The sequence below is a fragment of the Bradyrhizobium sp. genome (assembly GCF_036009065.1).
GTDB lineage: Bacteria > Pseudomonadota > Alphaproteobacteria > Rhizobiales > Xanthobacteraceae > Bradyrhizobium.
The window spans coordinates 1-51,126 of record NZ_DASYMN010000198.1; the positions used below are offsets into that span (position 1 = coordinate 1).

General features: G+C 63.3%; 41 protein-coding genes and 3 pseudogenes. 33 read left to right on the plus strand and 11 right to left on the minus strand.

Annotated elements, in window-relative coordinates:
• Positions 1–717: pseudogene (locus tag VGP39_RS11905) on the minus strand (histidine kinase); the annotation flags it as partial.
• 51 nt (positions 718–768) lie between these two features.
• On the minus strand, positions 769–1,761 hold the full coding sequence (locus tag VGP39_RS11910) for a TRAP transporter substrate-binding protein (RefSeq protein WP_414644648.1): 993 nt from the start codon (positions 1,759–1,761) through the stop codon (positions 769–771).
• A 202-nt stretch (positions 1,762–1,963) separates the two neighbouring features.
• Here VGP39_RS11910 and ugpB point away from each other — a divergent pair, with 202 nt between their 5' ends.
• The 10 genes from ugpB (at position 1,964) to VGP39_RS11960 (ending at position 12,633) form a co-directional block, all read left to right on the plus strand.
• On the plus strand, positions 1,964–3,289 hold the full coding sequence (ugpB, locus tag VGP39_RS11915) for a sn-glycerol-3-phosphate ABC transporter substrate-binding protein UgpB (RefSeq protein ID WP_327568310.1): 1,326 nt from the start codon (positions 1,964–1,966) through the stop codon (positions 3,287–3,289).
• A gap of 240 nt (positions 3,290–3,529) precedes the next feature.
• Positions 3,530–5,149: an ABC transporter substrate-binding protein gene (locus tag VGP39_RS11920; protein ID WP_327568311.1), complete on the plus strand. Its 1,620-nt coding sequence runs from the start codon at positions 3,530–3,532 to the stop codon at positions 5,147–5,149.
• Between the two features lie 216 nt (positions 5,150–5,365).
• Positions 5,366–6,379 carry an ABC transporter permease gene (locus VGP39_RS11925; protein ID WP_327568312.1) on the plus strand — a complete coding sequence of 338 codons (1,014 nt, stop codon included), beginning with the start codon at positions 5,366–5,368 and terminating at the stop codon, positions 6,377–6,379.
• Positions 6,376–7,275, plus strand: coding sequence for an ABC transporter permease (locus VGP39_RS11930; protein WP_327568313.1), 900 nt, complete (start codon positions 6,376–6,378; stop codon positions 7,273–7,275). Before VGP39_RS11925 ends, VGP39_RS11930 begins: the two co-directional genes overlap by 4 nt.
• Positions 7,276–7,450: 175 nt before the next feature.
• Complete coding sequence (locus VGP39_RS11935) at positions 7,451–9,235, plus strand: ABC transporter ATP-binding protein (RefSeq protein WP_327568314.1); 1,785 nt, start codon at positions 7,451–7,453, stop codon at positions 9,233–9,235.
• 143 nt (positions 9,236–9,378) lie between these two features.
• Positions 9,379–9,564 carry a DUF4089 domain-containing protein gene (locus VGP39_RS11940; protein WP_327568315.1) on the plus strand — a complete coding sequence of 62 codons (186 nt, stop codon included), beginning with the start codon at positions 9,379–9,381 and terminating at the stop codon, positions 9,562–9,564.
• A gap of 28 nt (positions 9,565–9,592) precedes the next feature.
• Positions 9,593–10,969 carry an AtzE family amidohydrolase gene (locus VGP39_RS11945; RefSeq protein WP_327568349.1) on the plus strand — a complete coding sequence of 459 codons (1,377 nt, stop codon included), beginning with the start codon at positions 9,593–9,595 and terminating at the stop codon, positions 10,967–10,969.
• Positions 10,970–10,971: 2 nt separating this feature from the next.
• Positions 10,972–11,370 (plus strand): oxalurate catabolism protein HpxZ, encoded by a 399-nt coding sequence (gene hpxZ / locus VGP39_RS11950; protein WP_327568316.1) that lies wholly within the window; start codon positions 10,972–10,974, stop codon positions 11,368–11,370.
• Positions 11,367–12,101 carry a GntR family transcriptional regulator gene (locus VGP39_RS11955; RefSeq protein WP_327568317.1) on the plus strand — a complete coding sequence of 245 codons (735 nt, stop codon included), beginning with the start codon at positions 11,367–11,369 and terminating at the stop codon, positions 12,099–12,101. Before hpxZ ends, VGP39_RS11955 begins: the two co-directional genes overlap by 4 nt.
• A 136-nt stretch (positions 12,102–12,237) precedes the next feature.
• The gene (locus VGP39_RS11960; RefSeq protein ID WP_327568318.1) at positions 12,238–12,633 is read left to right on the plus strand and encodes a hypothetical protein; all 396 of its coding nucleotides are present in this window, start codon (positions 12,238–12,240) and stop codon (positions 12,631–12,633) included.
• Positions 12,634–12,740: 107 nt separating this feature from the next.
• On the opposite strand, the gene atzF is transcribed toward VGP39_RS11960, so the two are convergent.
• The 3 genes from atzF to VGP39_RS11975 are packed head-to-tail and all read right to left on the minus strand — an operon-like array spanning position 12,741 to position 16,972.
• Positions 12,741–14,546 carry an allophanate hydrolase gene (gene atzF / locus VGP39_RS11965; RefSeq protein ID WP_327568319.1) on the minus strand — a complete coding sequence of 602 codons (1,806 nt, stop codon included), beginning with the start codon at positions 14,544–14,546 and terminating at the stop codon, positions 12,741–12,743.
• Positions 14,547–14,591: 45 nt separating this feature from the next.
• Positions 14,592–16,250, minus strand: coding sequence for a regulator (locus VGP39_RS11970; protein WP_327568320.1), 1,659 nt, complete (start codon positions 16,248–16,250; stop codon positions 14,592–14,594).
• Entirely contained in the window at positions 16,247–16,972 is a 726-nt protein-coding gene (locus tag VGP39_RS11975) for an isochorismatase family cysteine hydrolase (protein WP_327568321.1), read from the minus strand. The genes VGP39_RS11970 and VGP39_RS11975 overlap by 4 nt, the downstream gene beginning before the upstream one ends.
• A 301-nt stretch (positions 16,973–17,273) precedes the next feature.
• Here VGP39_RS11975 and VGP39_RS11980 point away from each other — a divergent pair, with 301 nt between their 5' ends.
• Positions 17,274–19,139 (plus strand): feruloyl-CoA synthase, encoded by a 1,866-nt coding sequence (locus VGP39_RS11980; protein ID WP_327568322.1) that lies wholly within the window; start codon positions 17,274–17,276, stop codon positions 19,137–19,139.
• A 39-nt stretch (positions 19,140–19,178) separates the two neighbouring features.
• Complete coding sequence (locus VGP39_RS11985) at positions 19,179–20,393, plus strand: ABC transporter substrate-binding protein (protein WP_327568323.1); 1,215 nt, start codon at positions 19,179–19,181, stop codon at positions 20,391–20,393.
• A 159-nt stretch (positions 20,394–20,552) separates the two neighbouring features.
• Here the strand turns inward: VGP39_RS11985 and VGP39_RS11990 are convergent, their stop codons facing one another.
• On the minus strand, positions 20,553–21,845 hold the full coding sequence (locus VGP39_RS11990; RefSeq protein ID WP_327568324.1) for an NAD(P)/FAD-dependent oxidoreductase: 1,293 nt from the start codon (positions 21,843–21,845) through the stop codon (positions 20,553–20,555).
• Positions 21,846–22,096: 251 nt separating this feature from the next.
• On the opposite strand from VGP39_RS11990, the gene VGP39_RS11995 reads away from it, so the two are divergent.
• The 6 genes from VGP39_RS11995 to VGP39_RS12020 all read left to right on the plus strand — a co-directional run bounded on the left by VGP39_RS11995 (position 22,097) and on the right by VGP39_RS12020 (position 27,769).
• Complete coding sequence (locus VGP39_RS11995) at positions 22,097–22,825, plus strand: DUF899 domain-containing protein (RefSeq protein WP_327568325.1); 729 nt, start codon at positions 22,097–22,099, stop codon at positions 22,823–22,825.
• A gap of 230 nt (positions 22,826–23,055) precedes the next feature.
• Entirely contained in the window at positions 23,056–24,228 is a 1,173-nt protein-coding gene (locus VGP39_RS12000; RefSeq protein WP_327568326.1) for an ABC transporter substrate-binding protein, read from the plus strand.
• 207 nt (positions 24,229–24,435) lie between these two features.
• Complete coding sequence (locus VGP39_RS12005) at positions 24,436–25,353, plus strand: branched-chain amino acid ABC transporter permease (RefSeq protein ID WP_327568327.1); 918 nt, start codon at positions 24,436–24,438, stop codon at positions 25,351–25,353.
• Complete coding sequence (locus tag VGP39_RS12010; RefSeq protein WP_327568328.1) at positions 25,350–26,297, plus strand: branched-chain amino acid ABC transporter permease; 948 nt, start codon at positions 25,350–25,352, stop codon at positions 26,295–26,297. Before VGP39_RS12005 ends, VGP39_RS12010 begins: the two co-directional genes overlap by 4 nt.
• Complete coding sequence (locus tag VGP39_RS12015; protein WP_327568329.1) at positions 26,290–27,057, plus strand: ABC transporter ATP-binding protein; 768 nt, start codon at positions 26,290–26,292, stop codon at positions 27,055–27,057. Before VGP39_RS12010 ends, VGP39_RS12015 begins: the two co-directional genes overlap by 8 nt.
• Positions 27,050–27,769, plus strand: coding sequence for an ABC transporter ATP-binding protein (locus VGP39_RS12020; protein WP_327568330.1), 720 nt, complete (start codon positions 27,050–27,052; stop codon positions 27,767–27,769). The genes VGP39_RS12015 and VGP39_RS12020 overlap by 8 nt, the downstream gene beginning before the upstream one ends.
• A 166-nt stretch (positions 27,770–27,935) precedes the next feature.
• On the opposite strand, the gene VGP39_RS12025 is transcribed toward VGP39_RS12020, so the two are convergent.
• The 3 genes from VGP39_RS12025 to VGP39_RS12035 form a co-directional block, all read right to left on the minus strand.
• Complete coding sequence (locus tag VGP39_RS12025) at positions 27,936–29,372, minus strand: glutamine synthetase family protein (protein ID WP_327568331.1); 1,437 nt, start codon at positions 29,370–29,372, stop codon at positions 27,936–27,938.
• Between the two features lie 210 nt (positions 29,373–29,582).
• Positions 29,583–30,941, minus strand: a complete 1,359-nt coding sequence (locus VGP39_RS12030) for an aromatic ring-hydroxylating dioxygenase subunit alpha (protein ID WP_327568332.1) — start codon at positions 30,939–30,941, stop codon at positions 29,583–29,585.
• Positions 30,942–31,068: 127 nt separating this feature from the next.
• Positions 31,069–32,055 (minus strand): helix-turn-helix transcriptional regulator, encoded by a 987-nt coding sequence (locus VGP39_RS12035; RefSeq protein WP_327568350.1) that lies wholly within the window; start codon positions 32,053–32,055, stop codon positions 31,069–31,071.
• 23 nt (positions 32,056–32,078) lie between these two features.
• Here VGP39_RS12035 and VGP39_RS12040 point away from each other — a divergent pair, with 23 nt between their 5' ends.
• The 6 genes from VGP39_RS12040 (at position 32,079) to boxA (ending at position 39,845) form a co-directional block, all read left to right on the plus strand.
• Entirely contained in the window at positions 32,079–33,623 is a 1,545-nt protein-coding gene (locus VGP39_RS12040; RefSeq protein ID WP_327568333.1) for a benzoate-CoA ligase family protein, read from the plus strand.
• A gap of 172 nt (positions 33,624–33,795) precedes the next feature.
• Positions 33,796–34,614, plus strand: a complete 819-nt coding sequence (locus VGP39_RS12045) for an alpha/beta hydrolase (RefSeq protein ID WP_327568334.1) — start codon at positions 33,796–33,798, stop codon at positions 34,612–34,614.
• A 24-nt stretch (positions 34,615–34,638) separates the two neighbouring features.
• A complete protein-coding gene (locus VGP39_RS12050) occupies positions 34,639–35,157 on the plus strand; it encodes a DUF309 domain-containing protein (RefSeq protein WP_327568335.1) in 519 nt (172 codons plus the stop codon).
• 106 nt (positions 35,158–35,263) lie between these two features.
• Complete coding sequence (boxC, locus tag VGP39_RS12055) at positions 35,264–36,952, plus strand: 2,3-epoxybenzoyl-CoA dihydrolase (RefSeq protein ID WP_327568336.1); 1,689 nt, start codon at positions 35,264–35,266, stop codon at positions 36,950–36,952.
• A 130-nt stretch (positions 36,953–37,082) separates the two neighbouring features.
• A complete protein-coding gene (gene boxB / locus VGP39_RS12060; protein WP_327568337.1) occupies positions 37,083–38,528 on the plus strand; it encodes a benzoyl-CoA 2,3-epoxidase subunit BoxB in 1,446 nt (481 codons plus the stop codon).
• Positions 38,529–38,651: 123 nt separating this feature from the next.
• Positions 38,652–39,845, plus strand: coding sequence for a benzoyl-CoA 2,3-epoxidase subunit BoxA (boxA, locus tag VGP39_RS12065; RefSeq protein ID WP_327568338.1), 1,194 nt, complete (start codon positions 38,652–38,654; stop codon positions 39,843–39,845).
• A gap of 310 nt (positions 39,846–40,155) precedes the next feature.
• On the opposite strand, the gene VGP39_RS12070 is transcribed toward boxA, so the two are convergent.
• Positions 40,156–40,962 carry an SDR family oxidoreductase gene (locus tag VGP39_RS12070; RefSeq protein ID WP_327568339.1) on the minus strand — a complete coding sequence of 269 codons (807 nt, stop codon included), beginning with the start codon at positions 40,960–40,962 and terminating at the stop codon, positions 40,156–40,158.
• A 408-nt stretch (positions 40,963–41,370) separates the two neighbouring features.
• A complete protein-coding gene (locus tag VGP39_RS12075; RefSeq protein ID WP_327568340.1) occupies positions 41,371–42,429 on the minus strand; it encodes a polysaccharide deacetylase family protein in 1,059 nt (352 codons plus the stop codon).
• Between the two features lie 165 nt (positions 42,430–42,594).
• On the opposite strand from VGP39_RS12075, the gene VGP39_RS12080 reads away from it, so the two are divergent.
• The 9 genes and pseudogenes from VGP39_RS12080 to VGP39_RS12120 all read left to right on the plus strand — a co-directional run.
• Positions 42,595–43,989, plus strand: coding sequence for an OmpA family protein (locus tag VGP39_RS12080; protein WP_327568341.1), 1,395 nt, complete (start codon positions 42,595–42,597; stop codon positions 43,987–43,989).
• 5 nt (positions 43,990–43,994) lie between these two features.
• Positions 43,995–44,291: a hypothetical protein gene (locus VGP39_RS12085; RefSeq protein ID WP_327568342.1), complete on the plus strand. Its 297-nt coding sequence runs from the start codon at positions 43,995–43,997 to the stop codon at positions 44,289–44,291.
• Positions 44,292–44,531: 240 nt separating this feature from the next.
• Positions 44,532–45,586 (plus strand): annotated as a pseudogene (locus VGP39_RS12090) (lysylphosphatidylglycerol synthase domain-containing protein).
• Positions 45,587–45,615: 29 nt separating this feature from the next.
• The gene (locus VGP39_RS12095) at positions 45,616–46,908 is read left to right on the plus strand and encodes an ATP-binding protein (RefSeq protein ID WP_327568344.1); all 1,293 of its coding nucleotides are present in this window, start codon (positions 45,616–45,618) and stop codon (positions 46,906–46,908) included.
• A gap of 136 nt (positions 46,909–47,044) precedes the next feature.
• Positions 47,045–48,055, plus strand: a complete 1,011-nt coding sequence (pstS, locus tag VGP39_RS12100) for a phosphate ABC transporter substrate-binding protein PstS (protein WP_327568345.1) — start codon at positions 47,045–47,047, stop codon at positions 48,053–48,055.
• Between the two features lie 178 nt (positions 48,056–48,233).
• Positions 48,234–49,232 (plus strand): phosphate ABC transporter permease subunit PstC, encoded by a 999-nt coding sequence (gene pstC / locus VGP39_RS12105; protein ID WP_327568346.1) that lies wholly within the window; start codon positions 48,234–48,236, stop codon positions 49,230–49,232.
• A 61-nt stretch (positions 49,233–49,293) separates the two neighbouring features.
• Positions 49,294–50,139 (plus strand): phosphate ABC transporter permease PstA, encoded by an 846-nt coding sequence (gene pstA, locus VGP39_RS12110; RefSeq protein WP_327568347.1) that lies wholly within the window; start codon positions 49,294–49,296, stop codon positions 50,137–50,139.
• Complete coding sequence (gene pstB, locus VGP39_RS12115; protein ID WP_327568348.1) at positions 50,136–50,960, plus strand: phosphate ABC transporter ATP-binding protein PstB; 825 nt, start codon at positions 50,136–50,138, stop codon at positions 50,958–50,960. Before pstA ends, pstB begins: the two co-directional genes overlap by 4 nt.
• A 10-nt stretch (positions 50,961–50,970) precedes the next feature.
• Positions 50,971–51,126: pseudogene (locus tag VGP39_RS12120) on the plus strand (phosphate transport system regulatory protein PhoU); the annotation flags it as partial.

A 51,126-nucleotide genomic window follows, 5' to 3' on the forward strand; every position in this document is an offset into this window, starting at 1 on the left:
CTTCAATCGCTGCAGCGCCAGGCGCTGCAGGTCATTGTCGGCAAGGTCGCTCATCACCGGGATGGTTTTCTCGATCGTCTCGGTATTTCTGCGCGCGTCCTCCGCGGAATTGGTCGACACCGAGAGATAATAGGCATTGGCCGCCACCAGCATCGCTGTAAACGCCTCGCGGGATTTTCCGAGCGAGGGCCAGATCAGCGCATCGCGGTGCCCGGTCGCACCCTCGATGATCGAATAGAGCCCGGCCATGTCCTTGGCGGGCCTTAGAACGTCGTCTTCGTAGGTTTTCGAAATCGTCGCCTGGACGGCCCGCAGTTCGCCAAAGCCGTTGAGGAACCGCTCGGTGACGCGCTCCAGTTCCTCCACCGATCCGGACAGCATCGGGTCGGTGGACGCGCGCGTGGTCAGGGTGCCGAGCACGGCTTCGCGCAGCAGCAGGATCTCCGCAAACAGTTCGGGGCTGGGCTGGTTGATATAACGATGGATCAGATTCTGCAGGCGGCCGGTTTCGCTCTCCAGCAGTGCCAGGATTTTATCCGATTCGCGAACCTGCCGCACGTCGTCCCAGGCGGACCCCAGAACCTGTGCGCCGCTCCAGATCATGCCGGCGAGCACCAGCACGACCAAAGAATTCAGCCCGGCAATCGACAGAATTCGCCAGCGGATCGGAACCGAACGGACCAGGCCGACGACGCCGACGCGGCTGCGCGCCGCCAGGCTCGCCGGCCGTTCCGTGGCTTCGTCCTGCTGTGCTGTCACCAAGCCAACTCACTCCACCTTACGAATTCGTTCGATCAATTTGGCGGCTATCGGATCGCGCTGGGCTTTGGCGTAGATGCCCGCCATGGCGGTCTCGAACGGCTTGCGGTCGAAATCGGTCACCAGGGTCACGCCGGCAGCTTCCGCCTGCCGGCGCGAGCGTTGCTCGAGGTCTTTCCATTTCGCGCGCATGAACAGGTTGGACTGCAGCGCCGCGTCGCGAAAAAGTTTCCGGTCATCCGCCGACAAACTCTCCCAGGCCTTTTTCGACATCACCAGCACTTCCGGGCTCATGGTGTGCTCGGTGAGGGTGTAATAGCCCGCGAATTTATAGTGATCGGTGGTGACAAAGGATGGCCAGTTGTTCTCCGCGCCGTCGATCAGCTTTGTTGCAAGTCCGGTGATGACTTGTCCATAGGGAAGCTGGACGGGTTCCGCACCCAGCGCCCGGACCATATCCGACATTAGCTCGGATTGCTGCACGCGGAGCCGCAGGCCCTTGATATCGGCGAGGGTGCGGACTGGCCGGACGCTGTTGTAGATCGAGCGCGCCCCGGAATCGTAGAATGCCAGGCCGACAAATCCATAAGGTTCGAAGCTGTTCAGGATTTCGTTGCCGATCGGTCCGTCCAGCACCTTCTGCAGATGCTCCACGGAGCGAAACAGGAACGGCATCGCCAGCACATTCATCGCCGGCACGAAATTGCCGATCAACGCCCCGTTGGTGCGATTGAGGTCGATCGCGCCAACGCGGGTCTGCTCGATGGTTTCCTTTTCCTCGCCGAGCTGGCGGGAATGAAAGACGCGAATCTGGTCGCGGCCGCCGCTTCGCTCGGCGATCACGCTGCTCATGAAGCGCAGCGCCTGCACGGTCGGGTAGTCTTCGGCCTGGGTATCGGCCGCGCGAAATTCCCGCGCCACCGCGCTCGCCGCCGCGACGCTTAACGACAGCGCGGTCACGATGGCTACGATCCGCTGAACGGCGCGGCAGAACACAGGCAGAATCCCCCTAGGGTTGAGTCGACTTTCCAGTGAAAAGGTTCACAACAATCTAGCAGAACGGAACCAGACATGGCTATCCGGGGCCGGTTGTGGTGCAAGGGATCCGGATTGTGCGACGTGAAGCCGGTTTTCCGGATTGTATCCGCCGGCGCGGGGTCTTAAGAGGAGCGCGCAACGTCGTGGATCAGTTCGGAATCGTGTTGTGAAATCGGCTTTCAGATTTTCCGTGCTCGTTGCGGCCGCAATTGCGCTGGTCGCGGCCTCGCCCGCGCGCGCGGCCACCGAGATCGCATGGTGGCATGCGATGTCGGGCGAACTCGGCCGCCAGCTCGAAAAGCTCGCCGCGGATTTCAACGCAACGCAAGCCGAATACCGCATCGTTCCGAGCTTCAAAGGCAATTACACCGAGACGGTGACGGCCGCGATCTTTGCATTCCGCTCGCGTGGCCAGCCGGCCATCGTGCAGGTCAACGAAATCGCCACCGCCACCATGATGGCCGCGAAGGGCGCTACCTATCCGGTTTTCGAATTGATGCGGGACGAAGCCGAAGCGTTTTCCCCGACCGCCTATCTGCCTGCCGTTGCCGGCTACTACACCGACATCGCCGGCAACATGCTGTCGTTCCCGTTTAACGCTTCGACTCCGATCCTCTACTATAACAAGGACCTGTTCCGCGCCGCCGGCCTCGACCCGGATGTGGCGCCGAAGACCTGGCCCGAGGTCGGCGCCGCGGCGAAGCGGCTGCGCGCCGCCGGTGCTGCTTGCGGCTTCACCACGGCATGGCCGTCGTGGATCCACATCGAGAATTTTTCCGCGTTCCACAATCTGCCGATCGCCACCAAGGCCAACGGCCTTGGCGGGCTCGATGCCGTGCTGACGTTCAACAATCCGCTGACGGTTCGCAATATCGCACAGCTTGCGGACTGGCAGACCACGAAAGTGTTCGACTATAGCGGCCGCGCCACCTCGGCGGAGCCGCGGTTCCCGAAGGGCGAATGCGGAATCTTCATCGGTTCGTCGGCGACGCGCGCCGATATCCGCGCCAATTCGAAATTCGAGATCGGCTACGGCATGCTGCCGTACTGGCCCGACGTCGAAGGCGCGCCGCAGAACACCATCATCGGCGGCGCGACCCTATGGGTGCTGCGGGATCGGCCGCGCGATGAATACAAGGGCGTTGCGAAATTCTTCGCGTTCCTGTCGAGGCCGGAGGTTCAGGCCTCATGGCATCAGAACACCGGCTATCTGCCGATCACCCGCGCGGCGTTCGACCTGGCGCGCGCGCAAGGATTTTATGATCGCAATCCGGGCATGGCGATTTCGATCGAGCAGATCACGCTGAAAATGCCGACCGAGAATTCGAAGGGGCTGCGGCTCGGATCCTTCGTCTTGATCCGCGACGTGATCGACGACGAACTGGAGCAGGCTTTCAGCGGCAGGAAATCCGCGCAGGTGGCGCTGGATTCCGCCATCGAGCGCGGCAACCGGTTGCTGCGCCAGTTCGAACGCGCCAATCCGGATCGATAGATCCCGATATCGGGTTCCCGCCCAAGAAGCAGGCGCTAAAGATATTTGCACCTTAGATAGGCAATGACGCCTCTTTGTATGCAATGCAACGAGGCTCATTGAGAGCCGGCCAGCGCTCCTTCGCCTGAAAAAATACTAGAAGGGTCAATGCCTTATGACGTTCTTAAGCTTTCGGTAAGTTTTGGCACAAACCTTGCGATGCCTGCTCCCAAGGCCGTTTCCCTCGGGTTGGAGCATCACATGAAACGTCGCGACTTTCTGAAATCGGTATCCGGGCTGGCTGCCGGGGCCATGGTGCCTGCGCCGGCGATCTGGTCGGCCGCCAAGGCGGACGCCCGATCCGAGACCCTTTTGATCGTCTCCGAAGGCGGCCCCAACAATCTCGATATCCATGGCATCGGCACCAATGTGCCGGGCTATGAGGTGTCGTGGAATTGCTATGACCGCCTGATCAGCCACGAGATGAAAAGCGGTCCCGGCGGCGTGCCGTATTACGACCGCGACAAGTTCAAGCCCGAACTCGCCGAAGACATGAATGTCGGCGACATGTCGGCGACCTTCAAGCTGAAGAAGAATGCGAAATTTCACGACGGCGCGCCGGTAACGGCAAAAGACGTAAAATGGTCGCTCGACCGCGCCGTCAGCGTCGGCGGATTTCCAACGTTTCAGATGAGCGCCGGCTCGCTCACAAAACCGGAACAGTTCGTCATCGTCGACGACAGCACGGTGCGGGTCGACTTTGCCAAGAAAGACCGCCTGACGATTCCCGACCTCGCGGTGATCGTGCCCTGCGTGGTCAATTCCGAACTGGTGAAGAAGAACGCATCCGAAAAGGATCCGTGGGGTCTCGAATACACCAAGCAGCAAACCGCCGGCTCCGGCGCCTACAGAGTGACGAAATGGACCGCCGGCACTGAAGTGATCATGGAGCGCAACGACGAGTGGGTCGGCGGTCCGATGCCGAAGATCAGGCGCGTGATCTGGCGCATGGTGCCGCAGGCCGGCAACCGCCGCGCGCTGCTGGAGCGCGGCGATGCGGATATCTCCTATGAATTGCCGTACAAGGATTTCCAGGAACTCAAGGCCGCCGGCAAGCTCGACATCGTGTCGCTGCCGTTCTCCAACGGCATCCAGTATATCGGCATGAACGTCACCAGGCCGCCGTTCGACAATCCGAAGGTGCGCCAGGCGGTGGCTTACGCCATTCCGTATCAGAAGATCATGGATGTGGTGCTGTTTGGCCTCGCCAATCCGATGTTCGGCGCGGCGGCGACCAAAACAACTGACGTGGCGTGGCCGCAGCCGACCAAGTTTTCCACCGACATGAACAAGGCCAAGGCGCTGATGGCCGAGGCCGGCTATCCCAACGGTTTTGAGACCACGATTTCATTCGACCTGAATTTCGCCGGGGTCAACGAGCCGCTTTGCGTGCTGGTGCAGGAGAGCCTTGGCCAGATCGGCATCAAGACCACCATCAACAAGATACCGGGCGCCAACTGGCGCACCGAGTTGAACAAGAAAGAGATGCCGCTCTACACCAACGTATTCTCGGGCTGGCTCGATTACCCCGAATACTTCTTCTACTGGTGCTATCACGGCAACAATTCCGTGTTCAACACCATGAGCTACAAATCGCCGGAGATGGACAGACTGATCGACGGCGCGCGCGCCGCGGCGTCATCGGGCGACATGCCGACTTACGATACCGACGTAAAAGGTTTCGTCGATCTCGCCTTCAACGACATTCCCCGCATCCCGCTGTACCAGCCCTTCGTCAACGTCGCGATGCAGAAGAACGTCTCCGGTTATCAATACTGGTTCCACCGCCGCCTCGACTACCGCGCGCTGGTGAAGGCGTAAGCGCGTGACGATGTTGCTCGCAGCATCGGCAACGCACTCATCCGTCGTCCCCGCGAAGGCGGGGACCCATACGCCGTGCCCTCTCGTTTTGGCAGTGTGGTCGAAGCCTTCCTTAGTCACGGAGGCCAGGGGTTATGGGTCCCCGCCGGAGCCTGTCATCGGGCCGGCCGAAGGCCGGACCCGTTGGCGGGGACGACTCGTGGAGACGCCACGGCCATGCTGACCATGATCGGAAAGCGGCTGATGTTCGCGATCCCGAGCCTGATCGGGGTCGTGATCGTGACGTTCCTGCTGACCCGCGCGCTGCCCGGCGATCCCGCGGCGTATTTTGCGGGACCGGCGGCCACCAAGGAAGCGGTCGAGCAGATCCGCAAGAAACTTGGCCTCGACAAGCCGCTGATCGAACAGTTTTTTCGCTACACCACCGATCTCTCCCATGGCGATTTCGGCAATTCGCTGACCACCGGCCAGCCGGTCGCGACCGAAATCCGCAACCGCCTGCCGGCGTCCGCCGAACTGACGCTGCTCGGCCTCATCGTCTCGGTCGGAATCGCGATCCCGCTCGGCATTCTAGCCGCCACCAAACCGGGCTCGTGGATCGACCACCTCTGCCGGGTGACGACGACGGCCGGTGTCTCGCTGCCGGTGTTCTTCACCGGCCTGGTGCTGGTCTATATTTTCTATTTCAAGCTCGGCTGGTCGCCGGCGCCGCTGGGGCGGCTCGACGTGTTTTACAGTGCACCGCCGGCGGTGACCGGCTTCTACCTGATCGACGCCCTGATCGCCCGCGATTTCGAGACGTTTCGCTCCGCGCTCAGCCAGCTGATCCTGCCGGCGATGACGCTGGCGATCTTCTCGCTGGCGCCGATCGCGCGCATGACCCGCGCCTCGATGCTGGCCGTGCTGGCGTCGGATTTCGTGCGTACCGCGCGCGCCAGCGGCCTGTCGCCGGGCACGGTGATCGTCACCTACGCCTTCCGCAACGCGATGCTTCCCGTCATCACCACGCTCAGCATGGTGTTCTCCTTCCTGCTCGGCGCCAATGTGCTGGTGGAAAAGGTGTTCGCCTGGCCCGGCATCGGCTCCTACGCGGTGGAAGCGCTGATCTCCTCGGATTTCGCGCCGGTGCAAGGCTTCGTGCTGACCATGGCGGTAATGTACGTGCTGCTCAATCTCATGATCGACATTCTCTATGGCGTGATTGATCCAAGAGTGAGGCTGGAAGGATGAGCATTGTCGCTCCGCCACTGGCCGAAATAGTACCCGCTCGCACCTCGGGTCTTACCGCGATCTTCGAGCACACCCGCTATGTGCTCGGCGAAAACCGCGTCACCGCGTTCGCGTTCGGGCTTCTTATCGTGATCGTATTCGCGGCGCTGTTCGGCCCCTACATCGTTCCCTATGATCCGCTGGCGTCCGATACCGCGGCGGCGCTGAAACCGCCGTCGGCGGCGCACTGGTTCGGCACCGATCAGTTGGGGCGCGATATTTTCAGCCGCGTCATCGTCGCGACCCGGCTCGACACCTTCATCGCGGTGGCATCGGTCGTGCTGGTATTCCTGATGGGCGGCCTTGCCGGCATCGCGGCCGGCTATTTCGGCGGCTGGACCGACCGCGTCGTCGGGCGGATCGCCGACACCATCATGGCCTTTCCGCTGTTCGTGCTGGCGATGGGCATCGTCGCGGCGCTCGGCAACACCGTGCAGAACATCATTATCGCCACCGCGATCGTGAACTTCCCGCTCTACGCCCGTGTCGCCCGCGCCGAGGCCAATGTGCGCCGCGAGGCCGGCTTCGTGCAGGCGGCGCGGCTGTCGGGCAACGGCGAATTCCGCATCCTGCTGGTGCATATCCTGCCCAACATCATGCCGATCATGATCGTGCAGATGTCGCTGACCATGGGATACGCGATCCTCAATGCCGCCGGACTATCCTTCATCGGCCTCGGCGTGCGGCCGCCGACCGCCGAATGGGGCATCATGGTCGCCGAAGGCGCCGGCTTCATGGTGTCGGGCGAATGGTGGATCGCGCTGTTTCCCGGCCTCGCGCTGATGATCGCGGTGTTCTGCTTCAACCTGCTCGGCGACGGCCTGCGCGACATCGTCGACCCGCAGCGGCGGACGTGATGATGGAATTCAGCGCGCGCAAAACTCGCTGCGTCGTCCCCGCGAAGGCGGGGACCCATACGCCGTGTCGTTTCGTTTTGGCAATGCGGCAAACGTCTTCCTTCATCATCGACGCCAGGGGCTATGGCTCCCCGCCTTCGCGGGGACGACGCGAGGAGAGTAGGGAGGCGCGAACATGACCGCCCAGCCGCTGCTCGACGTGCATGATCTCACCGTGGAATTCGCCACCAGGCGCGGCATCGTGAAAGCCGTGCAGCACATCAATTTCAGCGTCGCCAAAGGCGAGACGCTCGGCATTGTCGGCGAATCCGGCTCCGGCAAGTCGGTGACCTCCTACGCGGTGATGCGGATTCTCGACCGCGCCGGCAAGATCGCCGAGGGGTCGGTGATGTTCTCCGGCATCGACGTCAAGGGCGCGACCGAAGACCAGATGCGCGACCTGCGCGGCCGCGAAATCTCGATGATCTTCCAGAACCCACGCGCGGCGCTCAATCCGATCCGCAAAGTCGGCGACCAGATCGAGGACGTGCTGCGCCAGCACGTGCAGCAGGCCACCACCAACGACCGCGGCGAGAAGGCGATCGAGGCGCTGGAAGCGGTCAAGATCGCGCGGCCGCGTGAGCGCTACCATGCCTATCCGTTCGAACTCTCGGGCGGCATGTGCCAGCGCGTGGTGATCGCGCTGGCGCTGGCCTGCAACCCCCAGCTTCTGATCGCCGACGAGCCGACCACCGGCCTCGACGTCACCACGCAAAAGGCGGTGATGGATCTGATCGTTGAACTCACAAAGCGCCGCGGCATGTCGACCATCCTGATCACCCACGATCTCGGCCTCGCCGCGGCCTATTGCGACCGCGTCGTGGTGATGGAGAAGGGCCGCGTGGTCGAAACCGCGCTGTCGGCCGATATTTTTGCCAGGCCGAAGTATGCATATACCAAGAAGCTGATGCGCGCGACGCCGCGGCTCGGGGTCTCCTTGCGTGACCTGCTGCCGGAGGACGAAGCCAAAGCCGTCATGGCCGGGCTTGACCCGGCCATCCATCCATCTTCGCAAGACTCCTTTTCAGAAGCGATGGACCCCCGGGTCAAGCCCGGGGGCGACGCTTCTACAAGCAGCGAAGCTAAGCCCCTCCTCGTCGTCGAAAAGCTGGTGAAAGAATATCCGCGCCAAGGCGGGGCCGCGGTGCTGACAAAACTGTTTTCGCGCAAGCCGCCGGTCGAGCTTGAGCAATTCCGCGCCGTCGATGGCATCAGCTTCAGCGTGGGGTACGGCGAGAGCGTCGGCCTGGTCGGCGAATCCGGCTGCGGCAAGTCGACGACCTCGATGATGGTGATGCGGCTGCTCGACCAGACCTCGGGCCGCATCGTGTTCGACGGCGACGAGATCGGCGGCATCCTGCCAAACGCTTTCGCGCGGCTGCCCTTGCGCAAGAGTATCCAGATGGTGTTCCAGGATCCGACCGACAGCCTCAATCCGCGGTTCACCGCCGCGCGCGCCATCGCCGACCCGATCATGCAGCTCGGCGACGTCAAGGGGCGCGAGGCGTTGCGCGCCCGCTGCGAGGAACTGGCCGGGCTGGTCGGCCTGCCGGTCAACCTGCTGGATCGCTTCCCCCATCAATTATCCGGCGGCCAGAAGGCCCGCGTCGGCATTGCCCGCGCCATCGCGCTGCACCCCAAGCTCGTGGTTCTCGATGAGCCGACCGCGGCGCTCGATGTCTCGGTGCAGGCGCTGGTGCTGAACCTGCTGCAGGACCTTAAAACTTCGATGGGAATGAGCTATCTGTTCGTGTCGCACGATTTGAATGTGGTACGGCTGTTGTGCGATCGTGTCATTGTCATGCGGTCGGGCCGGATCGTGGAGCAGGGCTCGTCCGAGAGCGTGTTGGGTAATCCGCAGGATGCCTATACAAAAGAACTGCTAACGGCGATTCCGCATCCGCCGCTGCCGGTTCACTAGCGGGAGATCGTCATTGCGAGCGCAGCGAAGCAATCCAGAAGCCCGTCCCTTTCCTCCCCCGCTTGCGGGGGAGGGTTAGGGTGGGGGGATTGCTTCGTCGCAAGAGCTCCTCGCAATGACGGCGCACAGAAACAGGATTTGAAATGAGTTCATCCGATCCGCTTGACGAGTATATCGACGCCGCCTCCAAGGCGCTGGCGCTTCCGATCGAGAGTGCCTGGAAGCCGGCGGTGCGTGCCAATCTCGAAGTGTCGCTGAGACTGGCGCGGCTGGTCGACGAATTTCCGCTGCCCGATGAAACCGAGGCGGCCAGTGTCTTTGCAGCCTGACATCGCCGTGCAAACGGGCGGCGACTGGCTGCCGGCTTCGGAAATCGCCCACGCGGTTTTGGCGCGGAAGATGTCCGCGCTTGCCGCGACCGACGCGGCGCTGGCGCGGATCGCCAGACACGATCCGGTGCTGAACTCTTTTACCGATGTCCTCGTCGACCGCGCGCGAGCGAGGGCGCGCGCCATCGACGCTGCCATCGCCGCAGGGAAAAATCCCGGGCCGCTTGCGGGCGTGCCGTTTGCGGTAAAAAACCTGTTCGACGTGCAGGGCCTGCCGACCCGCGCCGGATCGAAGATCAACCGCGATCTTAAGCCGTCGCCGCGCGATGCCACGCTGGTCGAGCGCATGGAAGCCGCCGGCGCGGTGCTGGTCGGCGCGCTCAATATGGGCGAATACGCCTACGACTTTACCGGCGAAAACGTGCACGACGGTCCGTCGCGCAATCCGCACGACACGACACGGATGACCGGCGGCTCGTCCGGTGGCTCCGGGGGCGCGGTCGGCGGCGGGTTGGTGCCGCTGGCGCTGGGCTCTGACACCAACGGCTCGATCCGGGTGCCGTCGTCGTTCTGCGGCATTTTTGGTTTGAAGCCGACCTATGGCCGGCTGTCGCGGGCGCGCTCGTTTCCGTTTGTATCGAGCCTCGATCATCTCGGCCCGTTCGCGCGCAGCGTCGATGATCTGGCGCTGGCCTATGACGCCATGCAGGGTCCCGATGCGGATGATGCGGCCTGCACCACGCGACCGATCGAGCCTGTGAGCGCGCTGCTGGCGCAGGACATCGGCGGACTCCGCATCGCCATCGCCGGCGGATACTTTCAGAAGAATGTTTTCCCGGAAGCGAAAGAGGCCGTCGCCCGGGTCGCAAAAGCACTCGGCATCACGCGCGTGATCGAAATCCCCGAGGCGGGGCGCGCCCGCGCCGCGGCCTATGTCATCACCACCGTCGAGGGCGCGTCGCTGCATCTCGACCGCCTACGCAAGCGGCCGAATGATTTCGATCCGGCGGTGCGTGACCGGCTGATCGCCGGCGCGATGGTTCCCGCGCCGTTCGTGGACAGGGCGCAAAAATTCCGCCGCTGGTATCGCGCGCAGATGCTGGAGCTTTTCAAGTCGGTCGACGTCATCATCGCGCCGGCGACGCCCTGTGTCGCGCCAAAACTCGGGCAGCAAACCTTCGTGCTCGACGGCGTCGAGTTGCCGGTGCGCGCCAATATCGGCATCCACACCCAGCCGATTTCCTTTATCGGCCTGCCGGTGGTGGCGGTGCCGGTTCCGCTCGATCCGATGCCGATCGGGGTGCAGATCATCGCCGCCCCCTGGCGCGAAGAACTCGCGCTGCGCGTCGCCTATGCGCTGGAGCGCATGGGCGTCGTTGCGGCGCCGCGGTCGAAAGGATTTTGAGAATGGACGTCGATCTTCCCGATGTGCTCGCCGAGGTGACCGCGCAGTTCGCCCGCTACGAGGCGGCGCTGGTCTCGAATGACGTTGCCGTGCTCGATGAGTTGTTCCACGCCGACAAACGATCGCTGCGTTACGGCGTCGGCGAAAATCTCTATGGCTATGACGAGATCATGGCGTTTCGCGCCGCGCGCTCGCCGGTGGGACTTGGACGCAGGACCGCGCGGACGCTGATCACCACCTATGGCCGTGATGCCGCCGTGGCATCGACGCTGTTTTACCGCGAGCAGCTCGCCGGCAAGGTCGGACGGCAGATGCAGACATGGATACGCTTTCCGGAAGGCTGGCGTATCGTCGCAGCCCATGTCAGCATCATCAACGAACCGCCGGATCAGAAGACATGAGTCTGGACGATCTTCCGGCCGACGCTTTGTCTCGTCCGCTTGCTCGCGTGGAGGTGGTCAGTCGCGTCGACCGCGCCTCGGCCGTGCCGGGCAAGATCACCCGCGCGGAAGAACTGCGGCTGCAGCTCGCCGACGAGATCGTGCGCGGCGCGCTGCCGCCGGGCGCCGCGTTGGACGAAACCGAGATCGCGCAGCGCTTCCATGTGTCGCGCACGCCGGTGCGCGAGGCGCTGCGCCAGCTTGCCGCCTCGGGCCTGGTCGATGCCCGGGCGCACCGCGGCGCCGTGGTGGCGCGGCCGTCGCCCGATCGCCTCACCGGCATGTTCGAGGCGATGGCGGAATTGGAAGCGCTGTGCGCCGGCCTTGCCGCCGAACGCATGCCGGCGGCGGAGCGACAGGCGCTGGAGGCCGTGCACGAGGAATTGCGCGTGCTGAGCTATGCCGGCAATCCGGAGCGGTTTCACGAGGTCAACGAGCGCTTTCACAACGCGATCTATGCAGGCTCGCAGAACGGCTACATCGCCGAGATGACGCTGGCGACGCGGGTGCGGGTGCAGCCGTTCCGCCGCGCCCAGTTCCGCAATCTCGGCCGGCTGGCAAAATCGCATCTCGAGCATGACCGCGTGGTGGTGGCGATCATGCGCGGCGACCGCGTCGGCGCAGCTGCTGCGATGCGCGCCCATATCGAACTGGTGCGCGGCGAATACGAGCTTTACGCGGTGTCGGTGTAAAGGTTTTGGCCTCGTAAGCGCGGTGTCGCTTCGGGGTCCGGTTAACCCTTTCCGGCACCTGAACAATCCAAGATCGCATAAAAGACAAATTGATTCTCCAAGCTGCATTTTTGCAATGCTTGGCGGGAGGAATTCAATGGCCTTTCAATACGCAGCAAAAGTTATTTGCGGGATCAATCGAGAGTCAGGAAAGCTTGCCCACGGCGTCTATGAGACCGTCGTCAATATTCACAGTCCGAACAGGGATGTGACGGGATTCAGATTCAAACTTGCGCTCGCCGGTGAAATGAGGGATGGCGTCATTTCGCCATTTCGCGACGCAAGAATTCTACCCGATGCCGCGCAGTTTTTCAGCTGTAACGACCTGCACAGACTATTCAACATTCCCGCGGCGACCGTCATCGACGGCTTCTTCGTCATCGAGAGCAAGGAGCCGCTCGATGTGATCGCCGTCTACACCACGAACGACATCGCTGGAAATGGCGTGCCGGCAATCGAGGTCGAACGGGTCTTCGAGCGAGTGCTCGCGTAACTTCGTTTCCAGAACAACGCTCATGGGTGGCCGCGTCGGTTCTGCCGCCGGGGCCTTGCGATATCGAGATGATGCGCGGCGAAGGAGCTACGTGGTGCCGGCGTGGGTCACTTCGCAGGTACCGCGGCCTCCGCCATGAAGGCGCGCCAGCCACCGAACTCGGATATGTCGCGCGCGCCGTCGATGGCGGCGGGTTCGACCAGAAAACCCTTTACGCCGTTGCCGTCGGCCAGTCGGATCGTGCCGATCGACAGCGGCGGCGGTATAGCGGCGACGAATTTTCCGAATGCCGGCGCAGACAGCGCCCATACCTCAAGCTGGATCGACGACCCCGAACCAGCCTTGACTCGCAGCATGCCCGGCTTCGGCGGCGTGGTGCCTTTCAGCGCATAGAGCTTGTAGTCCGGCGCAGTCGCGATGGCTTGCAGCAGGCGGCCGCCCAGCGCTTTCAATTCGCCGTTCAGCGCCATGCCGCTCAGATGCGCGCCGACTACGGCAATGGCGATCTCGTCGCCGCTCAAACCCGTGGGCAAGGGTGCGAGCGGCGGCTGCGGCAAATTGCGGCCGCCCATCGCAAGCCCAGTGTCGGCATGAAATACGCGGCCCAGGCTCGCCAGCTGCGCGTCGTGTCCGGCGGGCGCCAGCAGCGTAATCCCGAACGGGATGTCGTCCGATCGAATCGACGCCGGCAGCGCGAGGCCGCAGAGGTCGAGCAAATTGACGAAATTGGTGTAGGTGCCGAGCCGGCTGTTGAGCTCGATCGGATTGGCCAGCACCTGCGCGGTCGAGTAGGCGGTCGGCGCGGTCGGCAGCACCAGCGCGTCGATAGGGGCAAAAGCACGCCCGGCGATGCGGTGCAGCGCCTGCAGCCGGTACAGCGCGGCAAAAGTGTCCGCCGCCGTCGGGCGCGAACCTGCCGCCGTGATCTCGCGCGTTACGGGGTGAATCGCATCCGGCGAGGAGGCCAGCAGGTTGCGGATCACCAGATAACGCTCGGCGACCCACGGGCCTTCATAGAGCAGCCGCGCCGTCTCATAGAACGGTTCGAGGTCGCATTCGACCAGCGTTGCGCCGAGCGCGGTCCAGCGCGCCACGGCGTCGCCGTAAGCCTTCTCCGCGGCCTTGTCGCCGAAGAAAATCAGTTGGCCGCGGCGGGGCACGCCGAGCCTGAGCTGGCCCGGAAGCGCGTTCATCGACCCCAGCGGCCGGTCACGCGAGAACGGATCGGCGCCGTCGGGGCCGGCCATCGCGGCCAGCGCCGTCATCGCGTCGTCGACGGTCAGCGCAAAGATCGACACGCAGTCCAGCGTGCGGCAGGCCGGCACCACGCCGGCGGTCGAGACCAGTCCGAGGCTCGGCTTCAGTCCGACGATGTTGTTGAGCATGGCCGGCACGCGGCCGGAGCCGGCGGTATCTGTGCCGAGCGCCAGCGGCACCAGTCCGGTGGATACTGCCACCGCCGATCCCGAACTCGATCCGCCCGGAATGAGATCGCCGCGCATCGGATTGTTCGGAACGCCATAGGGCGAACGCACGCCGACCAGGCCGGTGGCGAACTGGTCAAGGTTGGTCTTGCCGATCACGATGGCGCCGGCCGCGCGCAGTTTTGCGACCGAGGTGGCATCGAAGGCCGGCGAATACGCAAAGGCAGGGCAGGCGGCGGTGGTGGGCAAGCCGAGGACGTCGATATTGTCCTTCACCGCGACCGGAACGCCATAGAGCGGAAGCTGCGTGGCATCCTTCTTCGACAATGCTTCCGCTTCGGCCAGCGCGTCGGCTTCATCACGCAGGCTGATGAAGACTGCCGGGTCGTTGTGATCGCGGATACGCTGAAAACTGCGCGCCACGGTCCGCACAGGCGACATTGCGCCCGCGCGGTGCGCCGCGACCATCGCAGCGACCGTTTCCGTCACGATGCGATCCTGACCCGGATCGCACCGGTCTTCATGTCGCCGACCTTATTCGGCAGGTACTGCAAGGGGAGGCTCCGGGTGCGCGACGGAAAGGCTGCCGGCGCCGAATTTCTCCACTGCGAGAAAGCCGGCCGCCACCACAGCATAGGCCAGCGCCACACCGGGCGTCACGCCCAATCCGCCGCCGATGCCGACCGCCTCGCCATGCATGAAGCCGAAATAGGTCAGCACCGCGCCCGCGAACGCGAAGGCCGAGGCCTTGACGAAGTCGCGCTCGATCACGAACACGCCGATCGCGCCCAATACGAGACCCGCGAGGATCGAGCCGCCGCCCATGATTTCCAGCCCGTGGTAGATCACGCCCTGCTGCGGCAGCGAGGCGATCGCCGCGGCCTTCACCGCGCCTACCTTGTCGGGCGCCAGCGCGCCCACGGTCTGGGCCGCGCTCAGGGTTGCCCCGAGCATGGTGTCGATCTGCAGCTTGGCCCATGCCGCAAGGTGCGGCGTCAAGGCAAGCACGATCGCAGGCGCGTGCTTGATCGGCGTAGTCTGGAACGCCTGCGCGCCGATCAGCATGCCGATATAGAGCAGGATCGGCGAGATCGCGACCACCGGCACCAGCGCCAGCAGCACCGAGATGATGCCGAACCACGACAGCACCACCACCATGATCCCGGTCGCCGCCGAGTAGCCGATCCGGCCGCCCATCGCCTTCCAGCCGGGATGGCCGATATAGACCGCGTTGATGAAGGGGTTGCCCATCAGGCAGCCGATCAGGCTGACGGCGCCGTCGGCAGTCAGCACGCGCGTGGTCGGATATTCATCGCCGGCGGCCTCGGCGCTTTCGACATTATCCATCGCCTCGACCAGGTCGTAGATGCCGAACGGGATCGCCGTCACCAGGATGATGCCGAGGAATTCGAAGCCCGAAAATACCTCACCGATGGCCGGGATCGGCACCGAGAAGCCGAAGCTCGCGAAGGCGTCGCCGACCCCCTTGACGCTCAGCCCGCCGAGCCCGAGGCCGAACAGGTTGGACCCCCACGCGATGATCATGCCGACCGCGATGGCGACGAGACCTGCCGGAATGTTCTTCGGATATTTCACTCCGCCGAACCAGCTCAGCATGATGATGGCGAAACAGACGAGACCAATCTGCGGCGTCATGTACATCTCCAGCGCCGGCCGCATCGAGATGAAGGTCACCGAGACGCCGGCCAGGGTGCCGAGCAGCGCCGCGCGCGGCGTGATCCTGCGGATATAAGGTGCGATGAAGCCGCCGATCATCAGGATAAAACTCTGGAAGAACACCCAGACCAGGCCCGCGGACCAGCCCTTGATCGGATCGCCGGTCTTCAGCGTGATCGGCAGCATGATCACGAAGGTGACGATGAACATGTGCGGCACGCTGACGCCTGAAGGAAGCGCGCAGACGTCGTTGCGGCCGGTCTTCTGCGCGAGGCGATAGGCGAGCCAGGCATAGTAGAAGGTGGAGAGGCACATCATCAGGCCGAGCGCGGGCAGGATGCGGCCGAACACGAGCGAGTCCGGCATCTTCAGCACGAACCGCAACAGCCCGGTCAGCACCAGCATGTTGACCAGGATATTGGTGCCGAAGCCGAAGAAGGCGTTCCAGTCGCCCGGCGTCCACAAGGCCGGCTTGAAATCGCTCGTTCCGGCAGTCCCTGTCATGCTGGTGCTCATCGTGACCCTCCCGCTGCTGAAATCTTCGAAATCTCCGGCGTCATCGCGGCGATCACCGCGGCCGAATCGCTGACCCAGCCGAAAATGCCGCCCTGGGCCTTGATCATCTTCAGGCCCATCTCGTGGAATTCGGGGAAATACGAGGCGCAGCCATCCGCCAGCACCACGCAGCGGTAGCCGCGGTCATTGGCCTCGCGCACGGTGGTGTTGACGCAGACCTCGGTGGTGACGCCGCACACCAGCAGGTTCTCGATGCCGTATTTTTCAAGTACGTCGCCAAGCTCGGTGGCGTAGAACGCGCCCTTGCCGGGCTTGTCGATGACGATCTCGCCGTCGAGCGGATAGAGAGCTGGAATGATGTCGTGGCCGGCTTCGCCGCGGATCAGGATCCGCCCCATCGGGCCGGGGTCGCCGATGCGTAAGGAGGGCGCGCCGCGGTCGATCTTCGCGGGCGGCGCGTCGGACAAATCCGGCAGATGGCCCTCGCGGGTATGCACGACCAGCATGCCGCTGTCGCGCGCCGCATCCAGTACCGCCGCGATCGGCTTCACCGCGCGCGCCAGTTGCGAAACGTCATTGCCGAGGGTTTCGCCGAAACCGCCGGGCTCCATGAAGTCGCGCTGCATGTCGATGATCAGGAGCGCCGTGGCCGGCCAGTCGAGATCGATCGGGCCCGGCTCCGCGGCGACCGTGCCGCTTGAGGGATATTTTGCGCCCGCCATCACTTAAACGCCCCGCGCCAGAAAACTCTCGCAGTGCACTAAGCAAGGCCTATGCCATTGTGTACAACCCGGATCGCGTAGCCTGCTCAGAAAATTTTCCATCATTCTCAATCAGTTGTGGATTCCGGCGCATGCTGCTTATTCTTTATTCGAAGCTTTCGCAGCGGGCATTTGCTTATTCGCTGAGCGCAAAGCATTGATGCGTACAATTTACGCAAGAGTACCGGAGCGTTGCCGTGGCAGCTTTTTCTCGCGTAGATCAAGCGACAGCCCGCATGTGAAGACGGGAAGGGGACGCCGCATGAATGTCGTAGCCGCGAGCCGCCGCGAACCTCCGGACGCCTTGTTCGCGACGCCCGATATCCTGGCCGAGCGGCGGGCCGACGGCAGCATCTGGTTGAAATCGATGACGCCGCTGCAACCCGCCGCGCGCTGCGTCGGCGACTGGCTGGAGCATTGGGCGCGGCAGGCGCCCGACCGGATTTTTCTCGGCGAACGTTCCAGCGTTGAGGCGCCGTGGACGACAGTCACTTACCAGGACGCGCTGCGTCAGGTGCGCTCCGTGGCCGCGTGGATTCTTGCACAAGGCATGAGCGCCGCACGCCCGCTGGTGATTCTGTCAGACAACAGCAGCGAGCACGCGCTGCTGGCGCTTGGGGCGATGCATGTCGGCGTGCCCGTGGCGTCGATCTCGCCGGCCTATTCGCTGATGTCGAAGGATTTCGACAAGCTCAAAAGCATGATCACGCTGCTCGATCCCGGCGCGATCCATGTTTCCAGCCTCAAGGCGTTCGCACCGGCGCTGGCGGCGATCAAGCCGCTGCATAAGGCGATAATCGTATCCGGAGATGCCGATGACAGCGGCGCGGTTTCGTTTCGCAGCATCGCCGCAACCCCCGAAACGGCGGCTGTCGCGGGCGCCTTCGCAGCGATCGGTCCCGACACCATCGCAAAATTCCTGTTCACCTCGGGCTCGACCGGCACGCCGAAGGCGGTCATCAACACCCAGCGCATGCTGACCTCGAGCCAGCAGGCCAAGGCGCAGACCTGGTCGTTTCTCGATCATAAGCAGGGCGATCTGGTCCTTCTCGACTGGCTGCCCTGGAGTCACACCTTCGGCGCCAACCACAATTTCAACCTGGTGCTGCGCAACGGCGGCACGCTCTATATCGACGGCGGCAAGCCCGCTCCGGGCCTGTTCGCAACCTCGCTGGCCAACCTGCGCAGCGTGGTGCCGACGGTGTATTTCAACGTGCCGCGCGGTTTCGACATGTTGATCGCGGCATTGCGCGATGACGAAGACCTGCGCCGCCGATTCTTCACGGACGTGAAGTTCGCCTTCTATGCCGGTGCGGCGCTGCCGCAGAATTTGTGGGACGCGCTGGAAGACCTGTCGATCAAGACAACGGGCCGCGCGCTGCCGATGGTGTCGGCGTGGGGTTCGACCGAGACCTCGCCGCTCGCCACCGACTGCCATTTTCAGGCCGAGCGATCCGGCAATATCGGCGTGCCGATCCCCGGCACCGAACTGAAACTGGTGCCGTCCGGCGACAAGCTGGAGGTGCGGGTGCGCGGACCCAACGTGACGCCGGGCTACTGGAAGGCGCCGGAGCTCACGGCAAAGGCATTCGACACCGACGGGTTTTATCTGATCGGCGATGCCGTAACCTTTGCCGATCCCGACCGACCCGAACGCGGATTGTTCTTTGACGGCCGGGTGGCCGAGGATTTCAAGCTCAATTCCGGCACCTGGGTCAGCGTCGGCACGCTGCGCGTCGCCGGCATCGCAGCGCTGGCGCCGCTGGCGCAGGACATCGTCGTCACCGGCCATGGCGGCGATCACGTGGGCTTCCTGGTGTTTCCCAATATCGCCGCGTGTCGCGCGCATGCCGGTCTGCCTGACAGCGCTGGCCCGATTGAGGTGATCGGCAGCGAAAAGGTCCGTACCGCGATCGGGCAGGGGCTCGCAAAACTGAAAGCGCAGGGCGTCGGATCGTCCGCCCACGCGACGCGCGCGCTGCTGTTGTCCGAGCCGGCTTCGGTGGACGGCGGCGAGATCACCGACAAGGGCTACATCAACCAGCGCGCCGTGCTGACGCGGCGCTTGGCTGCCGTGGCGTTGCTCGAGGACGATGCGTGCACGGAATGGATCGGCTGCGCGGACTGAAACAATCAATCACAGAACAAATCGACAGGGAGAGACGCGATGAGGGGTTTTAAGATTTATCTGGCGCTTGCGCTGTCGTGCGCCGCATATGGATCGGCGCGCGCGGAAATTTCCGACGACATCGTCCGTGTCGGCGTGCTCAACGACATTTCCGGCATTTTTCAGGACACCAACGGCATGGGCTCGGTCGAGGCCGCGCGGATGGCCGCGGAGGATTTCAATGGCGGCGGCAAGGGCATCAAGGTCGAGATCGTCTATGCCGATCACCAGAACAAGGCCGACGTCGGCTCCGCCATCGCGCGCAAGTGGCTTGACGTCGACAAGGTCGACGCCATCGTCGATGTGCCCAACTCGGCGGTAGGTCTCACCATCAACTCGCTGCTGCGCGATTCGAAGATGACGTTTCTGGCGTCGTCCACTGCGAGCTCCGACCTGACCGGAAAGGCCTGCTCGCCGAATACGATCCAGTGGGTCAACGACGCCTGGGCCACCGGCAACACCACGGCGGCGGCGATGATGGCGCGCGGCGGCAAGGACTGGTATTTCATCACCGTGAACTACGCGCTCGGCCAGGGCATCGAGGCCGAAGCCACCAACTACATCGAGAAGCACGGCGGCAAGGTGCTGGGCTCGAGCAAACATCCATTGGGAACCTCGGACTTCGCTTCCTTCCTGCTGCAGGCGCAGGGTTCGAAGGCCAAGGTGATCGGCCTTGCCAATGCCGGCGGCGATACCATCAACGCCGTGAAGCAGGCGGCCGAGTTCGGCACCAAAGAGGGCGGCCAAACCATGGTCGCCTTCCTGCTGTTCGTGAACGACGTGCACGGCATGGGCCTGAAGGTCGCGCAAGGCCTGCAGCTGCTCGAAGCCTTCTATTGGGACATGGACGAGGACACCCGCGCGTTTGCAAAACGCTTCGCGGCGCGGCCGGGCATGAACGGCAAGATGCCGAGCGGCAATCAAGCCGGCGTCTATGCCTCGACGCTGGCCTATCTCAACGCGGTCGCTGCAACCGGCAGCGACGCGGCCCAGGATGCCGTACCGCAGATGAAGAAGTTCAAGGGCAAGGACAAACTGTTCGGCGACGTCACCATCCGCCAGGACGGCCGCGTGATTCATCCGATGTATCTGTTCGAGGTGAAGAAGCCGGAGGAGTCGAAATATCCATACGACTACTACAAGCTGGTTTCGACCATCCCCGCAGAACAGGCGTTCCGGCCGATCGCGGACGGCGGCTGCTCGCTGGTGAAATAGGCGGTGGCACTCCCATCACCTCACCCCTTGAGGGGGAGGTCGGCGCTGCGCAGCAGCGCCGGGAGGGGGGTAAGCCACGAGCGCCGGCGGTTGGGGTTACCCCCTCCCGCCCGGCCTTTGGCCGGTCGACCTCCCCCTCAAGGGGGGAGGTGAACCGCACTACGGCCAGTAGTTGCTCACCTTGGCGCGGCCTTGCGTGATCAGGCGCGCGCCGCGCTGCTGGCGGGTGTAGATCCACAGCCAACTCATGGCGACGCTGAGCCGGTTGCGCAGGCCGATCAGGAAGTAGATGTGGGCGACGCCCCACACCCACCACGCCAGCCAGCCGCGCAGCTTGATGCGGCCGAAATCGATCACCGCCAGCCGCCTGCCAATCTGCGCCAGGCTGCCGGCGTGCTTGTAGACGAACGGGGCAAGCGTTTCGCCGCGCAGCCGCGCCTTGATGAGATTGGCGACGTAGCGTCCCTGCTGCTTGGCCGCCGGCGCAATGCCGGGGATCGGGCTGCCATCGGGACCATTGATCGTCACGGTGTCGCCGATGGCAAAGACGTCCGGATGACCGGGAACGGTGAGATCGGGAAGGATCGATACCCGGCCGGCGCGGTCGGCCGGCGCACCGAGCCATTCGGCCGCAGGCGATGCGCGCACGCCGGCGGCCCAGATGATGGTCTTTGCTTCCAAGTGCTTGTCGCCATAGACGACGCCATCGGCAGTGCATTCGGTGACCGGCTGTCCGAACGCGACTTCGACGCCGAGACTTTCCAGCGAGCGCTGCGCATAGGCCGACAGCTCGTCCGGGAAGCCGGCCAGCACGCGCGATCCGGCCTCGATCAAAACCACGCGCGCTTTGCGGGTGTCGATGTTGCGGAAATCCGGCGGCAAGGTGTCCTGTGCGAGTTCGGCGATGGTGCCGGCAAGTTCGACGCCAGTGGGGCCGGCGCCGATGATGACGAAGGTCAACAGCGCGGCGCGCCGCACCGGATCGCTTTCGCGCTCGGCGTCTTCGAAGGCAATCAGGATGCGCCGCCGCAACGTGGTGGCGTCCTCCAGCGTCTTCAGCCCGGGCGCAAACGGCTCCCATTCGTCATGGCCGAAATAGGCGTGGCGGGCGCCGGTGGCCAGCACCAGCGTGTCGTAGGGCAGCGTGTCGCCGCCATCCAGCATCACGCAGCGCGCCGCGGTGTCTACCCCGGTCACGGTGGCGAGCAGGGTCGTGACCTCCGGACGCCCGCGCAGCAGATAGCGGATCGGCCAGGCGATCTCCGAGGTCGCCAGCGCCGCGGTCGCGACCTGGTACAGCAGCGGCTGGAACAGATGATGGTTGCGCCGGTCGACCAGCGTGATCGAGAGCGGCGCACCGGCCAGGCGGTACACCGCCTCCAGCCCGCCAAAACCGGCGCCGACGATCACGACACGGTGGGGCGCCGCCGGCGGTATCTGCTCCATGCTCATGTCGGCCGGCCTCCGGGCGTTCGCGTCCAATCGCGTTGCTGTAATAGAGATAGGCATAACGCATCGCCTTCGCCGCAAAAAAAAAGCGTCCGCGACCGAATCCTTTGCCCATGGTCGAACGTCTTGCGGGAGACGGCCAAGGTTCGCTACCTCGTGCTGGTCGCGACGGCGGCTTGACGCCAGCGACGGCGCAACCGAAATTGTGCCGGGCAGTTTAACGTTGCGGCGATCAATCAGAACAGGAGCCGGATATGACCGCAAGCGAAGTCCCGCATCCCCCGATCGTTTCGCGCGAGCAATGGCTTGGCGAACGCAAGAAACTGCTGGATCTGGAAAAAGAACTCACCCGGCACTACGATCGCGTCAACGCCGAACGGCGACGGCTGCCGATGGTGAAGATCGAAAAGAATTATCTGTTCGACGCTCCCGGCGGCGAGCTGTCGCTCAAGGATCTGTTCGAGGGCCGCCGCCAGCTCGTGATCTATCATTTCATGTTCGACCCGGCATGGGAGAAGGGTTGCGCGGGCTGCACCAGCTATGTCAACGCCATCGGCGATCTCAGCATGCTGGACAAATGCGAGACCACCTTCGCCATGGTGTCGCGCGCGCCGCTGGCCAAGCTCGAGGCCTACAAGGAGCGGCATGGATGGACTTTCCCGTGGGTCTCCTCGCTCGGCAGCGATTTCAATTACGACTTTCACGTCACCAATGACGAGAAGATAGCTCCGGTCGAATACAATTACCGCAACAAGGCCCAGCTGGAAGCGGCCAAGGTGCCCAACGCGACCACCGGCGAGGAGCACGGACTCAGCGTGTTCTTCAGCATCGGTGATGACGTTTTTCATACCTATTCAGCCTACGCGCGCGGCACCGAAGCGCTCACCGACGCCCGCGCGCTGCTCGACATGACGCCCTATGGGCGGCAGCAGGATTTCGAGGACTCGCCGCCGGGCTGGCCGCAGAAGCCGACTTATGGGTAGGCGTTCACGGGCGGGCTACGGCTTCGGCCGGCCCGCCAGACATAAAGTCGCAGCGGGACTACTCAGAACCTGAATTATAATTCTTGCCATTCGCGACTGTCGCGAATTATGGTGCATGAGCATTTGCAGGACGGCCGACAGCTTTAGGGAAGCCGAAGGTCGTGCTTGCCGTTGGCCTTTGAGTTCGCAAAAAACACATCACCAAATAAGAAATGGGAGAGGGAGACCACATGAAAACGGCATTCTGGTTCGCGGGCGCGGCGGTTCTGGCGCTGGCGCAGCCCGCCGCGGCGGCGGATACCATCAAGATCGGGTTTGTCTCGACGTTCAGCGGCCCCACCGCCGTGATCGGCAACGACATGCGCAATTCGTTCGAACTCGCGCTCGATCACATGGGCCGCAAGATGGGCGGCAAACCGGTCGAGGTGATCTACGAGGACGACGGGCAGAAGCCGGACGTCGGCAAGCAGAAGACCGAAAAACTGATCCAGTCCGACAAGGTGGACTTCATCGTCGGCTACATCTGGTCGAACGTGCTGCTCGCCTCGCTCAAGACCGCGGTCGATTCGCAGACCTTCCTGATCAGCGCCAACGCCGGACCGTCGCAGCTCGCCGGTGAGCTGTGCTCGCCCTATGTGTTCTCGACGTCCTGGCAAAACGACCAGACCCCGGAGGCGGTCGGCCTCTACATGAACCAGAAGAACGTGAAGTCGGTATTCCTGATCGGCCCGAACTATGCCGCCGGCAAGGACATGCTGGCCGGCGTGAAGAGCACGTTCAAGGGCCAGGTGCTCGGCGAGGAATACACCGTGTGGCCGAGCCAGCTCGACTTCTCGGCAGAACTCTCCAAGGCGCGCGCGTCGAAGGCGGAATCGATCTTCGTGTTCTATCCGGGTGCGGCCGGCGTGCAATTCCTCAATCAGTATGCGCAGGCCGGCATCAAGCAGCAGATTCCGCTCTATACCGCCTTCACCATCGACGAATTGTCGCTGCCCCTGCAGAAGGAGAACGCGCTCGGCGTTCCCGGCGCGCAGGAGTGGGTGAACGATCTGCCGAATGAAGAGAACAAGAAGTTCGTCGCCGACTACCGCAAGAAGTACACGGGCTTGCGTCCGACCTTTTACGGCGCGCAATCCTATGACGCCGCGCAATTGATCAACAGCGCGGTGGTGGCGGTGAAGGGCGACACCAGCAAGAAGGACGCGATGCGCGCCGAGATGGAGAAGGCGAATTTCAAGTCGGTGCGCGGCCCGTTCAAATACGGCAAGAACCACATGCCGATCCAGAACTTCTATCTGCAGGACGTGGTCAAGGATGCCGACGGCCAGTTGTCGCTCAAGACCGTTGCCACCATCGTCGAAAACGCCCAGGATCGCTTCGCCGACAAATGCCAGATGAAGTGATCGCGGGGTCACCTCTCCCCGAAGGGGAGAGGTCGGATCGCATCGTTAGATGCGATCCGAGTGAGGGGCCTAACCGCGAGTCCGAATCTGCAGAAAGACCCCTCACCCGAAGCCTGCGCTGCGCTTCGGCTTCGACCTCTCCCCTGCGGGGAGAGGTAAGAAAGGGCCGGCGCCTTCCCTATTTCCCGCAGCGCTGTGGTGGGGCTCATGCTGCTCGTCGTCGAACAATTCCTGAACGGCTTGCAGTTCGGCCTGCTGCTGTTCCTGCTGGCGGCGGGGTTGACGCTCGTCTTCGGCATCATGGACTTTGTCAACCTGGCGCATGGCTCGCTCTACATGATGGGCGCCTACTTTGCCGCGACCTTCGTGGCGTGGACGGGGAATTTCATCGTCGGCGTGCTGCTCGCGCTCGGCGCGACGCTGCTGCTCGGTATCGTGCTGGAATTTGTCGCGCTGCGGCACCTGTATGGCCGCGATCATCTGGATCACGTGCTGGCGACGTTCGGGCTGATCCTGTTCTTCAATGACGCGGTGCGGCTGATCTGGGGCCCGGCGGGCCTTGCGCTGCCGCTGCCCGCCTGGCTGACGGTGCCGTTCCAGATCATGCCCGGCGTCTATTATCCGGCGTACCGGCTTGCGATCATCATGGTCGCGCTGGCGGTCGCCCTGATGCTTTACGTCGTGGTGATGCGAACCCGGGTCGGCATGCTGATCCGCGCCGGCGCGTCGAACCGGGAAATGATCGGTGCGCTCGGCATCAACATCAAGCTGCTCTACACGCTGGTATTCGGGCTCGGCGCTGCGCTCGCTGGTCTGGCCGGGCTGATGCAGGCGCCTATTCTGACCGTGCAGATCGGGATGGGCGAGAACATTCTCATCCTCGCCTTCGTCATCATCGTAATCGGAGGGATCGGCTCGATCCGCGGCGCCTTCCTCGCCGCGATCTTTGTCGGGATGATCGACACGCTGGGCCGCGCATTCCTGCCCGACCTCTTGCGGCAGATCCTCAGTTCGACCGCCGCTTCAACCGCCGCGCCCGCGCTCTCCTCGATGCTGATCTATCTCTTGATGGCTATCGTGCTGGTGGTGCGGCCGGAGGGGCTGTTTCCGGCCACCCGGCGATGACGGCTTCGCTCAACGCCCGCACGGCGATCGCGGCGCTGGTGAGCGCCGGCCTGCTGTTGCTTCCGCTCTATTCGTCGCTTAGCGGAAACGTCTTCGTGCTGACGCTGTTTACCCGCATCGTCATCCTCGCACTGGCGGCGGTGAGCCTCAATCTCATCATGGGCTATGGCGGGATGATGAGCTTCGGCCACGCCGCTTATCTCGGCATCGGCGGATATGCGGTCGGCATTCTCGCCCACGAAGGTATCGGCTCGGGATTGATTCAATGGCCGGTGGCGCTTGCGGCCTCGGCGCTGTTCGCGCTCGTGGTAGGCTCGCTCTCGCTGCGCACGCGGGGCGTCTATTTCATCATGATCACGCTCGCCTTCGCGCAGATGGCGTATTACATCGCATCCGGGCTCGCGCGCTACGGTGGGGACGACGGTCTGACGATCTACAAGCGCAGCGATTTCGGCGGCCTCATCAACCTGTCGAGCCGCGTGCAATTTTATTATCTGTGCCTCGCCTGCCTGTTCGGAGGGATTTATCTGGTCTGGCGCATCGTCAATTCGCGCTTCGGCATGGTCGTCCAGGGCCTGCGCTCCAACGAACAGCGCATGCAGGCCATCGGCTTTCCCGCCAACCGGTACCGGCTTGTTTGCTTCGTCATATCAGGCACGATCTGCGGTCTGGCCGGTGCGCTGCTCGCCAACAATACCGACTTCATCAGTCCGGCGGCGATGTACTGGACCCGCTCCGGCGATCTCATGGTCATGGTCATCCTCGGCGGCATGGGCTCGATGTTCGGCCCGGTGATCGGAGCGATCGTGTTTCTGGTGCTGGAAGAGCTGTTGTCGCAGGTGACGGAATATTGGGCGCTCATCATGGGCCCGCTGTTGCTGCTGATCGTGCTGTTCGGGCGCGGTGGCATCGACGGGTTGCTCGGGAGGCTGCACCGTGGCTGATCCCTTGCTCCGCGTTGAAAATCTGGTGCGGCGGTTCGGCGGAATCGTCGCGACCGACAATTTGTCGCTCGATGTCGCGCGCGGAGAACTGCACGCGATCATCGGGCCGAACGGCGCCGGCAAGACTACGCTGATCAGCCAGTTGACCGGGCAACTGCTGCCGGATTCCGGCACCATCCGTTTTGCCGATCGGGACATCACCGGCCTGCCGGCCTACCGACGCAGCGCGCTGGGGCTGGCGCGCTCGTTCCAAATCACGTCGCTGCTGCTGGACTTCACTGCGCTCGACAACGTCGCGCTGGCGGCGCAGGCGCATGACGGCCACTCGTTCCATTTCTGGCGCAGCGCCAGGGCGGAGCGGCCCCTGCGCGAGACGGCGCTGGCCGCATTGCAGCGGGTTGGTCTGGGCAGCCGCGCCGAAACATTGGTGTCGAAGCTGAGCCACGGCGAACAGCGCGAACTTGAACTGGCGGTCGCGCTCGCGACAAAACCGCAATTGCTGCTGCTCGACGAACCGATGGCCGGGCTCGGCATCACCGAATCGGCGCGCATGGTGAAGCTGCTGCAGGAACTGCGGCGGGAAGTCACCATCGTGCTGGTCGAGCATGACATGGAAGCGGTGTTCGCGCTCGCCGACCGCATCACCGTGCTGGTCTATGGGCGCGTCATCGCGTCCGGCGCGCCGGCGGCAATCCGCGGCAATGAAGAAGTCCGGCGCGCTTATCTCGGCGAGCAGCACGTGGTGACCCGCCATGGCTGACGCAGCCCTTCTGCTTGACGTCGAGAATATCGAGACCTGCTACGGCCTCAGCCAGGTTCTGTTCAAGCTGTCGATGTCGGTTCGTTCAGGCGAGATGGTGGCCCTGATGGGCCGCAACGGCATGGGAAAAACCACCACCATCCGATCCATCATGGGGCTGACGCCGGCGCGGGCGGGCGCGATCCGGTTCGCCGGACATGACGTTCGCAGCCTTCCATCTTTCAAAATCGCGCAGTTGGGAATTGGCCTGGTCCCGGAGGGGCGTCAGATATTTCCTAACCTGACCGTCCGCGAGAATCTGGTCGCCGCCTCCGGCAATCGTCTAGGCAGCTCCGATCCATGGACGATCGAAAAGATCCACGCGCTGTTCCCGCGCTTGGCCGAACGCGGGGCCAACATGGGCAGCACGCTGTCGGGCGGCGAGCAGCAGATGCTGGCGATCGGCCGCGCGCTGATGACCAATCCGCGTCTGCTGATCCTGGATGAAGCAACCGAGGGCCTTGCACCGCTGATCCGCGAGGAAATCTGGAACTGCCTGTCGATGCTGAAGGCGCGCGGGCAATCGGTATTGGTGATCGACAAGAACGTCGAGAATCTCACCCGCATCGCCGACCGCCATTACATGATCGAGCGCGGCCGCGCGGTGTGGAGCGGAACATCCGAGCAATTGATTGCGGAGCCGGATTTGCAGCACCGGTATTTGGGGATTTGAAGCACCGTCATTCCGGGGCGCGCCAAAAGGTCCGCGCAAGGCGCGGGCCGATGGTGCGAGCCCGGAATCCATAACCCCCGACCGTGGTTATGGATTCCGGGCTCGTTCGCTTTGTGCAAGATTGACGGTGTCAATTTTGCACAAAGCAAACGCCCCGGAATGACGATTAAAACATCTCGAAATATTCGCGCTGCTCCCATTCCGATACTTCGGCCTGGAAGCGCTCGATCTCGGCGTTCTTGATGTGGATGTAATAGTCGACGAACGCAGCACCCAGCGCGTCGCGGAAGAACGGGTCGTCCTTCAACGCAAGCACCGCTTCCTGCAGTGTCTTCGGCAACAGCACGGCCTGCGTCTCATAGGGCGTGTCCGCCGACGGCCCGGGATCGAGCCGGCGATCGACGCCATCGAGGCCCGAGAGAATCTGCGAGGCCATATAGAGATACGGATTGGCCGCGGGCTCGCCGATCCGGTTTTCCAGCCGGGTGCCAGGATAGCCGGCGCCGCCGAGCACGCGGATCATCACGCCGCGGTTGTCGCATCCCCAGATCGCGCGGTCCGGTGCCAGCGAATACGAGCGATAGCGCTTGTAGCCGTTGATGGTCGGCGTCGTGAACACGGCCGAGGCGCGGGCATGCTGCAGCAGCCCGGCGAGATAACCGTGGCCGAACGCGCTCAACAACTCGCCATCGTCGTTCGCCATGAAGGCATTCTCGCCGCCGGCGCGCGACACGATCGATTGATGGAGGTGCCATCCGGACGCGAACAGATTCGGCAGTTTTGGCCGGCACATGAAGGTCGCATGATAGCCATGGCGGCGGGCGATCTGTTTTACCGCGCTGCGGAACAGCACCATGGCGTCGGCGGACGCGAGCCCGGTCATCGGTGCGAACGTAAACTCACACTGGCTCGGGCCGAACTCGACCTCGATCGACCGCAGCGGCAGGCCGAGTGCGAGAACATCCCGCCGGATGACTTCGAGCACCGGCTCCATCTGATCGTAACGCTGCTCGGTCAGATACTGATAGCCGTGCGACAGCAGGCTGACCGATGGCGGCTGGCCCGGCTGACCGGCATCCTCCGGCGACATTTTGGGGTCTTCGAGCTTGAAGATGTGGAATTCGACCTCGAGCCCGGCGACGAAATCGTAGCCGCGCTGCCTAAGTCCATCGAGGACCGACCGGTAAAGATTTCGCGTCGCGAACGGCACCGGACGCCCGTCTGCGAAATAAATATCGCAAAGCAGCCAGCCGGTGCCCGGCACCCACGGCAGCACGCGAAAGCTCAAGGGATCGGCCACCATCAGGAAATCGGCGGCGCCTTCCATCTCCCGCATCCCAAAACCGCCGCCGGCGGTGAACACCGGAAACACGGTGCGATGCGAGGTGTCCTTGGCGAGCATCGTGGTGGTGATGGAGCAGCCGCTTTCCAGCGAGGCCAGCGCCTCGCCGGCGACCAGCGTCTTGCCGCGCAGAATTCCGTGCTGGTCGGGAAACGACAGCCTTATGACTTCGAGCTTCTGCTCTTCGACGATCCTGCGAAGGCGTCCCGCTGCTTCCTTCTGCTCTTGTGACCAGAGACCGTGACGCCCGACAAAACTCAACGCGTCACTCCTTTAGAACGTGATGAAGTTGGAGCGGCGCCTTTTCACCTCTCCCCGCAGGGGAGAGGTCGAAGCCGGAGCGCCAGCGCAGGCTTCGGGTGAGGGGTCTCTCCACACACTCTGCCTTGAGAAGAGGCCCCTCACCCGCCGCGCATCTGACGATGCGCGTCGACCTCTCCCCTGCGGGGAGAGGTGAATTGAGCGTCGCGATCACTCGGCCGCCGACAGATGGCGAACTTTTTCGGCGATCTCCGCGGGAACGGGCGCGGCCCACGGCGCGCCGCGCCGCCGTTTCACATCGACTTCCATCCAGAAGGTCTCCCATCCCCGCGTCGGCCCGATGCCGTCCATCGTTGCCGGGCCCTGGATGCTTCGCGCATGGGCGTCGTCGAGGAACATGAACGGCTTCTCGCCGCCGGCCACCTTCTCGATCTCCTGCCGCAGCAAGCGGCGATATTGCACGATGGCCTTGTCGGAGGTGCCGAGATGCTCGTTGGTGCGATCCTGGATCGCACCCATCGATTCGACCGCCCACTGATCGTGCACGTTGATGTCTGCGCCCATGCCGGTGTAGGTCGCGGTCGCCTGCTCGTGGGGATCGAAGCCGTAATCGTTCGACCGGTTCTTGCGCGAACGATAGTCCGGCAGCTCATACAGTTCGAGACGCTGATCGCGCATCCTGGTCTTGTCGACCGGCGTCGAATAGCTGGTGAAGATTGCATACCAGTAGCAGTTCTCGTCATCCACCGGCACATGCCACTGCGAGATGGTCATCTCGGTGCTCATCGGGATCACGAATCCATGCGGGAACAGCTGGTTGGTGACACGGACGTGGGTGCGCTCCTCGTCGATCTCGCGCAGCGCGATCAGGCGCAGCCCGTATTCGGTGTGTTCGACATTGATGATAGGCCGGTCATATTCGCGCAGGATCCTGGTCATCGGCATGTCGGAGCCGGCGGAGGCGCCGCGGAATTGCTTGCCATAGGCAGCCGCGGGATCTTCGTCCTCGAAGAAGCGATGCAGGAACGACGCATGCGCCGGATCGATGCCGACTTCGAGCGCCTGCAGCCAGTTGCAGCCGATGTGGCCCTTGAACGCGAACGTATAGGCATCGGGCGCTATGAAGCAGTCGATTTCCGGAAACGCCGGCGGCTCGCCTTCGCCGAGATACGCCCACAGGATTCCGCTCTTCTCCTTAACCGGATAGGCGCGCTGCGCGATGTTCCTGCACAGCACGGAGTCCTTCGGTTCGGCGGGAGTTTCCAGGCACTGGCCAGTGACGTCGAACAGCCAGCCGTGGAACGCGCAGCGCAGGCCGCCGTTCTCAAGCCGCCCGAAGGCAAGGTCGGCGCCGCGATGCGCGCAATGGCGGTCGATCAGGCCGGTGCGTCCCTGCGCGTCGCGAAACAGCACCAGGTTCTCGCCGAGCAATTTTATGGCCTTGACCGGACGCGGCCCCTGCAACTCGGCGGCCAGCGCCGCGGGCTGCCAGTACATCCGCATCAGTTTTCCGCACGCGTCCCTAGGCCCGGTCCGGGTCATCAGGTCGTTCTGTTCCTGGCTCATCATGGCGGCGTGTCCTTTCGCGGCCAGTCTAGCCAAACCCCGTCGCCTCGGCCAGCCTCGTTCCCCCGACGCGATTTCTTCACCTCTCCCTTCGGGAGAGGTGAAAAGCGCACCGCGTCCGGGACAAGCTTCACCCCCGCGCAAACATCCGCGCGTCCTGCGCCACCACCGGCGTCACAGCTTCGATCAGCCGCGCGGCGGCGTTGTCGACGCCGAGCCCCGCGGTATCGACCACGGCGGCCGCGCGCGCGTACAGCGGCTCGCGGCTGAGCAAAATGGTGCGCAGCTCGGCCATCGCCGAGCGGTCGTCCGCCATGGGGCGCAGATCGCCTTGCTTGCGCACCCGCGCCATGTGCTCTTCCGGTTCGGCCTTCAGCCAGATGGTGTAGAACGACGACAGGATCAGGTCGAAGGTCAAAGGCTCCGAGACGATGCCGCCGCCGGTCGCCAGCACCACCAGCTCTTTGCGCGCCAGCAATTGTCCGAGTGCGGCCTGCTCCATGCGGCGAAAACCTTCCTGGCCGTAGAGCGCGATGATCTCGGCGACCGACAGACCGTTCTGCTGCTCGATCTCCTTGTTGAGCTCGACAAAACTCCAGCCGATCTTTTTCGCGAGCAATTTGCCCAGTGTGGATTTGCCCGCGCCGCGCAGGCCGATCAGGGCAATGCCGGCAAAGGACATCTGCCGCCGCGCCGCGCCGTTGCCTTGTCCGGAAAGAACGTCCTTGGCATGCGCGATCTGGTTCGGCGTCGCCTTGCGCACGAGGTCGCGGATCACCGGCCAGTCCGGCGCGGGCTCGCTCGCCGGAATCAGATCTTCGAGATGCGCGCCCATGGCGTTTGACACCCGGCGCAGCAGCACGATCGAAACGTTGCCCTTGCCGCTTTCGAGCTGGGCGATGTAGCGCTCGGAAATCCCCGAAACCTTCGCCAGCACTTTTCGCGACATGCCGCGCAACGCCCGCATGGTGCGGACGCGCTGGCCGAGCTGTTCGAGAAAGCTGGTTTCTGGATTGGGTTGCTCGGTCATCAGCTCCGCGCTCGATAGGGCGGAGGAAGGATAATGCCGATAAGGATTGACAGCAAGCGCGCGCAGTGGCTTTCTATGAATTATAATTCAGAAAGCTGGGGAGAAGGCGCGTGAGTTCCTACAATGCGGTGACCTGGCTGCTGGACCGCAATGTCGATGAAGGCCGGGCTAAAAAACTCGCCTTCACCGATACCGTCACCGAATTGAGCTACGGCGACCTGCAGCAGCAAAGCCGCCGCCTCGCCAACCTGTTGCGCCGGCTCGGCGTCCGCCGCGAAGAGCGGGTGGCGATGATCATGCTCGACACGGTTGATTTTCCGGTGGTGTTTCTGGGCGCGATCCGTGCCGGCATCGTGCCGGTGCCGCTCAATACGCTGCTGACGTCGGAGCAATACGCCTATGTGCTGGCGGATTGCCGCGCGCGGGTGCTGTTCATCTCCGAAGCGCTGCTGCCGGTGGTCAAGGACATGGTCGGGCGCATGCCGGATCTCGAGCACGTCGTCGTCGCGGGCGATGATGCGCAGGGCCACAGGAAACTGGCGGAGGAGATCGCCAAGGAAAGCGATTCATTTCCGACCGCTGCCACCCATGCCGACGAGCCGGCGTTCTGGCTCTATTCGTCGGGCTCGACCGGAATGCCAAAGGGCGTGCGGCATCTGCATTCGAGCCTTGCCGCGACGGCGGAAACCTACGCCAGGCAGGTGCTCGGCATTCGCGAGGACGATGTTTGTCTGTCGGCGGCGAAACTGTTCTTCGCCTACGGTCTCGGCAATGCGCTGACCTTCCCGATGTCGGTTGGGGCTTCGACCGTATTGCATACCGAACGGCCGACGCCAGCGGCGATGTTCGCGCTGATGGGAAAATACAATCCCAGCATCTTCTTCGGCGTGCCGACGCTGTATGCCGCGATGCTGAACGACGAGACGCTGAAGCACGAACGCGGCGGCTCAAAACTGCGACTATGCACCTCGGCCGGCGAGGGGCTGCCGGAGTCGGTGGGCAACAGCTGGAAGTCGCGGTTCGGCGTCGACATTCTCGATGGCGTCGGCACCACCGAGCTCTTGCATATCTTTCTCTCCAACGCGCCGGGCGATATCAAATACGGTACGGCGGGCCGGCCGGTGCCTGGCTACAACGTGCGTTTGGTCAACGAAGCCGGCGCGGATGTCGCCGACGGTGAGATCGGCGAACTGCTGGTCGACGCGCCGTCCGCCGGCGACGGCTACTGGAATCAGCGCAGCAAGAGCCGCCGGACCTTTGAAGGTCCCTGGACCCGCACCGGCGACAAGTACATCCGCGATGCCGAAGGGCGCTATATATTTTGCGGCCGCAGCGACGACATGTTCAAGGTGTCGGGCATCTGGGTGTCGCCGTTCGAGGTCGAGAGCGCGCTGATCACGCATCCGGCGGTGCTGGAGGCGGCGGTGGTGCCCGAACCCGATCCGGAAGGACTCCTGAAGCCGAAGGCGTTCGTGGTGCTGCGCGCGGACGCCAGCACCGATGGCCTGCATGATGCGCTGAAGGAGCACGTCAAGCAGAAGATCGGGCCGTGGAAATATCCGCGCTGGATCGATGTGGTCGACAGTTTGCCGAAGACCGCGACGGGGAAGATCCAGCGGTTCAAATTGCGCGAAGCCGCGACGGAGAAATCGTGACGCACGGTGTTGCAACGATAATAGCCGTCGTCCCCGCGAAGGCGGGGACCCATACGCCGTGTCGTTTCGTTTTGGCACTGGGGCAGATGCCTTCTGCAACAGAGACGCCAGGGGTTATGGGTCCCCGCCTTCGCGGGGACGACGAGGGTGTGTGGGAGCGGTCGCGCAGAACATGACCACACTTTCTCCCTCCGGCACGCTGCGGATCGGCGCAACCGAGCTCGAATATCGCATGACCGGTCCTGCGCCCGGCGACGCGCCGACCATCGTCATGCTGCATGAAGGGCTCGGCTCCGCCGGATTGTGGGGCGACTTTCCCGAAAAACTCCAGGCCGCCACCGGCGCCGGCGTGTTCGCCTATTCGCGCGCGGGCTACGGCGCATCGAGCCCGGCGACGCTGCCGCGTCCAATCGACTACATGCATGTCGACGCGCTCGAAGTGCTGCCAAAGCTGCTCGACGCGATCGGCTTTCGCCGCGGCCTTCTGGTCGGGCATTCCGATGGCGCGTCGATCGCGGCGATCTACGCCGGAGGCGTTCAGGATCACCGCATCCGCGGGCTGGCGCTGATCGCGCCGCATTTCGTTGTCGAGGATATTTCGGTGAAATCGATCGCCGAGATCAAGACAGCCTATGAGACCACCGATCTCCGCTCGAAGCTCAAGCGCTGGCACAGCGACGTCGACAACGCGTTCTACGGATGGAACGACGCGTGGCTCAACCCAAAATTTCGCGACTGGGATATTTCGGAGTATCTCGCCTATATCCGCGTGCCCGTCGCGATCGTACAGGGCGCCGACGATCACTATGGGACGATTCGCCAGATCGAAATCGCCCAGCAAGAGTGCTATTGTCCGGTCGACGTCTCGATCATGTCAGGTGCCGGGCATTCGCCGCATCGCGAGGCGCCGGAGGCGACGCTGAATGCGATCGCGGAATTCGCAAGGTCCATTTTGCATGTGCATGAGGGTGCGCAGGGGCGCGCGGCATAGAATGCTCGCCGCGGCGATGCCCGAATGAGCGTCCCTCCCTCGACAGCAGTCAATCTCACACTGCCGCGCTGGGCTTACCTCCCCGGCGTCGAGACCGAGGCCGATCACGACACGCTGGCGATGGCCAAGGCGCTGGTGCCGGCCCGCTTCAATGGTTTCGTGCCCGCGCGCCATCCGGCGCTACGTTATGGGCTCGGGCTGAACGATTCCGGGTTTTTCTGGGAGAGCCACGAAATTCTCGAGGCGGTGTGGGCCGCAGCGCCACAAGGCGGACGCGAGCGGATCCTGCTGCGGGCCTGCATCCAGATCGCCAATGCCAATCTCAAGCTGCGAATGGGAAAGCCCCACGCCGCTGCGCGGTTATTGGGAGAGGCGCTGGCCGAGCTGAATGAGCTCAGCGTGCGCAAGGCTACAGGTGCTGGCGGCGGTTTCGCCGATGCATTCCCGACCACCGCGCTCGCAGGCCTGCTTCGGACCAAACTGGCGCAGCCTGCGTTGTCCAAGGCCGATTGGGTCGCGCTCTGCGCAATCGGCCGAACCTGAAACAAAATGCAGATTTTTGCAGTTTTGGTCTAGACCTCATCGAAAACATGCATTATTGTGCATATTCAGTCGGCAGGCCGGCACAAGAAACCAGACAGGGTGGCCCATGGCCGGAGTAGATCGCGTCCTCGCGAACGGCGCCAAGCATATCGATTTCCAGACCGATCCGTCGCGCTATCGGCACTGGAAGCTGGATGTCGCGGGCGATGTCGCGACCTTGACCATGGACGTTGACGAGAACGGCGGCCTGTTCGAGGGCTACCAGCTGAAGCTCAACTCCTACGACCTCGGCGTCGATATCGAGCTTGCGGACGCGGTGCAGCGGCTGCGCTTCGAACATCCGGAAGTGAAAGTGGTCGTGCTGCGTTCGGGGAAAAACCGGGTGTTCTGCGCCGGCGCCAACATCCGCATGCTGGCGGGATCGACCCACGCCCACAAGGTCAACTTCTGCAAGTTCACCAACGAGACCCGCAACGGCCTTGAGGATTCCAGCGAGAATTCCGGCCAGCGTTTCGTCACCGTGATCAATGGCACCGCGGCCGGCGGCGGCTATGAACTGGCGCTCGCCACCGATCATATCATTCTCGCCGACGATGGCTCCGCCGCGGTGGCGCTGCCGGAAGTGCCGCTGCTGGCGGTGCTGCCCGGCACCGGCGGCCTGACCCGCGTCGTCGACAAGCGCAAGGTGCGCCGCGATCACGCCGATTATTTCTGCACCATCGAGGAAGGCATCAAGGGCAAGCGCGCGGTGCAGTGGCGGCTGGTCGACGAGATCGTGCCCAACAGCAAGCTGGAGGCAAAGGTCGCCGAGCGCGCAAAGGAATTCGCGGCTGCGTCGAAGCGAAACGGCAATGGCAAGGGCATTACGCTGGCGCCGCTGACGCGCAGCATTGACGACAGCGGTATCCGCTATGGGTTTGTCAATGTCGACATCGATCGTGCGGCCCGCATCGCCACCATCTCGATCAAGGCCCCGGATGCGGCGCCGCCCGCCGACATTGACGGCATGATCGGGCAAGGCGCCGGCTTCTGGCCGCTGCAGGCCGCGCGCGAGCTCGACGACGCCATCCTGCATCTGCGCATCAACGAACTCGAGACCGCGATGCTGGTGTTCAAGTCGCATGGCGAGGGCGCGCAGGTACTGGCGTACGACGCATTTCTCGAAGCCAACAAGGCGCACTGGCTGGTCAACGAGATCAGGCAAACCTGGAAGCGCGTGCTGAAGCGCGTCGACGTCACCTCGCGCACGCTGGTGACATTGGTCGAGCCGGGCTCATGCTTCGTCGGCACGCTGGCCGAACTGGTGTTCGCGGCCGATCGATCCTACATGCTGGTCGGCTCGCGGCAGGGCGACAACCGCGCGCCGCCGGCGATTCAGCTCAGTGCGATGAATTTCGGACCCTATCCGATGAGCCACGGATTGACGCGGCTGCAGTCGCGCTTCCAAGCCGACCCTTCCGACGTGGAAACCGCGCAGGCCAGGATCGGCGAGGCGCTGGACGCCGAGGAGGCCGAAAAACTCGGGCTTGTCACCTTCGCTCTCGACGACATCGACTGGGACGACGAGGTGCGGGTATTCTTCGAGGAACGCGCCAGCTTTTCACCGGACAGCCTCACCGGCATGGAAGCCAATTTGCGCTTCGTCGGTCCTGAGACCATGGAATCGAAAATCTTCTCGCGGCTGACGGCGTGGCAGAACTGGATCTTCCAGCGCCCCAACGCGGTCGGCGAAGACGGCGCGCTCAAGCGCTACGGCACCGGCCAGAAGGCGCAGTTCGATATGACGCGGGTGTAAGAAATTTGCTGCGTCATGGCCGGGCTTGTCCCGGCCATCCACGTCTTGCGGCGCTCGCAGAAAAGAAGACGTGGATGCCCGGGACAAGCCCGGGCACGACGGTAAATAAACTGCCGAGCAGGAGCCCACCATGAACCTCATGAATGTCGATTACACCACCAAGATTCCCAACAATGTGAATCTCACCGAGGATCGGCAGGTGCTAAAGGCGCTGGAGGGCTGGCACCCCGGCTATCTCGACTGGTGGAACGACATGGGCCCGGAAGGTTTTCAGGATTCGCTGGTCTATCTGCGCACCGCGGTCAGCGTCGATCCCAAGGGCTGGGCGAAGTTCGATTACGTCCGCATGCCGGAATATCGCTGGGGCATCCTGCTCGCGCCGCAGGATACTGAGCGCAAGGTCAATTTCGGCCAACATATAGGCGAGCCGGCGTGGCAGGAGATCCCCGGCGAATACCGCGCCATGCTGCGGCGTCTGGTGGTGATCCAGGGCGACACCGAGCCTGCTTCCGTCGAGCAGCAGCGCCATCTCGGCAAGACCGCGCCCTCGCTCTACGACCTGCGCAATTTATTCCAGGTCAATGTCGAGGAAGGCCGCCATCTCTGGGCGATGGTGTATCTGTTGCAGAAATATTTCGGCCGCGACGGCCGCGAGGAGGCCGACGATCTGTTGCGCCGCCGCTCCGGCGATGCCGATAGCCCACGCATGCTGGGCGCGTTCAACGAGGCGACGCCGGACTGGCTGTCGTTCTTCATGTTCACCTTCTTCACCGACCGCGACGGCAAGATGCAGCTCGAGAGCCTCGCGCAATCCGGCTTCGATCCCTTGTCGCGCACCTGCCGCTTCATGCTCACGGAAGAGGCGCATCATATGTTCGTCGGCGAAACCGGCGTCGGGCGCATCCTGCAGCGCACCTGCGAGGCGATGAAATCAGCCGGGATCGACGATCCCAATGCGGTCGAGAAGGTGAGGGCGCTCGGCGTCATTGATCTTCCGACCATGCAGAAGAAGATGAACCTGCATTACTCGCTGTCGCTCGACCTGTTCGGTTCCGAGGTGTCCACCAACGCCGCGAATTTCTACAATTCCGGTCTGAAAGGCCGCTTCCAGGAAACCAAGATCGACGACGATCATCGCCTGACTAGCGACATCTATCAGGTCCTGAAACTGGTCGATGGCGAGATAAAACTGGTGGACGAGCCGGCGCTGACCGCGCTGAACATGCGGCTGCGCGACGACTACACGCAGGATTGTGCCAAGGGCGTCGAGCGCTGGAACAAGATCATCGAAAAAGCCGGCGTCAATTTCCGCTTCGAACTGCCGCACACCGCCTTCCATCGCCAGATCGGCGAGTTCCGCGATGTCAACGCCACGCCGAAGGGCATCATCCTCTCCGACGCCGAATGGACGAAGGTGAAGGGCGATTACCTGCCGTCGGCCGATGACGGCGATTTTGTCTCGTCGCTGATGGTAGCGGTGAGCGAGCCCGGCAAATTCGCCAACTGGATCTCGCCGCCGAAAGTCGGCATCGACAACAAGCCCGGCGAATTCGAATATGTGAAGATCGCGGCGTAGAAAAGTTTTCGTCATGGCCGGGCTTGACCCGGCCATCCATCTTCTTCGCAAGAAGCGTTTTTTGAAGAGGATGGATCACCGGGTCAAGCCCGGTGATGACGGCGTTGGCGACTGAGTGAGCCCATGAACGCACCTTTAAAAAAACAGCACCTGATCGATCCCGAAATCTGCATCAGGTGCAACACCTGCGAGGAGACCTGCCCGATCGACGCGGTGACCCACGACGACAACAACTACGTGGTCAACGCGGAAATCTGCAACTACTGCATGGACTGCATCGCGCCGTGCCCGACCGGCGCCATCGACAATTGGCGCATTGTCGTAAAACCCTATTCGCTGGAGCAGCAGTTTTCCTGGAGCGATCTGCCGGCGCAGCAGGAAGTCGGCAGCGGCGAGTCCAGCGAGGCGGTCGAGGCGCTGGAAGATGAAATCGGCGCGCTGCTCGAGGAGGCGCGCAAGGGTCTCGGCGGCAAGGCGGTGGCGCCGCATTCCGCTTCCAAGCCGACGGTCAATCTCTACAATCGCGGCAAGCCCGCGAAGGCGACGGTGGCCGGCAATTTCCGCCTGACCCATGCCGATGCGGATTCCGACGTGCGCCACATCATCCTGGATTTCGGCGACCAGCCGTTCCCGGTGCTGGAAGGCCAGAGCATCGGCATCGTCACGCCGGGCTTAACCGCCGACGGCACGCCGCACCTGGTGCGGCTCTATTCCGTCGCCAGCGCCCGCGATGGCGAGAAACCGAACGCCAACAATCTGTCGCTCACCGTGAAGCGCGAGCCCGATGGCGTCTGCTCGAATTACCTGTGCGATCTGCCGCGCGGCGCCAAACTCGACGTTACCGGCCCGTTCGGCGCGACCTTCCTGCATCCGAACGATCCGGCGTCGAATATCATCATGATCTGCACCGGCACCGGCTCGGCGCCGTTCCGCGCCTTCACCGAACGCCGCCGCCGCGCCATGTCGGATGCGCCGGGGCGTTTGCTGCTGTTCTTCGGCGCGCGCCGTCCCGAAGAGCTGCCATATTTCGGTCCGCTGCAGAAAGTGCCGGAGAAACTGCTGACGAAGCACTTCTGCTACTCACGGGTGCCGGGCCAGCCGCGGGTCTATGTGCAGGACCGGATTCGCACCGAAGCCTCTGTTGTCGCCGCGCTGCTCAACGACGCGCATACGCATGTCTATATCTGCGGTCTCAAGGGCATGGAAAGCGGCGTCGACGAAGCCTTTGCGGACGTCTGCCGCGGCGCCTCGATAGAATGGGCGGCGCTGAAAACCGCGATGCGCGAAGGCGGGCGCTATCATGTGGAGACGTATTAAGGGTGACCAGAGCATAATGGCTTTATGTCGAATCGCCGTGACATTCAGGTTTACCTCTCACCGCAGGGGAGAGGTCGGATCGCATCGTCAGATGCGATCCGGGTGAGGGGCTTGTCCGCAAGTACGAACGTGCGGAGAGTCCCCTCACCCGAAGCCTGCGCTGCGCTCCGGCTTCGAGCTCTCCCCTGCGGGGAGAGGTGACGCGCGCTCCAACCTAAATTCATCGTGCTTAGTTGCCCGTACCTGGCTCAACCGGCTTTGACTGTCGTCATTCGTGATGCGCCTCGTGGCGCAGACCCGAAATGACGGATCAATCCCACGCCTCGCCCTTGATGCCGGGATTGGCGTAGACGATGCCGCCATCGACGGCGATGGTGGCGCCGACCACATAGTCGCCTGCGCGCGAAGCGAGATAGATTGCAGCGCCCGCCATGTCCTCGTCGGTGCCGATCCGGCCAGATGGAACGCGGCTCGCCACTTCGTCGGCGTTGTCGCGCGCCGCCTTGTTCATGTCGGACTTGAACGGACCCGGCGCGATCGCGCTGACCACGATGTGGTCGCGGATCAGCCTCACCGCCATCCGGCGCGTCAGATGGATCAGTCCGGCTTTGCTGGCAGCGTAGGAATAGGTCTCCATCGGATTGACGAAGATGCCGTCGATCGACGCGATGTTGATGACCTTGCCCGGCTTTTCCGCGGAAGCCGCTGCGCGGAGCGGCGCGGCCAGCGCCTTGGTCAGAAAGAACGGCGTCTTCGCATTCAAATTCATCACCTTGTCCCAGCCGCTCTCGGGGAATTCGTCGAACTCCGCGCCCCATGCGGCGCCGGCGTTGTTGACCAGAATATCGAGCTTCGGCGCGCGCTTCTTGATCTCGGTTGCGAGCGTGTCGATGCCGGCCATGGTCGAAATGTCGATCGGCAGCGCGATGCATTCGCCGGCGTATTCCGCGGTCAGTTGCTGGGCGGTGGCCTCGCACGGCCCGGCCTTGCGCGCGGTGATGTAAACCCTCGCCGCACCCTGAGCGAGAAACCCGGCGGCGATCATCTTGCCGATGCCGCGCGAGCCGCCGGTAACGAGCGCCGTGCGGCCCTGCAGCGAAAACAGATCCTTGAACATGGTGCCTCCCCTTGGATTTGCCGACGGTTTTGGGCGCGACAGATGGACGAGTCAAGGAAGCCCCTGCGTCGTCCCCGCGAACGCCCTAAGGCATGCACACATCGTTACAGCACATTTCCGAGCCACACATTCAACCGTCATCCTGAGGAGCCGCGCGCTTGCGCGGCGTCTCGAAGGATGGCCGCGGGCACTTGTGGCCATCCTTCGAGGCTCGCCGAAGACGGCGAGCACCTCAGGATGACGGCAGTGTTGGTCTTTTCGTCAGCAAAAAAGATGTGTGCATGCCCTAGCGCGAACGCCGGGACCCATAACCCCTGGCCCTCAAGCGGACTCGTCGCACTGTCCGCACACTTCTTCGAAGTCGGTGATTATGGGTCCCGGCGTTCGCCGGGACGACGATGTGCGCAATCACGCCGCGTCGATGCGGCGAAATCCGTTCCACATCGCGGTCGCTGCGCCCGAAGTCAGCACCGGCAATATGCGCGGGTGCTGGTAATTGCCGTTCAGCGAGACCCGCGGCAGCGCGGTGAGATGCCCGGCGCTTTCGGGAAAGATCATTCCGGGCCGCGTCGTCACCGCGGTCTTGAATCCGGCAGCCCGCGCCAGCGCGAATTCGCGCCTCGCCGCCGCGATCCTGTCGCCATAGGGATAGGCGAGATGCACCACAGGGCGCTGCAGCGCGGCTTCGATCCGCGCGCGGCTGACCGCCATCTCATGGGCGGCGACCGCCTCCGCCTGCTTGGCAAGATTGCAATGGGTAATCGTGTGGGCGCCGATCGTGACCAGGGAATCGTCCGCGAACGGCGTCAATTCGTCCCACGACAGACAAAGGTCGCGGCAGATGGCGGTTTCATCGACGCCGTGGCGCGCGCACAGCGCGCTGACCTCGCGGCGGATATCGTGTTCGCCCGGCAGCGCCCGCATCCAGTCGTGCAGCCGGTCGAACGCCGCCTGCTTGGCGTCCAGCGTGCCGGCATCGAGGCGAACGGCGACGCCGCCGATTTCCGCCTCGATGGTCTGCGCCTTGGCGACCACCATCTCCAGCGCGATCCACCACAGCCGGCCGGTACCTTGCGCGAAGTCGCTGGCGACATAGACGGCGAAGGGTGCGGCAAACTCACGCATCACCGGCAGCGCGAAATCGCGGTTGTCGCGATAGCCGTCGTCGAACGTGAAACAGGCAAAGCGGCGGGAAAAGTCGCGTTGGATCAGCCGCTGATGCATCTCGTCGACCGTGACGATGTCGACGCCACGCGCCCGCAGGTGGACGAGCATCGCGCGCAGAAACTCCGGCGTGATTTCGAGATGATGATTGGGTTGAAACGCGGTGTTACGACGCGGACGGACGTGATGCAGCATGAAAATGCCGCCCACGCCTGCGAAAATCGGTCGCAGCAGATAATGCGCGCCGCTGAAATACAGCGCTTCGAGCCCGGTGCGGATGACGCTGTTGCGGAACTGTTTCATTATCATCGTCGGCCGGTGGGAGTGATTCCAAAGCTAGTCGAAAACCGCTGAAGAAACAGTTAGCCAGACGGCTAACGCGCGATCGGTCCGTTCCGTGTTATTTCCAGTTTGACAGCCTCGCAAGGGTTTGTTTTCTCTGGTTCCAGATCCCCCGCAGGATGGCGAATGCACGGACTTTTCAGGTGGAGCAGCAAATGGTGGCCGGGCGTAATTCCGCTTGTCATCCTTTGGGCATTCGCGGCCTGGACCAGCACTACTCCGCTGGAGTCCGATTTGGCTCTGCGCGCTAACGTCGCACTGAAGGATACCGTCCTCGACAAGACGAAAGTCGCGGTGGCCGGCCGCGACGTCACGTTCTCGGCCGATGCGTTCTCCGAAGATGGACGACGCAGCGCGGTGGCTTCGGTGGAAGCGGTCCCCGGCGTGCGGCTGGTCAACGACGAAAGCCGCCTCGTCCCTGAAGCGAAGCCCTTCGTCTGGTCCGCCGAACGCGATGTCGTGCGGGTGACGCTCGGCGGCAGCACACCGTTGCCGGCCATCAAGAGCAGGCTGCTGGACGCCGCTCGCGCCTCGCTCAGCGGCGTCGAGGTGGCCGATCGCATGGGCCTTGCGCGCGGGGCGCCCGCGCGTTTCGACGCCGCCGCGTTATTGCTGATCGACCAGATCGGCAAACTCAAGGACGGCAAGATCACGATCTCGGATGCGCAGGTCGGCCTTTCCGGCATGGCGCGCGACCTCGGCGGACGCGAAGCCATCGCCGCAGCGCTGAAAAATCTTCCCGAAGGGTTTTCGGTCGCCGCCAATGAGATCAAGGCGCCGCCTTACATCTTTCAAGCCTACAAGGATCCGGTGGCGCAGACGCTGACGCTTACCGGCTACGTGCCAGACAACGCGGTTCACGCCGCGCTTGTGGCCGCTGCGGGCCGCAAGTTCTTCAGCGAAAAGATCGTCGATAATCTCAAGGCCAGCGTCGGCGCGCCTGCAAGTTTTGCCAATGTGGTGATATCAGCGCTCGGCGCGTTGGCGCGGCTATCGACGGGGACGCTTGTCGTGTCCGACCGCGAGGTGAAGCTTTCGGGCGATGCGCTGTATGAGGCTTCCGCTGGTCAGATCCGTGGCGGCCTTACCAAAGACCTGCCGCGGAATTGGCAGGCCAAGCCGGAAATTTCGGTCAAGCCGGCCGCGGCGCCGGTCGATGCCACCGTCTGCCAGCAGTTGTTTTCGAATCTGCTCGGCAAAGGAAAAATCCGGTTTGAATCGGCTCGCGCTACCATCGATCCGGATTCGGCCGGGTTGCTCGACCGGCTGATCGAGACCGCGTTGCGGTGCCCGAGCGCAAATATCGAAATCGGAGGCCATACCGACACCGATGGCGATGACGAGTTCAACAGGTCGCTGTCCGAAAAACGCGCGCAGGCGGTCGCCGATTATCTGGTCAAGGCCGGGCTGCCGGCGGATCGATTCAAGGCGATCGGCTATGGCAGCCTGCAACCGGTTGCCGGCAACGATACCGACGAGGGCAAGGCGCAGAACCGCCGCATCGAATTCGTGGTGCGGTAACGGCGATGACATATCTCGCGACATTTCACTGGGGCTGGCTGCTGGTATCGCTACTGCTGGGCTTTTGCATGGGCTGGATCGCGGTAGTTCATCGCGGTCCAGGCGTATCGACGCTCACCGCGCGCTGGCTCGCGGGACTGGCGGTCATTGTCGTCGCGGTGGCGCTCGCGCGCGCGGTCCCCGGCCGCCCCGGCTACTGGCTCGACCTCGGTCTTGTGATGTTTTCGATCTATCTGGTTGGCTGCGCGGTGGGGTCGTGGTTGCGCGACCGGGTCGTTTCGCGTCACGCCTCCGCCGGTTGAGATGGCCGGATCGGTGCGGCCGGGACGCGGCTCCGCGCCGGAACCCCTGCCGCCGCCGCAATTTCAGCAAAACTGTGCACCGGCACGTCGAATCCCGCGTAATATATTGAAGGAGCGCGTTTTATTCCCTCCAACCGAATTCCACTCCGCCTCAAAACGCGCTACGACGGCTTGGCCGGGAGCGCTGGTTCGACCGTTCCCGCCAAGGGGATCGCCGTTCGATCGCAGTTCGAGGTCTAGATGCTGGAAGCAATACGCAGGGCGGTCTCGTTTCTGCGCCAGAAGCAAATCCTGCATAAGCTAGGTGTTGCGGTCAGCGTCACGGTCATCGCGATCGCCTGCTATGTCCTCTATCACATGCTGCGCGGCATCGACGTCGACGACGTCATCGAAGCCATCAGGGCGACCGAAGCGCGCCAGATCGTGCTGGCGGCAGTTTTCGTCGCCGCAGGCTATTTCACGCTGACGTTTTATGATCTGTTCGCGGTCCGCGCCATCGGCCGCCCCGATATTCCCTACCGGGTCACCGCGCTCGCCGCCTTCACCAGCTACTCGATCGGCCACAATGTCGGCGCCAGCGTCTTTACCGGTGGCGCGGTGCGCTATCGGATCTATTCGGCATGGGGATTGAACGCGATCGACGTCGCCAAGATATGCTTTCTGGCCGGCCTGACGTTTTGGCTCGGCAACGCCGCGGTGCTGGGGCTGGGCATTTGCTATCACCCGGAAGCGGCGGCCAACATCGACCAGCTGCCGCCCTGGCTCAATCGCGTGGTCGCGATCGGCATCATCATTGGCCTGGTGGCCTATGTGGCCTTCGTCTGGTCGAAACCAAGAATTGTCGGTCGCGGACCATGGACGGTGGTATTGCCCGGCGGTCCGCTGACCCTGCTGCAAATTGCCATCGGCATCGTCGATCTCGGCTTTTGCGCGCTGGCGATGTATGTGCTGGTGCCGGACGAGCCGAACCTCGGCTTCGTCGTGGTCGCGGTGATCTTCGTCTCGGCGACGCTGCTCGGCTTCGCCAGCCATTCGCCCGGCGGCCTCGGCGTGTTCGATGCCGCGATGCTGGTCGGCCTGTGGCAGATGGACAAGGAAGAGCTGCTGGCCGGGATGCTGCTGTTCCGCCTGCTCTATTATATTGCGCCATTCGTCATATCTGTAATCTTGCTGACGCTTCGGGAGCTTATTCTCGGCGCGCGGCTGAAACGCCGCAGCAGCTGAAGCCGGCGCCTGAAACCGCCCCCGGGCGTCAGGGCCCTTATCTGCGGGAGCACGGCGATTCGGGCGCCTGACGAACCCGAACGAGGAGACAGCCGGCCCGATGGCAATAGCGTCCCCTTCAATGTTCTCGCCCTGGCCGGACCGGCTGCGGCATTCGGCCATTATCCTGCTGGCGGCCGGGCTTGCGCTGGCCGCGCTGGTGTTTTCCGGCGAGGTCTCGCTGGCGCGTGCCGTCGCGGTTTTCATCTGTATCGCGGCCGCAGCCCTGGTGCCATGGCGATTGCACAATGTCGTTGCGTCGCGCGAGGAAGCGCTCGGCGTCAACCCGGTTGAAGCCGCGGCCGTCAGCGCCATCGTCGCCGGCATGCCCGATCCCGCGGTGCTGCTTGACCGCGCCGGCCGCGTGATTCACATGAACGCCACCGCATCGCAATTGGCGCCGGCGCTGCGCAAGAACGAGCTCGCCCAGTTCGCGCTGCGCTCGCCGGACATCATCACCGCGCTGCGCGAATCCATCGCGACCGCCGAGCCGCGGCGCGCGACATATCTTGATCACGTTCCAGTCGATCGTTGGATGGAATTGATCGTCACGCCGGTCCTGGTTCCGACCACGTTCGGCGGGTCCGACTACTGCATGCTGATGACATTCCATGACCAGACGCCGCTGCGTCGGGTCGAGGAAATGCGCGCTGATTTCGTCGCCAATGCCAGCCACGAACTGCGTACGCCGCTGGCGGCATTATCCGGCTTCATCGATACGCTGCAGGGGCCGGCCAAGGACGACGCCAAGGCGCGCGAGCGGTTTCTCGGCATCATGCACGCGCAGGCGACGCGGATGGCGCGGCTGATCGACGATCTCTTGTCGTTATCCCGTGTGGAACTCAGCGCCCACGTCCGTCCGGACACGCTGGTCGACATCGTGCCGATCATCCGTCAGGTCGCCGACGGGCTGGAGCCGCTGGCGGGCGAACGTCAGGTCGGAATCGAGACCGATTTGCCGGCAACGCCGGTAGTGATCGCCGGCGACCGCGAGGAACTGCTGCGGCTGTTCGAAAACCTGATCGAAAACGCGCTGAAATATGGCGCCTCCGGCGGCAAGGTCATCGTCTCGCTGCTGTCGGCGGCATCGCCGGATGGCGCGCCTGAAATTCGCGTCGTGGTGCGCGATTTCGGCCCCGGAATCGCACCCGAACATCTGCCGCGGCTGACGGAACGGTTTTACCGGGTCGATGTCGGCGACAGCCGCGCGCAGGGCGGCACGGGCCTTGGTTTGTCGCTGGTTAAACATATTGTTAACCGGCATCGCGGCCGTCTTTTGATCGAAAGCGTGTTGAAAAACGGCGCCGCCTTCACCGCCTGTTTTCCCCAGGTCAAGACCCCGGCCGGCGGATAAAGCCAAGCGTTTTCATAAGCTTGGCGCCGTCATCCAGCTGTCATTGAACCGTCGTAAAAGCAGCATCGACCGGCCCTAGACGGGCGTGAGCGCACTCGGGCGCATCCGGCGCTTCGCTCACCAGATGGAGCCACCCATGAATTTCCTGAAAATTATCGTCGCTGCCGGCCTGGTCGCCTTATCGACGCAGGCATTCGCCGCCGACATCACCGGGGCGGGCGCGACGTTCCCCTTTCCGATCTATTCGAAATGGGCTGATGCCTACAAGAAGGAGACCGGCAACGGTCTGAACTATCAGTCGATCGGCTCCGGCGCCGGCATCAAGCAGATCCAGGCCAAGACCGTGACGTTCGGCGCCACCGACGCGCCGCTGAAGGCTGAGCAGCTTGAAAAGGACGGCCTGGTGCAGTGGCCGATGGTGATGGGCGCGATCGTGCCGGTGGTGAATCTCGAAGGCATCAAGCCGGGCGAACTCGTGCTGTCGGGCGAATTGCTCGGCGACATCTATCTCGGCAAGATCAAGAAGTGGGACGATGCCGCGATCGCCAAGCTCAATCCAAAGCTGAAGCTGCCGACCGACGCCATCACCGTGGTGCGCCGCTCGGATGGTTCGGGAACGACGTTCAATTTCACCGACTATCTGTCGAAGTCGAATGCCGAATGGAAGACCAAGGTCGGCATGGGCACGGCGGTTGAATGGCCGGCCGGCGTCGGCGCCAAGGGCAATGAAGGCGTCGCCGGCAATATCGGCCAGACCAAGAATTCGATCGGATATGTGGAATACGCCTATGCCAAGCAAAACAGGCTGACCTATGCCGCCATGATCAACAAGGCCGGCAAGACCGTGCAGCCGACCATCCAGGCGTTCCAGGCCGCGGCGTCCAATGCCGACTGGGCGAAGGCCCCCGGCTATTACGTGGTCCTCACCGACCAGCCGGGCGAGGCCTCGTGGCCGATCACGGCGGCGACCTTTATCCTGATGCACAAGGAGCCGACCGACAAGGCGGCGTCCGCCGAAGCCGTCAAGTTCTTCAAATGGGCGTTCGAGAAGGGCGACAAGATGGCGGAAGATCTCGACTACATTCCGATGCCTGACGCAGTGGTCAAGCTGATCGAGAAGACCTGGTCGGCCGATATCAAGAGCTGAGTGTCTTGTCCCGGACGCGGTGCGGCGTTCTTCACGCTGCTCCGCAGAGCTGGGACCCCGGTTAAGCAAGCTGGGCCCCCGGCTCTGCGGCACACCGCTTCGCAAGAGCTGCGCGCTGCGCCGCGTCCGGGGGCACGACACGCGTCAATAAAAGTAATAAGTAAGACAGGGGACCAGCGTGGCAGATATGGCGGTTCAGAGCTCGTCGATGGAAGCTGCCGGACCGTATGATCGCGCAAGAGCGTTGAGCGCGTTCAAATTCGGCGACGCGGCGTTCTACTGGACCACGCGGGCCTGCGCGATTTCGGTGCTGCTGATTCTCGGCGGCATCATTCTCTCTTTGATCGTGGGCGCATGGCCGGCGATCAGGGAGTACGGGTTTTCGTTCCTGTTCACATCGCGCTGGGCGCCGTCGGCCGATCCGCCCGTGCTCGGCGCGCTCGGACCTCTCTACGGAACCATGGTGACGTCGGTCATCGCCATGATGATCGCCATTCCGGTGGGTCTCGGCATTGCGATCTTTCTCACCGAGATCTGTCCGATATGGCTGCGCCGGCCGATCGGTCTTGCGGTGGAACTGCTCGCGGGAATTCCCTCGATCATCTACGGCATGTGGGGCTTCTTCGTGCTCGGGCCGTTCATGGCCGATACTTTCCAGCCGTTCATGATCAGGCTGTTCGATGGCTGGCCGATACTTGGCACTATTTTCGCAGGGCCCCCGTCCTACCTCAGCCTGTTCAATGCCGCCCTGATCCTGGCGATCATGGTGCTGCCGTTCATTACCGCGATTTCGGTCGACGTATTCAATACCGTGCCTCCGGTGCTGAAGGAAGCCGCTTACGGCGTCGGCTGCACCACCTGGGAAGTGGTCCGTAACGTCGTCATTCCCTATACCCGCGTCGGCGTGATCGGCGGCATCATGCTGGCGCTCGGCCGCGCGCTCGGCGAAACCATGGCGGTGACCTTCATCATTGGCAACTCGTTCCGCATCTCGTCTTCGGTTTTCGCGCCGGGGACCACGATTTCGGCGGCGATCGCATCCGAATTCGCGGAAAGCGATGGGCTGCATCAATCCGGCCTGATCCTGCTCGGCCTGTTGCTGTTCGTCCTGACCTTCCTGGTGTTGGCGGCCGCGCGTCTGATGCTGATGCGCCTGGAAAAGAAGGCGGGGAATTAGGCATGATCCGGAAAAGTGGACACCGGTTTTCCGAAAAGATCATGCCTCTTAAGGTAAAGCCATGAATCCGATTTATGCATCCCGCCGCCGCAACGACCTCATCGTGCGGGGACTGTGTGTCGCGGCTGCTGCGTTCGGCGTGACCTGGCTCGCCTTGATCTTGTTCACGCTGTTCTACAATGGCCTCGCAGGGCTCAGCCTACAGGTGTTCACCCAGAACACGCCGCCGCCGGGATCGACCGACGGCGGATTGCTCAACGCCATCGTCGGCTCGATCATCATGACATTGATCGGCGTCGGCATCGGCGCGCCGCTCGGTCTGTTCGCGGGCACTTACCTTGCCGAATACGGCAAGTACGACAGGCTCACCGAGGTGATCCGGTTCATCAACGGCATTCTGCTGAGCGCGCCGTCCATCATTATCGGGTTGTTCGTCTATGGCGCCGTCGTGGTGCCGATGGGCGGCTTCTCGGCGTTCGCCGGCGCACTGGCTTTGGCGGTCATCGTTATTCCCGTCGTGGTGCGAACGACGGAAGACATGTTGGCGCTGGTGCCCAATCCGTTGCGCGAGGCGGCGTCCGCGCTGGGCCTGCCGCGCTCGCTGGTGATCAAGCGCATCGCTTACCGCGCCGCCCGCGCCGGTCTCATCACCGGCGTTCTGCTGGCGACGGCGCGCGTCGCCGGCGAAACCGCGCCGCTGCTGTTCACGGCGCTCAGCAACCAGTTCTTCAGCCTCGACCTGACCAAGACCATGGCCAACCTGCCCGTCACCATCAACAACTTCGTGCAAAGCCCCTACGTCTACTGGAAGCAGCTTGCCTGGAGCGGGGCATTGATCATTACACTTACCGTGCTTGCCCTGAACATTGGCGCGCGCATTCTCGGCGCCGAGAGGACAATGAAATGAACAATCTGTCTGTATCCGTCAGCGTTCCCAACGCACCGCATCCGTCGACGGATGGCGAGCCCGACGCGCGGGCCAAGATCACCGTGCGCGACCTGAACTTCTATTACGGCGAACACCACGCGCTGAAGAACGTCAACCTCACGCTCGGCACCAACCGCGTCACCGCTTTCATCGGGCCGTCCGGCTGCGGAAAATCGACGCTGCTGCGCATCTTCAATCGCATGTACGACCTTTATCCCGGCCAGCGCGCCACTGGCCAGGTCATGCTCGATTCCACCAACGTGCTCGATCCCAAGCTCGACCTCAATCTGCTGCGCGCGCGGGTGGGCATGGTGTTCCAGAAGCCGACGCCGTTTCCGATGACGATCTATGAGAACATCGCCTTCGGCATCCGGCTCTATGAAAAGATTTCCCAGTCCGAGATGGACGGCCGGGTCGAGAAGGCGCTGCGCGGCGGCGCACTCTGGAACGAGGTCAAGGACAAGCTCAATGCCTCCGGCCTCAGCCTGTCCGGCGGCCAGCAGCAGCGATTGTGCATCGCCCGCACCGTCGCGGTGCGGCCCGAAGTGATCCTGTTCGACGAGCCGTGCTCGGCGCTCGATCCGATTTCGACCGCCAAGATCGAGGAACTGATCCAGGAACTGGCGGAGGACTACACCATCGCCATCGTCACCCACAACATGCAGCAGGCCGCGCGCGTCTCGGACAAGACCGCCTTCATGTATCTCGGCGAGCTGATCGAGTTCGACGACACCAACAAGATCTTTACGTCGCCGCGCGACCGCCGCACCCAGGACTACATCACCGGCCGGTTCGGTTGAGGAGAAAACAATGGCTTCAGAACATACCGCAAAAGCGTTCGACAGCGATCTGCAGGAACTGACCCGGCTGGTCGCGGAGATGGGCGGCATGGTCGAACGCATGATCGTCGAATCCGTCGATGCGCTGGTGCGCCGCGACGTGGCGCTCGGCCAGCGCGTCGTCGCC

What these genes read in the sequence shown, in the direction of transcription:
- VGP39_RS12095 (WP_327568344.1), top strand. Translation starts at nt 45,616, where the DNA reads ATGGCAATAGCGTCCCCTTCAATGTTCTCGCCCTGGCCGGACCGGCTG.
- VGP39_RS11920 (WP_327568311.1), top strand. Translation starts at nt 3,530, where the DNA reads ATGAAACGTCGCGACTTTCTGAAATCGGTATCCGGGCTGGCTGCCGGG.
- VGP39_RS11980 (WP_327568322.1), top strand. Translation starts at nt 17,274, where the DNA reads ATGAATGTCGTAGCCGCGAGCCGCCGCGAACCTCCGGACGCCTTGTTC.
- VGP39_RS11955 (WP_327568317.1), top strand. Translation starts at nt 11,367, where the DNA reads ATGAGTCTGGACGATCTTCCGGCCGACGCTTTGTCTCGTCCGCTTGCT.
- pstB (WP_327568348.1), top strand. Translation starts at nt 50,136, where the DNA reads ATGAACAATCTGTCTGTATCCGTCAGCGTTCCCAACGCACCGCATCCG.
- VGP39_RS11960 (WP_327568318.1), top strand. Translation starts at nt 12,238, where the DNA reads ATGGCCTTTCAATACGCAGCAAAAGTTATTTGCGGGATCAATCGAGAG.
- VGP39_RS12075 (WP_327568340.1), bottom strand. Translation starts at nt 42,429, where the DNA reads ATGAAACAGTTCCGCAACAGCGTCATCCGCACCGGGCTCGAAGCGCTG.
- VGP39_RS11930 (WP_327568313.1), top strand. Translation starts at nt 6,376, where the DNA reads ATGAGCATTGTCGCTCCGCCACTGGCCGAAATAGTACCCGCTCGCACC.
- VGP39_RS11940 (WP_327568315.1), top strand. Translation starts at nt 9,379, where the DNA reads ATGAGTTCATCCGATCCGCTTGACGAGTATATCGACGCCGCCTCCAAG.
- hpxZ (WP_327568316.1), top strand. Translation starts at nt 10,972, where the DNA reads ATGGACGTCGATCTTCCCGATGTGCTCGCCGAGGTGACCGCGCAGTTC.
- VGP39_RS12070 (WP_327568339.1), bottom strand. Translation starts at nt 40,962, where the DNA reads ATGTTCAAGGATCTGTTTTCGCTGCAGGGCCGCACGGCGCTCGTTACC.
- boxA (WP_327568338.1), top strand. Translation starts at nt 38,652, where the DNA reads ATGAACGCACCTTTAAAAAAACAGCACCTGATCGATCCCGAAATCTGC.
- VGP39_RS12085 (WP_327568342.1), top strand. Translation starts at nt 43,995, where the DNA reads ATGACATATCTCGCGACATTTCACTGGGGCTGGCTGCTGGTATCGCTA.
- VGP39_RS11935 (WP_327568314.1), top strand. Translation starts at nt 7,451, where the DNA reads ATGACCGCCCAGCCGCTGCTCGACGTGCATGATCTCACCGTGGAATTC.
- VGP39_RS11975 (WP_327568321.1), bottom strand. Translation starts at nt 16,972, where the DNA reads ATGGCGGGCGCAAAATATCCCTCAAGCGGCACGGTCGCCGCGGAGCCG.
- VGP39_RS11925 (WP_327568312.1), top strand. Translation starts at nt 5,366, where the DNA reads ATGCTGACCATGATCGGAAAGCGGCTGATGTTCGCGATCCCGAGCCTG.
- VGP39_RS12005 (WP_327568327.1), top strand. Translation starts at nt 24,436, where the DNA reads ATGCTGCTCGTCGTCGAACAATTCCTGAACGGCTTGCAGTTCGGCCTG.
- VGP39_RS12030 (WP_327568332.1), bottom strand. Translation starts at nt 30,941, where the DNA reads ATGATGAGCCAGGAACAGAACGACCTGATGACCCGGACCGGGCCTAGG.
- VGP39_RS12000 (WP_327568326.1), top strand. Translation starts at nt 23,056, where the DNA reads ATGAAAACGGCATTCTGGTTCGCGGGCGCGGCGGTTCTGGCGCTGGCG.
- boxB (WP_327568337.1), top strand. Translation starts at nt 37,083, where the DNA reads ATGAACCTCATGAATGTCGATTACACCACCAAGATTCCCAACAATGTG.
- VGP39_RS12080 (WP_327568341.1), top strand. Translation starts at nt 42,595, where the DNA reads ATGCACGGACTTTTCAGGTGGAGCAGCAAATGGTGGCCGGGCGTAATT.
- VGP39_RS11990 (WP_327568324.1), bottom strand. Translation starts at nt 21,845, where the DNA reads ATGAGCATGGAGCAGATACCGCCGGCGGCGCCCCACCGTGTCGTGATC.
- VGP39_RS12050 (WP_327568335.1), top strand. Translation starts at nt 34,639, where the DNA reads ATGAGCGTCCCTCCCTCGACAGCAGTCAATCTCACACTGCCGCGCTGG.
- VGP39_RS12045 (WP_327568334.1), top strand. Translation starts at nt 33,796, where the DNA reads ATGACCACACTTTCTCCCTCCGGCACGCTGCGGATCGGCGCAACCGAG.
- VGP39_RS12020 (WP_327568330.1), top strand. Translation starts at nt 27,050, where the DNA reads ATGGCTGACGCAGCCCTTCTGCTTGACGTCGAGAATATCGAGACCTGC.
- pstS (WP_327568345.1), top strand. Translation starts at nt 47,045, where the DNA reads ATGAATTTCCTGAAAATTATCGTCGCTGCCGGCCTGGTCGCCTTATCG.
- VGP39_RS11985 (WP_327568323.1), top strand. Translation starts at nt 19,179, where the DNA reads ATGAGGGGTTTTAAGATTTATCTGGCGCTTGCGCTGTCGTGCGCCGCA.
- VGP39_RS11970 (WP_327568320.1), bottom strand. Translation starts at nt 16,250, where the DNA reads ATGAGCACCAGCATGACAGGGACTGCCGGAACGAGCGATTTCAAGCCG.
- boxC (WP_327568336.1), top strand. Translation starts at nt 35,264, where the DNA reads ATGGCCGGAGTAGATCGCGTCCTCGCGAACGGCGCCAAGCATATCGAT.
- VGP39_RS11995 (WP_327568325.1), top strand. Translation starts at nt 22,097, where the DNA reads ATGACCGCAAGCGAAGTCCCGCATCCCCCGATCGTTTCGCGCGAGCAA.
- pstA (WP_327568347.1), top strand. Translation starts at nt 49,294, where the DNA reads ATGAATCCGATTTATGCATCCCGCCGCCGCAACGACCTCATCGTGCGG.
- VGP39_RS12010 (WP_327568328.1), top strand. Translation starts at nt 25,350, where the DNA reads ATGACGGCTTCGCTCAACGCCCGCACGGCGATCGCGGCGCTGGTGAGC.